Source organism: Sporomusa sp. 246TCP1 (assembly GCF_057319775.1).
Genome location: NZ_CM170492.1, coordinates 115343 through 173013, shown reverse-complemented (window position 1 = coordinate 173013; position 57671 = coordinate 115343). Strand labels below are relative to the sequence as shown.

Here is a 57671-nt window from a genome sequence, read left to right as displayed (position 1 = left end):
ACTACGATTACCTCCAGCTTATCGACAGGATAATCCTGATTGATGCAGCTCACAATCGTTCTTTGTATCCACTCTTCTTCGTTAAAACAAGGGATAACAATACTGACACCTGGTGTGAACTCGTTATCAATGGGAACAGGCCGATAAAAAATAGCGAATAAATAGCGGCTCAGCAAAAAAGTTGCGGCAATAAGACTATACATATACAGAATTTTATTAAATTTAAAATATAATATGCTTTCTGCCCGCATCAACAGGATACAGGCACAAATAATGAATAGGAACAGTGAGGCACATGAAAGCATATACCAATTTTTCTTTCTATTGGCATACTGAGCTAATGATTCTAAAAATAGCACACCACAGCGTGTTTGTCCTGCTGGAGTTTTTTCAAGCCGGACATATCTAGCCTCAATATCAACTTTCATCTCATAACCTTCCGGCATAGTACCGGGCTCGATAGTGAACTTCAAGCGAACATTCCTGGCGTGGCTTAACTCCTCCGCCACTTCAGGGGGAACTTCCAGTAACATCCCGGTTGTCGATATATCCACACATTTTCCGGTATGTTTTACTGTTTTTCCCGCCAAAACGTATGTAACGGCAACAATATACTCAACCAAATAGCGTTTGCCCATATTTTCAGATACTATACGGGTTCCAAGGTCATTTCCAACCACATTATTTCCTAATGCCTGGCGTCTATCCACATTAGTACGCCCGCCCTCTTTATCCGGCACCTTAGAAAGCAGCCTACGGTCAGGTTTAACGGTAAACAAAATATCTTCTTTATCTTCTATATCATCTTTAAATCGTTTATCCATAGCCTACCTCCCTGGCGATACATGTGATTTTGCTTTTTACTTGTGAACGTTACCAGCGCTATGCAATAATCTCAAGGTTTTTTTGGGATTGATTTGCGAATAACCATCAAATAAATAATCTGATAACCTGCCCACTTTAAACTTCGATGGATCAGAATCTGCCTTTGCTTCATTGGCTGTCAGCAAAATATCCAAAGCCGCTGGGGTGTAGATAACACTATCGCCCATGTGCATGACCAGGATAGCGCCTTTTTTGACTTCACCGTATTGGGTATAAACGCCTTCTTTGAACGTGTCTACAAGTTGAGTAATATCTTTGGCCTTGTAGTCATTGGTACTTATCGAACCGGAAATAATATAGTCGTAACCAGCATCAAGCAACGCTTCCATGCCCATTTTACTGATTGCCAGCGTGGGGGCACGAAAATATCTGGTCAAAGCCGGTTTCCCATTAACAGTTACATCGCCTGTAACCTCCCGCAATTTTTGATAAGAGATTGTCAAGTCTTTGAGATACTCTTCTTTTTCTTGCGTTTTGACATACTTATGTGTTTTGGTGTCCATAACTGCCATCGGTTTATGCTTATCTGAGTGACTGCCAATTTCATGGCCTTCCACAGCAATTGCCCGGAGCAGATTGGGGTTATACAAAACATTATTTGTAAGAATAAAGAATGTCCCCGGTACATTATGTTTGCGCAGAACGTATAGCAATTTATTTATTGCGGCATCTGATCCCCAGTCATCAAAGGTTAAAAAGATAACATTATCTTCGGTGTGTACAAAGCCGGTTTGATCAAGGCGCCGTTCATCCATTTTGGAAAACCCTATCATCCGGTCCTCAAGGTTAACGCCGCTTTGCCCAATATAATGCTGAGAAGTTGTTGCTAAGAAGTTGTGACTGTCAATAGCTATTTCCGGTCCATCATGCCTTAGATGAGGCGGAACTTTTTGCAAATCTACTGGGTATTGGTAAATGAACTTCGTATTATTGAGAATTTCACCAACCGGCTTAATCATATACTGCGAATTATTGGCCCGGTTGTTAATGGGATTATCATAAAAGGTTGCATAGGCAATATTGTCTATTTTATTTTGTTTGATTGATTCCAGCAAACCGCCGACGATCTGGTCATCTGTATAAAAATCCATTCTAAAAAACAGAATTTCTCCCCTGGACAATGAAATTATGCTGGTGCGAAATAGTTCTGCCATAATCGCATCTACCGAGGTATAATCTTTATGTTTTAGCTGCACAATATTGATTGATTGACCAATCAACTTATATTCTAGACTGCCAACTGCTTCCCTGGTAGTATCTGATACCGCGCCTGATACCTGTTTTACCAAATTCGTATACACACCAAACTGCTCTTTCAGCAGGCGCGACGAAGACATAATACTTTTGCGGGTTTCCTCTACGCTCTCTCCAGCCTTTGGTCTAAGGGTAATACCGACTTCATGCTTATTGGCAATGATTTTACGTACTATTTGCGGATATTTTTTCATTTCTGCTTCCGACACAAAGAAGGTTGCTTTAATGCCAAGCCTATTCAATCTTTCAAGAACATCATTTACTACCGATTCCTTCGTTAAACCACCAAAGGTGTAAGAAAGAGCCTGCTCTGTAGTATAAATTGTCTTGATCTCAGTTGCCGGCTCCCCACTACCTTCAGCGGCATACGCTATTGGGCAGGTAAATAGAGCCATGATTTGCTCCTGCAGAAAGGAAGCCGCTTTTGTTACCCACGCAAAGTTGTTGCTGTAATCTGGCCCCAAGGCCGTTTTAGTGCTAACTTTGGAATAATCCTCTACATACACGGTGCTATATTGGGCCTTCTGCAGTGCCAGTAACAGTTTTTCCACAATCAAAGCAATCTCTGGTTCTCCCAGACCTTCTGGTGACATTTCTTTTAATCCTGGTTGTTTATCGATAGCTGGCTTCAAATCAGTTTTTCCTGGTTCATATCTAATCAATTCAATATTTGCTAATAATTTAACAGAAACAATACTACCTGGCCGAAGAGCGGCAACAAAAGCATCCGCGTCAATAGCTGCCGCGTTGCTTTGTCTCACGTCTAAAACAACATCACTTTGTACAACATTTTTAAACCCACACGCCTTTGCGACTTGCAGCAATTGATCTGTATATTTTGTGTCATTACATTTTAGCAAATTAGGCTCTTGCGTAGCATTTTCTTTAACAATTTTTTCGGCACGACAAAAATCCTTAGCCAGTCTTTCGATAGGCAGATTTTCCATTTTAGGCATACCCACTAGGGTAAAGTTTTCAATTTTCTGCCCTGCATTTTTAATATCGGCCAAGGTTTGTGGATCCTCAACAGTGTGCAGTCCATCCACAAAAAAGGTTGCCTTACTGTTATATTTTTTCAACAAAACCAATATTTGCTGCATAGTATTGCGATCTGTTAGTCCGTCAAAGGTCAAGGCAATCTGCCGGGAACTGCCTTGAACGCCGGTAACGATTGTTGCCTTCTCCTGACTTTTTTCCAGTTGTGCTAAGGCTTGGGCCACTTCCTCGTCCGCATTATAAAGATCGTCAAGGGTTATATAACTGTGATACTCCCTCACTGGCTGATTTTTTTGATAGTCTTTATAAAAAAATACAGTGGCCAGGGAAACTCCGGTAATAAGAATTAATACTAATACCAGCGTACGCCCTTTCATGGATACCACCTCTCCTGACTAAAGATTCCAGTAAGAATAAACCTCTTCTTCCAGTTCTTTCTGATCAATTATATTCTTGATGTCAATAATCACATGCTTCGACTGGTTATCTTTCTGTCTGAACATTCTTTTGATATCTGCTACCCCTAAATCCTTAAACTGTTGATGCCCTACCAAAAATATCAGACAATCGGCATTGGAAACATCTTTTATTTCCACAAGCTCCTGATGTAATTCTCTTTTGTATTCTGTTTTATCAACAACTGGATCTACTACTTTTACTGTGATTCCATATCCGGTAAGTTGCTTACAAAGCTCTACGGCTTTTGAGTTGCGCATATCAGGACAATCCTCTTTGAAGCTGATTCCCATAACATATATATTGGATTTATTAACATCTTTACCTGCTTGAATCATTTTTTTGATTACATTATGAGCAATAAAAGTTGCCATGCCGTCATTGACTTTTCTCCCAGCGGCAATAATTTCTGAATGATATCCGAGTACTTCAGCTTGATAAATAAAATAATATGGATCAATCCCAATACAATGTCCGCCTACTAAGCCCGGATAAAACCCCAGAGCATTCCATTTGGTATTCATGGCATCAATAACATCTTTGGTGTTAATTCCCATTCGGTCAAAAGCCATTGCCAATTCATTCATAAAGGCAATGTTAATGTCTCTTTGGGCATTTTCCGATAACTTTGCGGCTTCTGCTACTTTAATGCTCGGTGCTTTATATACGCCGGCATGAATAATTAGTTCATACATTGCCGCAATCTCTGCCAGTGTTTCTTCATCTATACCGGAAACAATTTTGGTGATGTTATCCAGTCGATGTACTTTATCTCCGGGATTAATTCGTTCAGGAGAATAACCGACTTTGAAATCCTTGCCACATCGCAAACCAGATTCTGCTTCCAAAATAGGTATACAAATATCTTCCGTTACACCCGGATATACTGTGGATTCAAAAACAACAATACTTCCTTTTGATAAATTTTCCCCTACTATTTGGCTAGCATCAACAACCGGTGACAAATTTGGTGTTTTATCACCATTAATCGGCGTTGGTACGGCAATGATAATCATTTTAGCTTCTTGCAGTCTTGCAGGGTCGGTAGTAAATTCTAATGTCGAGCTTTGGATACTTTCATCACCAATTTCGTGGGTAGGATCAATCCCCTGTTTGTAAGTGTCAATTTTTTCCTGATTAATATCAAATCCCAGTGTTTTGAATTTCTCAGCAAATGCCACTGCTATTGGCAACCCTACATAGCCCAGACCTACAACAGCTACATAATCTTTTTTTGCCTTTATTCCGTTAACTACTTCCAATGACATGCCAATTCACCTACTTATAAAGTTAAAAATAATGCGTCAGTTGAGTCCATATCGTTTTTCCTTTTTCGCCGGAAACTTTGTCAGATAGATCATAGTATTCTACACCCGCAACCAAGTCTTTTGCCAATGCATAACTTACTCCTACACCATAGCCTTTCATGCCTTGCATGGAATTGCCTTTGCCGTTCATTCCATGGTCAATATATGTTCCTTGCGGCTGATTGTAATATTTTGCAAACATACTATAGGTTCCCGGCCTGTATGTACGTAGGTCGCCATAATTAAGACTAAGTACATAGCCATCGCTGTTCCCTTTGCGATCTTTTAGGCTAGAACCCAAGTACATGGCCCCAATGCTGAAATTGCTAAAACTATAGTTACCACCAATATTCCAGATTGTGTTGGTTTTATTAGAACCGTCATCCAGGCGGTAATGATACACACCGGTTTCCAGATTGTAATCGAAATCCTTATACCGTGCCGTTGCTATATATGTTGTTTTTGTATCTTCGGTTTCCCCATAGCTAAGCGAGTATTTTATCGGATCACCAAAATCAATTTTAACACCGGTAAAGCCGCTATCATAAATATTTCCTTCTGCCATCAGGTAGCCGAATTTACCCGCCTTCACCGTAGATGCACCTACTTTTCCTTCCAAATACAGACGGGAAAGTTCGAGCTTATTGTTATAATTTTTTATACTCTTTTGACCTTCCAGCATGCTAAACAACTGCCAATCCTTATTGATTCTTGTATCGGCACCAAGATAAAGCCGGAGTCCTGATGCATCTTTATCCCATTGCGTAGAACCGCTATTTGCTGCGTAATGAAAGCGAATTTCCCCGTCAACATTGATCTTGTTGTTTTTATGCTTGCTGCTATCACCAACCTGCATCAAATCATCCATAAGGCTATTATATGTGGCTGGGTCAACATCGCCTGAAGCACTTGCTTTGGGACTATCGCCGCCGGTTTTGTTCGAACTGGCCAATGTTTGAGACTCAATGGTATCATTTTTCCTTAAAGTTGTTATTTTTTTATCAGCGGTGGTTTTATCGATACGATTTACCACTTTTGTTGTAAGTTGTGCAAATTGCATTTTAGCTTTTTTCACATCTAAGTTTTGATCATTAATTACGTTCGATGTGATCTGTGCCATTTCATAAGTAAAGTCGTTTCTTTGTTCGCTAGGTATAAGCGGCATTGCTTTGGCCGTAATGGTAGAAATGGCAAAAGCAAACTCAATTTTAAAATTTTCAGTACTGGTTACAGGTGCAGCTAAAAAATTGGCGGCAAGTTGCGCCATTTCATAAGCAAACTCATCTTTGGCTATTTCTGTATTGCCTTTTACCGCAGTGGCACCAGAGTTACCCAAACCAGCTGGATTCTTCAATTCAGCTATAGCATATGCCGGACTTGCTTGGGAGGTCGCCGCACCTAATACCCGTGGCTCTGGGCCTTGATAATCCTGGCGTTCAGCAGAGGTTGTTTTGGGCTCAAGAGCTGTAACGGCTTTACTCCGTCCATACTTACTCGTAATTGTATCCAGCGCCTGGCGGGAGTTCGAATAATCACCTAACGCGCTGGCTGTGCGAGCCATACCTGATAATCCATCCAGTTCCCCTTCCGGTTGAGCAGATAACAATTGGTATTGCTTGTAAGCTGCACGGTTGTGATTTTTCTTTACTAAAACTTCGGCATACTGCCGGCGATACGCCGGATTTGGATACTTGCTTAGCACTAATTCAAACAGTGATTTCCCGTCAATATACTTATCTGTATTGATAAGAGTTACAGCATCCGCGATCACTGCATCCGCACTGGCTGGTGCTGTGTCGAGTAGTTGACCGTAATAGCTAAGTCCTTCTGCTGTACGGCCATTCAGCATTAACTGGAAAGCCAACATCCGCCGGCTAGCATTGTCACTCGGCTGCAGCCTGGCAAGATAGCGATATACAGCCAAAGCTTCTCCCTGTTTTCCAAGGCGAAGGTAGCTTTCAGCCAGAGACCTAAGTCCGGAAATTGGTACATCTGTATAAGTAGGCCATAGCCGCTCTCCCTCCCGGACTGCCAGTTCATACTGAGAGCTATTGCCAAGTGCTATTATATAGTCGCTGGCAAGTGAACCTTCGACAGGTAGGGTTTTGGTATAATTAACTAAAATTGAAGCCGCCTTTTGGTCTTGACCGCTATTCATATAGGCAATGGCCAAATTATGTTCCAACTTAGTCAACCGATCAGCCTTGTCCGGGCATTCTGGCAGCAGTCTCCGCGCCCGTTCTAAATCCCGGGCCGCTTGTTTGTAATCTTTTATCTGCAAACTCAACATCCCACGGCTGAAATACACCTCATAATCGTTTGGGTTCAGGGATAATAGCCGCTCATAATAGGCCTGAGCGGCTATAGTATTACCAGAGCGTAAGTTCATTTCCCCAGCCCACAAAAGTGCGTCCCTCTCGCCACGAAAAATTGCCGGTTGCAGCACAGCCAGGGCCTTGTCATACTCTTGCAACTGAAAATATGCGGTACTAACGCTTCGAATCACAGAAAAAGGCATACCTGTACCAGACTGCTGATTATATACATTGATAGCCTGTTCATTCTGACCTGCCTGTTGCAAAATAGTGACATAATCAAAAAGAAGCGATTTATCTTGCGCATCTGCCTTAACAAGACGAGCCATAATATCCAGGGACTGCTGATATTGGCCATTTTGAGCCATTTCCACAGCCTGAGTATGTAACAACTTCCGCTCATTTTCAGCAGAAACAGCCGTCTGTGCAACAGTAGCTGATGGAGCCTGCACTGCAGGGACATCGTCTGCCAGCCTATACATACGCAGGCTATTCTCATACAATTGAGAATAGTGTTGCTTATCAGAACTACTATCTATGACCATTTGAAATAACGCTTTTCCACCGCCTATATTGCCCATTGACAGGAGTGCCGCTGCGTCTTCTGCTGCACCTGCAAGCATTCCCTGATTTTCTAGCAGCACCTGACGATACATAGCTATGCCCCTGTCCAGTTGACCAGCATACAGTAATGTATAAGCCAAACCCGCGCGATACCTATGATTTTGCGGACTGTGAGCGATAAGTAACTCAAAACTGGTTTTAGCTAACCGTACCTGTCCTGTCCGAATATAACATTCAGCCACACAGTATAATACTCTGTCAGGCATAGCTTCTAACCGTGGCCATGCCGCATTAGCTGTTTCTATAACCTCCTCATAACGGTAATCGTCAAACAAAGAGACAACTGCCTCTTCCTCTGCCGCAGAAGTATGTACACGAACAGAATATTCACGACCTGCATCAGGTACTATGGCTGCCGCCGCTTCACCAGTATTAGGCTGTGTGGCCATACATGCCGAAACAACAGCCAGCCAAAACCGTCGATCTTTCAATATGTTACACCTCATCTTTCATGTAAAAGATGTATTAATCACACAGTTCCTTGCTTTCGTCTGGATAATTATACCATACTAGCCAGGAAGCAAAATTAAAGATTACTTAAAGAAAATATCCAGGGGAAGTTAACCTTTCTTCTGGAAAATAAGAATATGCCTGGTAACACTCACAAATAAATACTTGATAAATACTTGTAAGAGCAACCAGGCAGTCATAGGCACCACGGCCGTTAGACCCACGGCTTTGCGTCACCGCTTTTCAACGGGTATGCCAATTTTTAAATTATCTAGTTATATTTTACCGGCAAATCTATATCTTGTCAATTTGTATTTACTTTACAGGAGATCTAGAGCTTGCCTTTTCGAACAAATTCAAAAATTTTGCCACCCAGAGCAACTTTCATAAAAAAGTATAACAGGATCAGCACGCTGATGTTATCAAATAGATCTCTTTGTTTTATCTTATACCAGCCCAATTGAACTGTTCCCAACCAAGCTTCATCTATGGGTTTGGAAAACTGCCAACCTTCAAATGGCCAGTAGAAAATGCCTGGGTGAATCCACATCACATCAAACACATCATGAAACAATGTCCCGATGCAAACCGGAAATAGCCATGTTTCTTTGTTCCAAAGCCATTGCATAGCTGCGAGAATTCCAATAAACCCTAAAAAAACCAAAGAATGACCAAAAGCACGACTCTCATATGTATAACTGCCTTCAAGCAACTTAAACAAGGATTTGTCGATCAGATCCGGCAATAACGAAGAGACAATAACGATTCGATAATCAATCTGCCGAAGCCGCAAACCCGTTTCCAGCACTTTCACTGCGGCAGTCGTAAATCCAACATGGGATAGTGGTAACATTCTTCCTCCCGTCTTCGCCGGTTCAGCTATTTTGATTGTTTTTTCCGAGCACCTTGACACTAAATCCGGCATCTTTCCACTTACTATGATTTAAGCAATTTCTAGTGTCAAATAACTGCTTGTTGCGCATAAGAAACCCCAGTTCATCAGCTGAAAGATATTTAAATTCTTTATGATCTGCTAACAACAAAATCAAATCAGATGCTACGAAAGCTTCTTCCAGATTTGACACTTCAAATTCATAATTTTTTACATATGGATCGTATATACCTACATCAATATTTGCTTGTTTAAGTTCGCGGATGACTTTAGTAGCAGGACTTTCTCTTATGTCGTCCACATTGCCTTTGTAAGTAACTCCCAATACCGTAATCTTAGGTTTTACTACTTGATCCAGCATTTTTTTTACTAATCCGACAACAAAATTCGGCATTGCATCATTTATTTCCCGACTCAACCGTATTAATTCTGCATTGTTGGATTTTTCAACAATAAACCATGGATCCACTGCCAGACAATGTCCTCCGACTCCCGGACCCGGTTGATGTAGATTCACACGCGGATGCATGTTTGCCAATTTAATGATTTCCAGCGCATCCAAATTCAAATCATAGGCTATTCTGCAAACCTCGTTTGCCAGTGCAATATTGACATCGCGATAAGTATTTTCCATCAATTTAGCCATTTCAGCCGATGTGGCATCCGTAATTAATAAGTTCCCTTGCACTACTTTTTCATATATTCCCCTTGCTTTATCGGATGACTTGTCATTTATTCCGCCAATAATACGATCATTGCTAACGAATTCATGCAGGATATTTCCCGGCAGCACCCTTTCCGGGCAATGCACCAGATAAATTTCTTCGCCAATTTTATAGCCGCTTTTTTGCAAAATAGGAACTAGAATGTCTTCCGTGGTACGCGGTGGAACTGTTGATTCCAGAATTACCAAATTTCCTTTTTGCAAGAATGGCAGTATTGACTCCGTAGCCTGTATAACATATGTTAATTCTGCCGAATTATCATCTTTTAGCGGGGTAGGAACAGCGATAATAAAAACATCAGCCTGCTCGGGCACTTGCCTCACGAGCATGTTTCCGGATTGGATCGCCGCACATACAACAGTCTTTAACCCCGGCTCGTTAATATGAATCTGTCCTTTACTCAGTACCTCAACAATTTGGGAATCAACGTCTACACCAACAACGTGAAATCCATTTGCGGCAAAAACGCTTGCGGTCGGAAGTCCGATGTATCCTAAACCCAAAACGCAAATCCTTGTCATAGAAACTCCTCCTTACTATTCGTGTAAAATCCAGACTGCACATCTCGAAAAATTTCTAGCGTATAATTATAATTCTTTCAGTCTTTGTGTCGGTTATCTTTTGATAAGCTTTTATAATGAACGCCTTGCAGCAGTTTAGCCTGTTTTTTTGATACTTTTCCCATTTTATTGCATATTCCAGAAAAATTTCGCAGCCAAATAATTCATACATGACTTTTATTTGAGCTATATGTAGTCGGTGATAAAATGGGCTCGCTATCGTATTTTCCATATCATATTTTGACCAATAATTACAATCAAATGTCTCCATATCTTTTTCAAGAGTTTGAATCGCATTGTCCAGTATCTTCTTATAAGCCTGATCATTACTCGCTTTGTAATAATCGTAAAGTCCCCAGATTGAAAATATTAAACCATTTAGAACAACTGGTTTTTCAATATATTCTTTAAACCATAGTTTATTATCCATATATTGTGTACAGCCTCCATCAGCGATCGGGATACACATAAAATCCACAGCTTGCTTTGCGGCTTTCAAGTATTTATCATCACGGGTTTCTTTATAAGCTCGAACAAGTAAAGAGGCACCCTCTCCCTGAGCCATCGACGAGTAGGGTACTCTGGTTCCTACAATGGAAAAGGTGTCCCACGCACCATTTTCTTCCTGCTTGTTCAATGCCCATTCAACGGTTCTCATAAAGGCTTCTTTGTATTTCGAGCAACCTGTTAGAATAAACAAATCATATGCCCCAAGTCCATAGTGAAATATCGCTATTGAGAAATACACTTTCTTCCCATCGCTTGTAACATTATATACAAGGCCAGTTTCATCTAATAATGCCGCTGGGTTCAATACTTTTTCCGTCAAATTATTATAATAGCCATTCACTTCATTTTTTGAGTATACTTTGCCAACATCTTGATTAACATGTAAAATGCTTTTTCCATTCAACATTCTAATCCATTTATTCATTATGCTGAACGCTCTCATCAATTCCTCCTGTACCAACAGCTCAGCCTGTAACTTCACGATAAATCTTTTCAGCGTCAAGCATGCAAGAATCCCAATCAGCTTTCTGCAAAACCAATTTTCTGTTATGCACTCGTGCTTTTTGCCTATCAATACTGCCGTCTGCAACTCTTAAAATAGCCTTCGCCAGTAAATGAGCCGAACCCTGCGGAACCAGAATTCCATTAAATCCAGATTCTATCCATTCCCTATGCCCCGGAATATCTGTGACAATCGGGAAAGCGCCACAAGCCATTGCTTCAAGTAATGATACGGGTGTCCCTCCGGAACTCGCCATGGAAACATAGACCTGACTTTCCTGTAAAAGAGCTAACAATTCTTGGAGCGGAACCCGTCCAGGGAAATAAATGCAATCATCTAATCCAAGGGAAGCTACCTGAGCTCTCAGTCTCTCCGTTTCTGATCCCTTTCCTACCAAAACAGCCTTAATATCACGCCCCTGAGATTTCACTTCGGCAACAGCTTCAATAACGTCACCGGTGTTATATACAGGTTCATGGGAATTAAGAGAAAGTATTTTCAGCAAATGCCCGTCTCTATTTGTCGCAGGAATAAAAACCTTCGTATCCACCCCAATCGGCAAAACTGCGACTTTATTTGAATCAGCACCGAGATTGACCATTACCTCTTTTAATTGTGGGGATACCGCAATCAGGAACTTTGATTTTTTTAATACAATTTTGACAACTTGCTTTGCAATATAAGATTTTGCGGGAGCTATTAAAACATCTGAACCCCAGGCAGTCCCGATCAACGGTCTTTCCCCAAAAAGCAATGGCAAGGACAACAAGCCGTATCCTGATAGAAAATGAATATGGATTAGGCTCGGCTTTATCTGCCTAACAATTCTTACTACTCTGGGCATGGCCAGTACATAATCCGCCTTGCCCATTCCATACCCTACATAATGCATGGTGGAACCCTCCACGTCCTGACGAGAACAGGTAACGCAATGGGTCTCGTACCCTTGTTTCACAAAATATCTAACCCATTTTCGAAAATGCATATTGGCAGAATCGCCAAAAAAACAAATGACTGTCCTGTATGGAAAAGAACTGTCCATTTTTTACCCTCATTTCGGTTATAAAGCAGCTGACGCCATCATGCGGACGATTCCCTCTTCAACCGTAATACGTGGCTTCCATCCCCCTATGTGCGCAATTTTATCATAACTGCCATATATATTCATAACATCAATCAATTTATATTTTGCGGGGTCAACAACAATTTCAATTTTTATCCCTGTAGCATGAATCATTTGACCTAGCATCCACTGCATAGAAACCGAATGTCCGGCGCAAACGTTATATATTTCACCGCTGATTCCTTTTTCCGCCAGACATACTAGTGCCGAACATACATCCTCAATAAACAAATAATCCCTTTGAGCCGTTAGATTTCCTGTTACTAAAACAGGAGCTGCTGCTCCAGAAACAATTTTATCTATTTGATATAGAAAAGAACCGATTGACAAATGCCTGGAAATCCCGCGTCCAAATACGTTAAACACTCTTGCCGTCACTATGTTTAACCCTTGATTGCTATAATAGCGAGCTACCTCGGTTTGACAGACTTTGGATAATCCGTAAAACGATACCGGCGCTGTCGATTGTTCTTCAGTTAACGGAAGATCCTTCACCATCACATTCCCATACTCTGCTGCTGACCCCAATAAAATAATTCGAGTTTGTAATTTACTATCCTTAACCGCTTCTGCAATATTAATTGTCGTCTTAATGTTATCCTCATAATATTGTTCGAAGTTATTGGCGTACAGTATCCCGGCAAGATGAAACACACAATCCGGCCTTATCCGCTGAATTAATTCGCCAACACTTTCTTTCTCTGTTAAATCAACATCTATTTGTCCTTCCCTTGCGAATTTTTTTCGGCTGGTACCAATAACCAGGGCCTGGGGATACCATTGCTTGATCCACCGAGTGAGATGACTCCCAATAAAGCCTTGACTCCCTGTAATCAAAACACATCTATTATTCATGGATGAATCTGTCCTTATAACGCTCAAACTCCTGCTGCGCTCTTTCATAATCATCTACTCTGCCGATATCCAGCCAGTAATCGTCACTGCGATAACAATAAACCTTCTCACCCGCCGCTTGCATTCGTAAAAATAAATCCGGCATTCCTAGTGATTCGCCGCTATCAATAAAATCAATACAAGCTTTTGATAAAACATAAACCCCCATGCTTACCTCAAAGTGATAGCTTGGTTTTTCGGTATAAGATTCCATAAAACCTGCATCATTAATGCCGAGCACGCCAAAATCGATTTTCGCATCACGCTGCGTTGTTGCAACAGTTGCTTTGGCTCCTTTATCCAAGTGAGTTTGCACCAACTGCCTGTAGTCAATCGTTGTTAATACATCGCCATTCATTACCAGGAAGTTCTCTTCACAGTTAGATAATAATTTTAAGGCACCTGCTGTATTTAATGGAATTACTTCCCGCACATATTCAATATTCACGTTCCATCGCTCACCATTACCAAAATAGGTTTCGATGAGTTCCGCAAGGTGGCCTGTAGAAATAGTAATCCTGTCAAAATTCAAACTGGCCAATTGACGAATAATGATTTCCAAAATCGGATACTCACCAATCGGCATCAGCGGCTTGGGAAAATTCATTGTATAGGGTTTTAACCTTGTACCCTTGCCACCTGCCAGAATAACAGCTTGCATAAACTACACCCCACAAATTATATATTGTACCGGTTGAATTTGTAACTTTGTCTATTATCTGGCTGGCTGAACCATTGTATAGTTTCCTCAAGCCCCCTGCGAAATCCATTCACGCCCGCATACTGAGGTTTCCATCCTAACAGTGTCTGTGCTTTTGAATTATCGGCCCATAATCGTTCCACTTCGCTTTTTTCGGGCCGCTTGCGTATTTCATCCTGTTCTATCACAACTTCAGAACGCAAAATATCGGCAATCATAGTAACTGTGTCCCCAATCGAAACTTCAAAACCGCTACCGATATTAATAACCTCACCAATAGCAGCATCGGAATTCATGACCGAAATAAATCCTGCTACTGTATCTTTAACATAATTAAAATCTCGGGTTGGATGTAACGAACCAAGCTTAATTTTGCCGGCTCCACCTAGAATTTGCGTAATAATCGTTGGTATGACTGCACGGGCAGATTGCCTGGGCCCATAGGTGTTAAACGGGCGAATTACTGCAATGGGCGTGCCAAAAGACCGAAAAAAAGACAAGGCCAGCTGATCAGCGCCAATTTTACTTGCCGAATAAGGTGATTGTCCTTGTAATGGATGTTCCTCAGTAATAGGAACAAACCGTGCCGTTCCATATACCTCACTGGTCGAAGTATGAACGACTTTGGACACAGCTAAATCCTTTGCCGCTTGGATAACGTTGAGCGTTCCTTTTATGTTGGTATCCACATAAGTGTCCGGCGAATGGTAAGAATATGGTATAGCAATCAGCGCCGCCAGATGTAGTACCACGTCGCAGCCTTTCATCGCTTCACGCACGCCGTTTGGATCACGGATGTCACCGGAAAAAACATCCAGATTATTCAACAGTTCCTTTTCGGAATAGTCCAACCACCCCCAGGAATTAAAGGAATTGTACATTACAAAGGCGCGCACATTATACCCTTGTCGAATCAGTTCTTCGGTTAAATGCGAACCAATAAAGCCGTCAGCCCCCGTAACTAATATTTTTCTATTCATGTCTAATCTCCTCGCAAATTTACCCTCCATAATCATCCAATATTAATTTAATAAGCTTGTCCTCAGCAAAATGATCCAGCACATATTGTCTTTCAACGTTTGCATCACTCCCATTTGCTTGCCAATGCTGATAAAATGATAGGATTCCAGCTGCAATATTTTCTGGAAAAATACCGGAAAACAGTCGTTCCCGTTTCCCACTCAACACTTCAGGTAGTGCACAGGCTGGCGTGGCTAGAACAGGAGTTCCGCAGGCCATGGATTCGAGAACAGGCAACCCAAAACCTTCACCGTCAATGGAAGGCATTATAACAACATCTGCGGCTTGATACCTGGGAACGACTTCATCCTCAGGCACATATCCGAGAAATGTGACCGAATCTGAAATATCCAGACATCTCACCAACTCTTCCAACTCGTTACGCAAGGCTCCTTTCCCGCCAATAATGAGTTTCGCGCCAGGAATGCTGTCTTTGATTAACTTAAAGCCCTGGATCAAATTACCTATGCCCATTCGAGCCTGCAAACCACGAAGCGTGTAAATAACAAAATCATTGGACCCGAAACCAAGTTTCAAACGCGCCTGAGTTTTATTGACCGGCAGTACGAATTTGTCCATATCAACCCAATCAGACACTATTTTAAGCTTTGGAGCCAGCACTTCTTTATTAGCAATTCGAATTCGCGTATATTCTGAAATACAATGGATTTTTGAGCTTCGGGCATACACTGTATTTTCAATATGAGTCATCATTCTTTCTTTTAAGCTTGAACCCTGTGGCAACCGGCCTAACATTTTGTGATGGTAAATCATCGGATCATGCACTGTAAATATCTTATTGACTTTCTTGGATAGGTAATTACTTAAAAAATAGTACGTCATATAATCATGCCCATGGAGAATATTTGGTTCCTGTTTGCCAAAATGCCCCTTCCATCCACGCCAGCAATTATCCATCATAGTCACAAAATTTAGTAATGAGCTACTCCGTCTCTGAAAAGCGAAAGTATATACTGGCACACCTTCCAACTCGAATGACTCAAATTTGGTGCTCGGACAAAATAGCACTGTTTCCAATCCATACTTGCGCAGACTCTTGGCGTGTGTAAGCGCAACGACCTGTAATCCACGCTTTTGTCGAGGATCGGCAGAGGAAAGAATAGTTACTCTTTTCATTCATTCGTATCTCCTATGCTACCACGTTATCAGATATATAATGCGCCTAATCATTTATGACATCGAAACCAATATGACGACAACCATCGTACTGGTTTGAAAATATCGACGCTATCGATAAGTCCATCAATTACTTCCCAATGAATATTAGAATTATAGGTGTGCAGCCTTCGGTTGTTTTGATACCACTCCGGTCCAATCTCAAATAATTGTTGTTCTAAATATTCCGTTTCTGTCAGGCGGGTAATTTCATTAACCATAACCGATGCTCCGTATTCTAAAGAACAATTTTGGGACGGTCTGATTATTTTTCCATCGTGAGAAAAAATATTGCCAGCCGGACGAGCAGTTCGGGGATCTTGATTTACTGGATTGCGCCTATGAGGTTGCCACTCACCAAACAACGAATCGGCGTAAAAAACGCAAAGTTCTCCCTTGCCAGCCGGCTCACACGGATTCATAATATTTGTAAACAGCCACAATTTTCCATTGTATGGATATATTGTTGAATCACTTGCCTTAAATCCGCTCATCATCACTCTTTTTAGCACCCATTGACAGGGAAATTTCACTGCCTCATAAAGCTCTATTGTATTATTCGCGCTTGTATCCGGGAGCATAAATATTCCTTGATCTGTTTTTAATAAAAAAGGATATGCAAGGTGGTATTCTTTCTCTAATATAGTCTGGGGCTCTGAACAGTTGCCATGTTTATCAATTTCTATGCAACTAATAACACCCTTTCGAGTTTTTAGGCGGTAGTCTTCAAAAAAAATATAATTTTTCCCTTCGTTTTCAATTACAAAAGGGTCGGCAAAAAATCTGCCTGCCGGTGGACGAATAATTTGAAAACCATTCATCGCCATAGGTACAGAAAATGGCTGTTTCTTTCTGAAAGCAATAAACCATTGTTTGAAAATAAACAATTTTTCTAGTGATATCATCACATTGCACCTTCAACCTTCAAAACTACTGGAATTAATTTAATCACTATTTCCCAGAAGCACTCTCAATTACTGCAATTAATTTTGCAGTCAACGCCTTATAGTCGAAATTCGCAGCACTGGTTTGCGCATTCCTGCCCATCTCTTCATACTGCTCTCGTGGCATATCATGCACCTTCAATATCGTCCTTGCAAGTTCTTCCGGTGTTGATGCTCCTAATGAAAGACCGCATTGGTACTTTTCTAAGATGCAATATCCCATTTTTATCGTCGAAATAATTGGTTTGCCTGATGCCATATACTCAAATAATTTATTGGAGCTATTCCCCCTTGTCCAATTGTACTTCGACTGGGAATAGTTCAAAATGTTTACTGATGATTTGCTCAAGACATAGGGAATAAATCGTCGATCCACATATCCTTTCATCTTTACATTGCTCAGGCCCTCGTCAAGCACACGTTGCTCCAGGGCTTCTTTTTGATTGCCGTCACCGTAGATAAGAAACTGAATATCGCTATGCTCTTTCAGTAAAGCGGCTGCATCCAACAGCATGTTAACATCATTAACCGGTCGAATGGAGCCGATATATACAACATGGAATTTATCATCAAGCAGGTCTGTATCCTTAATGGGGTTATCAGCAATGTTCTTTAAAAAAGCCTCTATGTTTACGCCATTGTTGACGTAGTGACATTTCTTCAAGTCAATGTCCCCACCATTGTCGGTATCCCATTTGTGCGCTTTTATATAGTCTGTATCACCTTCCTTGGTAAAAATTAGCGCGTCGGCATTTCTATAAATCCAATGTTCACCAGCGGTTAACAATTTTCCCAGAAGACTATGCTCCTTCAACTTGCCAAACGCAAAAATAGCTTCAGGCCACAAATCGCGAACTTCGCAAATACAGGGAATCTTAAATTTCCTGGCCACTCGTATGCCGGCAATCATCGTCAGCGGATGTGGACTGGAAGCAATGATAACATCAGGCTTCCCATGCTCTTTTGCAAATTGTCTGGAATTTTTCAACAAGCTCATAAAAAAGATTACCATATTTTTAATCCGGGCAACCACTCCGCTTGCAGAAGATGGAGTGCTCACAAAAACAAACGGGACGCCATATTCATTATTGAGCAAGTACTTGCGACCATCATTTATCAAATTCACATCAGAATGATGGAGATACGAGGCCGCAAAAACTATTGCATCAAAACCTGATTCCTTGAGCAGATTGGCAAAATTAAATGGTCTTATCTGTCCGCTCATGGATGGTAATACAGCGTAATGGTGAAAGAACCAAACATTTTTACTTCTCATATCCCGTTTATCTTCTACCATATTTATCCAAGTACCTCCAGCTTTACAGCCCATAGTTACAATCAGATGCTATTTCATTCACTTTAGCAAATCGTGCTCCTTCGTTAGAATTTCAAGATTTAGATTAGCATTAATAGATGTTTTCCCTGGACCTTCAATTCTGCTATCGTGTTTCGGATTATGTTACCATAATAATAAAAAATCTTTCCAACATCAGCGTCGGTAAATGTACAACCATATCTATTATTAAAAATTCGCTTGACAATGGCTTGGACTACTATTGGTTTGCTCTCAGATGCCAATTCCAGCTGTATACATTCTCCCAGTGATAATCGCGCATTAGTTTCAATTCCGATATTTTCCTCCGATACATCAATTGCTACGGCATGGTAAGATCGCTTCGGATCCTTTTCAGATCGCAGTATCAACGCTTGAGAAACCCTGATTCGTCCCCATTCACGCTTCTCGTGATAATCCACATAGACACCTTCCTCAATTAAGATGACTTTCGCGACAGTGATTTCATGTTATCAAAATCGCAACAAACCAAAACATATTTACATTCTATTACGTTCTATTACGTTCTATTACGTTCTATTACGTTCTATTACATTCTATTTAGCAGATCACTAGTACTTCGTTTGCGGCTCTCAGCACCAACACCCTCGGAGTGTTCTTTGTATACTAAAACCCGAACTGTTTTCAACATAATCATCAAGTCAGTTAGTACGTTGCATTTCTGTATGTAAATTAGATCGTAAATCAACTTATCATGGGGTGAAGTATTGTATTTGCCATAGACCTGAGCCATCCCGGTAATTCCAGGTTTCACGTTACTGCGATGAATATATTCCGGCAGTTCTTTTTTCAGCATCTCGACAAAAAAGGCTCGCTCCGGCCTCGGACCCACAATACTCATATTACCGATGAGTACATTAATCAATTGAGGAAGTTCATCAATACGCGTTGCCCGGATAAAACGCCCTACCCTGGTAATGCGAGGGTCATCGACTGTCGCTAAAACAGGGCCGGTTTGTTTTTCGGCATCAACGCACATCGTACGGAATTTAAAAATGCTAAATTCTTTTTCGTATTGACCGACGCGTCTTTGGGTGAAGAATATCGGACCAGGACTATCCACTCCTATGGCGATGGCTATCAGTACAAAAACCGGAACCAAGGCTACTGTAGCAATTGTAGCAATAAAAATATCCAAAAAGCGCTTCAACATTCGCTGCTCCGCTGTGGGTCCCAGATAACGTGGTCGAAAAACAGGGATATCATCAATTTTATCCAAATCAACTTTGCTGCAATACAATTCGTAGAAGTTTGGAAGGATAAACACTTGTTTATTATTCATTTGGCAATAATGCAACAGTTCCGCTTTCTGGCTAAGTTGCATTTCAGTAGAAAGGATTACCAAGTCAACATCTGTAATGAATGCTCTCCACTGCCCGCCGTCAAAGTCAGGACAAATATATTTCACATGATCTTTAAGATATGTATTAGTACGTAGATGAGCGAGTAGCCGGTGGTTTTCATCGACCGATCCCATAACCAAAACCTCGCGGGGAATCATCTTATGGTGTTCAAACCGCCACCACAAGCTATACCAAAATGCCAGACCAACAAATTGAATAATCGTAGCGAGTAGTAAAATACTGCGAGAATAAGCAAACTCTCTCAGGAAAAAACTAATGGCCATCATGATAACGAACATCTTCACCATTGCGATCACCAAATCAAGCATTACTTCGATTTGTTTTTTGCGCTTCAATGAAAGCAACCCTTCAAAAACCACCAATAATCCGACAATGCTTAGCATGACTGGTAGCATTCTGTGATAAAGCTCCATATCAAGATCAACAGCGCTATAGGCAACAACAATACACATTGCTACATAAGATGAAACTGCAACAATTGCCATATCGCCAACAAATATGATCAATCTACTCAATCCTGGAAACTGTGTACCCAAGCTACACCTTCTTTCCAACCAGTGATTATCCAGTATATCTTTTATACATTTTTAGCATAAAGGAATGGAATATCTTTTTTAGTAACTTTCGCAATCAGTTTTACATACGAGTCCATCATAACATCCAGACTGTTATGGCGTTGCACATATTCGGCACCAATAGCACCTAATTCTCTTAAAAATAATGGCTTGTCTGCAAGCTGCACTAATGTTCTCCAGTATTTTTCGACATCGTTTTTCTCAAAAATAAACGGAGCCAGCTCAACAATATCTCGTTGTAAATCTTTGGCGTAACCCACCCGCGTCGTAAGAATAGGCAGCCCGCAGGCCATCGCTTCCAATAGGGAATAACTGCAGCCTTCGTAGCGAGTCGGAAATACGAGGATATCCGCTGCCGAGTATAATTCGGGGAGCTCCTGGTAGCTTACATTTTTTACAAACAGGACGTTATCAGGCCAACCGTGCGGTATTTCATCTGTTGCAATTAAAAATCTGATCCGAAGTTGCTCTTTCCATGCTAATTTGGCAAGATCATGCAACTCTTCAAATCCTTTTCCCAATACGCCAAATCTAGCCGTGAAGCAAGCAACAAACTCGTCCTTTTCAATTCCGTATTTTTGTCGACAATATACTTGTTCCTGCTTAGCGAAGTGCCTGGTATCAATCCCGTTAGGAATCACTATTGGATTAATGCCTGTATAATATTTTCTTAGTTCCTCGGCAACTGCACGGGAAACTGCTACCGAAGTTGCCCCGCTGGCCGTATACTGCTCTACTCCCCCTTTCAGCCGAATTAAACCGACATATCGATTCAACTTCATTCGCCATGAAATATTGGGCGGCAGATGGATATGATAGAGTCCCCTTACAGTCCCGTGGTGAATCACAATGCGGGGAATATTAGTCTTTCCGCGCAAATTCCAGCCTGCTATACTATTTTGGATGATAACATCTGTCTCAGCATAACTTGAGGCAATTTTTCTCCAAGCGGCATTTCCAATCTGCAAATTTCTGCGTTGGTTAAGAAAATATTTGTCATACCACTTATCTTGCCAGTTGTCGATTGCGCTCCTATCATATACATCAATCTCAATATTTCGTCTTTTTAATTCTTCCGAAATTGAAACGGTAAATCGCTCAACCCCGCCAATATTGCCTGGCGAAATATCCGACACAATCGCAACCCGCAACACTCTCTAGCCCCCCATCAATAAATAAGTTCTATCCGCATTTTCACTTCTCCCCGTGCTCATAAACCGTCAAATACTGTTGCGCCATTTGTATATAGGAAAAATTTTGAACACAATGGATTCTCGCTGCAGTTCCCATTTTTTTCAGCAACTCCGTATTATCAATTAATTCCTTCACGCGGTTAGCTAAATCATTAACATTGCCCGGTTCAACTAAATAGCCATTGACCCCGTCCTGCACCTGATCAGGCAACCCGCCGGTTCTATACGCAACAATCGGTTTCCCGCATGCCATAGCTTCAAGACTCGTATATGGAAAAGGTTCCTCGCCCTTACCTAATACGCCTCGGACTTTTGAAGTGCTAAGAAAAATTTGTCCTTCGCGATAAAAAGCCGGCATTTTTTCTTTACTCAAAGCCCCCAAAAAGGTTACATAATCTTCCAAGTTATTATCTGCAACGTATTTCTTAGCTAATACCTCTTGATTACCTTTTCCTGCGATTTTTAGTGAGATAGATCGCTTATTAAAGTCCTTTACCAGAATTCGAATTGTCTTTAAGGCATCCATGACACCTTTACTTTCCTGCAGCATCCCCGCAAAAACAATATTGAATACTTCATCATTTGAACCTAAACTACTATCTGGACAAAAATAATCTGTATCCAATCCATTACGTATGCGTGTAATTGCTTTATTAGCAAATTGCTTAAGATGAGTTTCCAATGCATTCGCTACGCAAATGAGTGTATCGAATTGACCATAGCCTGACTGCTCGATAGACCAAAGCCATTGATGCGTTTTATCCCCAACATTGCACCACTTTAGGTCTTCTGCTTCATAAGTTAAATATCCATGAACAGTCAGAATTGCTTTGCATCTTGTCAAACGGCGCAAGAGCTTTGCTATTTCCACATGCTGTACATTTTGGATGTTTAGAACGTCCATCCTGCCCTTCGTTTTCCACAAAGCACTTACAACATAATACAAGTCCTCAGCCCATCGCCTATATCTCCTTGCAAAATATAAATTGATTTTCGCTAGAACTAATTCGGGTACTCTGACAAAAGGAACACGAAACCAACATGGTGGATATTCCTTGATTAAATAAACATTATGTCCAAGCTCGCGAAACCCTTTCGCCAACATATATACATGTGTTGATACTCCACCGATTTCTTCAAATGGGGGAGAAGGAAGTAAAACAATATTCATAAACACCCGCCCTCCGTTTACCACATGGCATTTCAGCAATGCCGAATAAAAAAATACATTCGCCAAAAAATCACAAAAACCTGCAAAAACTATTAATTTTTTACAAACTTTACAAACTTTACAAACTTTTAACCTAACGTCAACGTGCACAGGCAACAAATCCTAAAAATCCGAAGAAAATTGCATTAAAAGTATAAAATGAAATAAAATGGTCTGACCATAAAGCGGTTACAAGATATCCGACAAGAAAAACAAAATATGCTTCAAGCATCCAATTATCGGCAACAAGTTTTTTCTGGTCCCACAATAGTTTAATTAAACAAATAACAAAACCTACAAATACAAAAAAACCGACATAACCAGCTAACATAGCGGACTGCAAAAAAGCGTTATGCGCTTGCTGAATCGTATTATTGGATATAAGATACATAGTCTCAAATCCTATGCCCAACGGATGCGTCGAGATAATTTGTAAAGCCGTGAGCCATACCTGCGCCCGGTCACTAAGTGCATATTTTGAATCGCCGGCTGCTACTGCCATCAGCGTTTCAATAATTCTGGGAATATTAATCAGGACCAACGCACTGCCCAATGACAAACCCAGCAAAACAAGAAATGCTTTACCGTATTGCTGGGACCGCAACAGAAAAATAAAAATGCATAGTATTGCAATAAATAAAGTAAATATCGATTCCCGCGATTGAGTAAGTACTAAAATAAGTCCAGTTCCGGCTGTTAATATTGAATAGACCAATTTGGCAGCATAGTGCTGTTCATACAGCACGCCCATAATGCCAATGGTGGAAAAAAATGCGGCAAGTGCGCCCAGTTGGTTCGGGTCACCCACCTGCCCCACCAATCGTATTTGGTCAGATTTGAACGTGTCCGTAATCAGTTTGATGAAATTTTCTATCGATGTATCAAGCAATATATTGCTCAGTACCCCAATAACAAGCGATCCCATCAACAGCCAGGCAATTAGCCGCAACTCTTTAATTTGGAACTGAGAATCTGAACCGTAATAAAATAATACCAGACCAATGCACCATAGCAAGTAATTAAACAGACTGCGCCCGAAATATGGCACCAGTTCATTATGTGTCAAAAAGAACAGGAATGTTGATAGTAAAAAGACCACAGCCAAAAATATATACGCATACAAAAAGCGAATTACCGCCGGTGGTCTTTGACTAATTATTTTGTCGGGTACTTGAGTAAGAGCTTTGAGAAATATACCAATCACAAACAGAATGGTAAACATGTCGCCTGGAGACATGTTTAATGTTCTCCCCAAAATGGGAATTTCTGCGATTGGATTAAATGAGAATGTCGTATATAACACCAGTGTAAATACCACTACTATAGACACCATTACTCTGTAAAAGTCCTCCTAAAATACTTGGCACAAAAAGGCCACGATAGGCCACTATACAGTGCCGCCCCCACAAAGATCAAAAAACCGACATGCACCTGAAACAGCGTTTGTATGGTAAGTATACAGATTCCCATACAAATGCAGCTTCCTGTTAAAATAAAGAGAAGTTTTTTGTCAACCCATTCTTCTTGCTGTAAGGCTTTAACCTTAATCACCAAAAAAGAAAACACCACTACTTCAGCGATGATCATGGACATTGCAGCTCCGGCAGATTTCCAAAGTGGTATCAGCACCAGGTTAGCAGTAACATTCATTATGGCGCCCAATAGCAATGTGTCCATATATTTTTTGTCTTCATTTACTGCCAAAAGCCAATTTGCCAGCGTAATGCTAAGTGCCATGAAAAAAATATAGTAAAGCAATAACATAAATGAAGTTGCGGCTCCCAGGTACATCTCGCCAAAAAAGGTTTCAATGATATTAGTCCCTAATATAGTTCCACCCGTAATAATCGGCAGCATAAAAAACAACATACTGTAAATATTCCGTTTTAGAAAAGCTCCCATAAGTCCGGGGTTATTTTCACGTAAGCGAATCATTACCGGAAAGGTTGATTGACTATATATTCCTATAATCCCTGAAAGCACTGATACGATTTTATAGGCTACACTGTAATATCCAGCTTCCTGATGGTCGACCATGAATCCCAGCATTACTATGTCGAAGTTTTCGTAAACTTGGGATAGTCCACCTGTGATGGCAAAGGGGATTGCTAATTTTAATACTGTGCGATAATTCAACAGAGTAAAGCTCAAATGCAATGAATGAACCTTGTGGAATAAATGGTATAGGAAAATACATGACAGAACGGATCCCGTAAACATAATAACCGGGATATAAAAAATGTCTGCTGCGTTTTTAACTAACAAAATTATAAATATACAGCTACAAAGACTGCCCAACACATTCGCAATAGCCAATGATCGCAAGTCTTCCATCCCAATAAAAGCCCAATCCAGCAACCAAGAAGAACTCAGCATAGTTAGACCGTATAACAAAAGTAAATAAAACAAGTAAGTATCGGAAATAAAAAAACATCCATAAGCAAGTAACAAGAAATAAGATAGTATGGCCAGGCAAATACGCACCGAGAGTATTTGACTTATTGATTTTTCGCAATGGTTTTGCTTACGAGCCGCTTCGCGTATTCCTACCATCGGCAATCCAAAGGTTGCCAACAAATTAAAATAGCTTATAACAGCAAGCACCACACTGATACCGCCATAAGACTCCGGGCCTAATACCCGCGCCAAATAGATAACCATTATAAACGAAATAACTTGGGTCGAAAGCCTTCCCATCAAGCCTGCACTAAAATTTCCCAATACTGTTTTCGGCATCTGTTTCATATCAATAATTTTCCATCCTACCACCCTTATGGCTAATCTTATACCTCACTAAAAGGAATTATTATTCACCAGTCAATGGCGCATTTATCAATAATCAATCGCATCATTTAGTACTGTACCGATAATATTTGCTTTAGCACCAAGTAACAGTTCCAATACTTTTTTTGCATTTTGAGGTTTTACTGCCCGGCTATCGACGACCAGCACAACACCATCTACTTTTGAAGCTAGAACACAGGCATCTGAAATAACAGCATCCATTTTAATTAAAATAGGCGAGCTGGTAAGAAAAATATAATCCGCCTGAGTACGTAAATAATCTAATAAGACACGTATTTTGGGATTAGACAAGATAGTAACGGATTCTAACGGCAGTGGACCACAGGTCACAACTTTCAAATTGGAAATTCTGGAATCTTGCAAAATGTCTTCCTGAGAGACTTCATTCCGAATGAGATTTGTTAATCCAGTATTCTCCAATCCAAAGATATCATACACGATAGGTGCACGAAGATCGCAATCAACTAAAACCACCTTATACCCTGCATACGCCAGCAGCGTGGCCGAGTTAACGGCAACCATTGCCCCTCCCTCACCAGAATTAGCACTGGTAAATAAAACCGTCTGTACTTTCCCTTGGGGTTTGGCATCGCGGATGCTGGCACACAAAACCCGAAATGATTCTGCAAACGGAGATTGTTCCCTGTCTGAAATCACATAGCGAGCCTGCTTACCTTGTGGCCGCCCACCCTTTCGGGACCGCCTATCCTTTCGGGACCGCCCATCCATTCGTGACCGCTTATCCATGATTTTCACCGTCTGCTTTCCTACTGCCAGTCCAGCTTTGGGAGCGAGATCCCACTTTGGGAATAACACCAATCACTGGCACAGATAAGTAATGCTGCAAATCGGCAACTGTATCAATTGTTTTATAAAAATATTCAACAAAAAATGTAGCCATTGTACCAATAAAAAGTCCCATAATAGCCGCTATACATAAGTTAAACATTTTTTTAGGCTTTACCGGGTCTTCCGGCAACGCTGCCATGTCAATAACTTGCAGGTTAGCCGATTCCATAATTTCACTGATCCGGGCCTCCTCATAGCGTTTCGCTAAGGTGGCATATGCACTTTCAGCAACCGAATAATCAAGCATTAAACGCGCCAACTGAGTTTCTGTTGCGGGAAGATTTGCCAATTCTTTTTCTTCCTGGGAGGTAATGCGTTGTAAATTTGTTCTCTGGGTTTCACCTAAAGATACCTCGCCTATTGCGATGCGTATAAGTTCGGTTTGCAGCCTCTTTTGATTCTCAGCGATGGAAGCCTTAAGATTAACTACACGCGGATGCTCGTCGGTCAAGCTTTTCGACAATCCCGCCAATTCGGCTTCTTGTTCAGCCAAACGGTTCCGATACAACTGCACAACAGGTGTATCGACAATGATATCAGGCGTTTTTTGTTTAGCATACGCTGCTCCCAACACCAATTGATTCTCGGTATCCAATTTTTTTAAGATTGATTGACGTTCCACAAACGCCCTGGCCTGTTCGGTAATAGCAACAATCCGATTGTTTTTTTTATAGTCCACTAATGCTTTTCCCGCTTCATCAAGCTCACGTTTTTTTTCAGCCAAACGATCCCCGATAAAAATTCGAGTTTCTTTACCCTCCGCCCGGGCAATATCCAGCGACATTTCATTAACAGCGACCGCTAACGCGTTTGCCAAATTTTGTGCTTCCTGTGGGGAGCCGGCTAAAACGAAAGTATTCAAAATCTCCGTATCTTTTAAAGGCCGCACCGTAATTCGGTCGATAACAGTTTCATAACGAAGGGACGCCTGTTCATCTGCACCGAGTTTACCAATCGCAGCTTCCACGACCGATCGACTCTTTATTAATTCGGCAAAAGTATACATTTTCTGCCGCGCCAGTTCTTCTGACTGCCACGCTGCCCCGCCAGCATCTGTCACACTTCTTGCAGTCGGTTTTACGCGAATTGTAACTTTTGTCTCATAAGTTGGCGGCATCAAGTTTAATATGATAGCAAGTATTATCGCTATACAAAAACTGGTGTATACCCAGTTTCGGTGGCGCCTTACAATCGATAATAAGCCATGTAAATCTAACTGTTTGTCCATTGAGGCCCCCTGGTTAATCGTTACATTTTTGTGACGACTCGTTAGTTGCCATTACTGCCTGAGTTACATATTGTAAAAATCTGTGTTAATAGCAATATATCTTCTGCTTATCTCTATGCATATTTTATTCTTCACCTTGCTCACCGTCAATATTTTTCGTATTATATCTCAATACCTTATAATTCGACATTGTCTTCAGTTATCCTATATATGTTTTTAATTTCGCATCACAGATTGAAGACTGTATTATCTGGAAAATAAAAATGCCTGGTAACACTCACAAATAACTATTTGTAAGAGCAACCAGGCAGTCGTAGGCATTACGCCGGTAGACCCACGGCTTTGCGTCGCCGCCTTTCAGCGGGTATGCCAAATCCTTTAGTTTCCTAATTATATTTTACCGGTGAATCTATATCTTGTCAATTTGTATTATTCAACCAGCCTTACTTGTTCTTTATGGCAATGTCACTCTCATACCTTGCTCAATACTATCAGAGCTACCGGAAATCACTTCGCAGATAGCAACCTTTTCTTTGACAGAGACTACACGAATTCGAGCCACTTCTGTTACCATTTCATCAAGAGTTTCACCTGTAGTAGGATCTCTCAATATTTTAGCAGAACCCACAACAAATTCCCGACCGACCGTAATACCTTCACGTGACCCTCTGTTAATATATATATTACTATTATTATTCATTACCACAGCACCAGTCCACCTGATCTTAGGCAATTGAGTTTTCATCCATTCTACACCCTGTGTAGCCGCATCTTCAACAGCTTTCCCCAGATTGGTAGCACCATAATTACCAAAGACCGCGCCGCGACCGCCAACAACTATTCCACCTTTTACTGCTTTACCAACAACGCTCTTGGAGGCTAACACTTGTCCGGTACCGGCCTCAACAACATACATCGTGATATTGATTTCAGACTTTGAGTTAGCGCCACCTAGATAAATACCATGAATGCCAAAACCACCTGCCTGACCGCCTGTATCTTGCACATGAGTAATAACTCCTTTTACCAACAGCTGCGCCGGAATTACGTGAGGATTGGAGTTACTTTCATTACTTGCCGCCTGCCGCATATCATTTTCAGCAAGAACAATAAAATTTCCAGACTGGTTGAGTATATCGGTCAAAACAGCACCCCATGCATCGCCCAGATTAAATTGTCCTTTCCAGTTAGCACGATTCTCAAAACTTGATACCACAATAGTGTACTTCAAACCATTATCATTTGCCGACACTGACTGAGGCAGACTACAACTTAGCATAAGCGTAAAAACGCTCAGCCAGAGCAGCCTCCTGTAATGCATAAAAAGTTTCACTTGCATTCCTCCTCCATATTTTGATACCAAACAATTCCACGCAAATACGCAACTTCCTTCTCTTGAAATTTTTTTATTTCCACGCAATCAGTAAGGCTAATATTCGACTACCAGGCCTACACCAACTTCCTTAACATCTGCTACCTGAGCTAACTTGATTTTGGAATCTATATCCGTACAATGACATGCGTGAATAGTACCGATTTCCTGCCTCTTTAAGTATTCAACTGTATTGATTAACTGGCGATGGTTTGGGTTCAAAAGATGAAATCCGCCAATAATATCACATATTCTATCTTCATTACTTACTTTTTTTGCATATTCAATAATATTGCAAATCCCCGAATGGGAACAGCCTGTAATTATTACTAACCCACGCTCAGACATATATACTAAGGCAGAATCGTCTAGTACAAAGTCCTCTTGCCATAAACCCTCTTTTAGCGTTTCGCCGATTGAATTTATTGCTTCAAATGAATTACTTCTTTCAATTTCACCTAAGAAAGTGAATTTATCTGACAGCTTAACAGGTTTTCTACTAAGGTTTAATGAAAAAACATTTTGTAACTGGCTAGCAAAAACCATTGATCCTATTGGTAACCCATTTACTCTTTTTTCTAAAAAGGCATCTGGATGGGCAATTATAGTAGGTACTTTCGACTTATGACCTTCAAATGCGGCTTCCGTATACAACCGAAATAATTCACCTAATCCCCATGTATGGTCATTGTGCCCGTGTGAAATAATTATTGCATCTAGCGCTAAAAGGTCAATACCCATTTTATTGGCGTTTTTTAAGAATACATCTGAATATCCAGTATCAAACAGATATTTTTCACCTTCACATTCTATAAAATACGATACTGCGGGCTCTCCCTGAAAATACCTATCGATTATAGTATTATTATCGACTAAAACAGTTAGTTTCATATAACCTCCAGGTTAACTATAAATATATTACAATAGTTATCTTATACTTTATAATTAAAAATCCTGCACATCTTATCATCAGCAGTGCAGGATTTTGTTTAGATGAAGTAAAATTTTCTTAGCATTAGGGAGTAAATATGGAGGATAAATTGATGGCTGAAAAAACTAAGGATAAGATAAAAAAAGTAGCTCTTTCACTATTTGCAAATAATGGATATGATTCTACGAGCATGGAACAAATTGCGGCTGGAGTAGGTATAAAAAAATCATCGTTGTACTCATTTATTCCCAGTAAAGAAAAATTATTTTGGGAGATTTACGAAGATCTTGAAATAAAATACCGAAATCGTATAGATCAGTTTTTGGCAGAATCAGATACCATGCCAGCATCGGAGAGACTTTATCATCTTTTTAAACAGTATATATGTTGTAGCTCAAGCTCTTCTACACAAATCGTTGAAGATAGAGCATTCTGGAATCGTGTCTTGTTTTTTCCTCCTACTGCTCTAAAAGAAAAACTTTTGACGAGAGCATTTAACAACGAAATGATTTACGGAGAAAAATATAAAGAATTAATTAAGGAAGGTATACAGCAAGGACTAATCCGTGAAGCTTCACCAGAAGATATTCTTCTTTCGTATTACAGCTTAAGACAAGGTCTTTATTCATTAATAAGTACATTTATGGTTGACGTGCCGGAAGAACAGAAACTTGACCATATTGATAAGGTTTGGCATGATTACTGGCTAGGTATAAAAAATATTGACTAATTCCATATTATGGAGTACCATTATTTTAGCGACCGGTCGGTCGCCAAATTATCAATTATACTCTCATGTAAAGTTTTAGAATTTTAAGTAGCTGCTAAAATCCGATCATTACGAGGGAGGATGAACATGGAAATATCGGCATATCACCCATTCAAATCTGAGAAAGCCCAAAAGCAATATCTGGAAATGTATGACAAGAGAGCACAGGAGGTATGGCCAGTAGATTCAGAGTCCCGGATGGTAGACACTTCTTACGGCCAAACTTTTGTAAGAATTAGTGGACCAAACGGGGCTTCGCCACTAGTACTACTACCTGGCTCCATGGGTAATTCTCTATGCTGGGTGCAGAATATTAAAGCGTTATCTACGTCTTACAAAACCTACGCAGTCGATAACATTTATGACTTTGGACGTAGTGTATACACGCGATCAATTGCAGGACCCGAGGATTTTGTCAATTGGCTTAATGAATTATTTACTGCGCTTGAACTTGGTAACAACATTAACCTTATGGGCCTGTCTTATGGCGGTTGGCTAACATGCCAATATGCACTCCACTTTCAACACCGTCTCAATAAAATTGTATTATTGGCGCCAGCAGCAACTGTGCTATCTTTGGAATTAAAATTTTTGATGCACTCAATTTTTTTTATGACAATACCGCTTCACTTTATTGCCAAAAATTATTTTAATTGGGTTTTCAAGGATTTTGTACGAAAAGATGAGGCCTCGAGGAAATCATTAGACAGTGCCATTGATGAAATATTATGGGGCATACGCTGCTTTAAGGCAAAACGTATGATCTCTCCCACAGTTTTACTGGATAAAGAATTACAAAGTATCAAAGTACCTTCGCTTTATTTAGTAGGTGAAAATGAAAAAATATATTCTGCTCCAAAAGCCGTTGAACGTCTCAATAAGATAGCTCCTCATATTAAAACAAATGTCATTCCTAATGCAGGCCATGATTTATGGATCGTACAAGCAGATACGGTAAATCGTAAAGTGCTTGAATTTCTAAAATAGCCGGGTAGACATCCTTTTGATTAGCTTTTTCTTGCTCGCAAAAAAATAAACTGAGGTTTTCTGGTTATCTTTTCATATACTTTGGGCTGTAATTGTTTGAATTTCTCTGTCGGCATAGGTTCTATTAGCTTTTCAATAATAAATCCCGCGTCTATTACCGGTGAGATTATTTTACATAAAGGTCTTCGATAAAATTGGACTTTTACTTTCCCTACATTAGTTTCCCACTCATCTTCTACAATCTCCGTTAAAAAATAGTTTTCCCTGTTGAAATATGTAAAGTCCATAAATGGATGATGCACCGAAAAAACTAACGAACCTAATGGCTTTAATATTCTAATAAACTCAGCCATTACAGGTTCCCAGTCTTTAATATAGTGAAGTGTTAAAGATGACACTATAACATCAATCGATTTATCCTCTATGAAATTTAGCGGTTCATTGAGATCAGCCCGTCTAATGTCAGCCTTTTCACCAATTCTTCTCCGTGTCATTTCTATCATACTAGGACTAAAATCTATCGCTATTACCTTTGCACCATTATCCAACAGCCATTTACTATACCAGCCTGCGGCACATCCGGCATCTAGCACCTTTTTTCCTGCAATATCAGGAAGCAATGACAATGTTGCCGGTCTTTCATAGTACGCATTAAATGGTTTTGTATCAACACATTCAAAATAATATTCTGCCATTTTTTCATAAGAATCAAAAGATATCGAGCTCTCATTTATCAATGGTCTACCATTTGATAAATTTATCAACATTCTACCTCCAACATACACTGGACTCTAACCAGCTATACTTTACATACGTTATATATATTATCCTGCTTTCGCCTGGAAGATTCACCTGCTATTGCAACAGGCTTTCATACAATCTAATAAATGAAACCAATGTTATCCAAACGTCGCGCAATTTCAGAAATGATCCCTTCTTCTTCCTTTTCATCCTTCGCCTCAAAGGTAACAGAAAGCCTAATGTATGCCCCGGCGTCATCCCATGGGACAACTGAAATTAGTGCTTCTTTGAGTAAGAACTCGGAAAAATCTTCTGCTGACGTGAAGCATCTTCCGCTTTTGGTACTATGGGGTATACCTGTATATAAGTAAAATGATGCTTTAGGCTTAGTGACTGTGAACCCAATACGTTTTAATGCCTTCACCAACATAGTATGACGGCGCGAATATTTCAAAGCTGTTTTTTTCGTTATTTCAGGATGCTGCAAACAATAAACGCCAGCCTTTTGAATAGCTGCAAACTGACCGGAATCATTGTCATCTTTTACAGTTGCAAATCCTTTCACTACTAATTCATTACCACACACAAATGCCAGTCGCCACCCAGTCATGTTAAATGCTTTGGATAACGAGTGAATCTCTATCCCAACATCTTTAGCGCCCTCAACTGACAAAAAGCTAAGCGGTTGTCCTTCAAAAGTAAGAGCTGCGTAAGCAGCGTCTGATACAACAATGATCTCGTTTTCCTTGGCAAACTGTACAACTTTTTCAAAAAACTCTTCAGTCGCAGTAGCTCCGGTTGGATTGTTCGGATAGTTAATATATAACAATTTAGCTCTACGGCACTGCTTAGAAGTCAAGGAGTCCAATTTAGGTAAATAACTATTTTCAGCTAAGAGTGGCAAATTAACCACTTCTCCTCCTAACGCTTTGGTCATAGTCCCCATAACAGGATAACCGGGTACAGTCATAATAGTAATATCGCCCGGATTAATAAAGGCTAGCGGCAAAAGTGCCAAAATCGACTTCGAACCAATTCCATGATTTACCTCATTAATTGAATTAAGGCCATAAACTTGATAAACTTTCTCCATATAATGAACAGCAGCATCCTTAAATACTTGTATACCATTATCGGCATATCCTCTATTTTCTCTCAGCTTAGCTTGTTCATATAAGACTTCAATAACTTCCTTTTCCGCCATCCAATCTGGTTCACCTACCCCAAGATCAATTAATTCCACATTAGGATTGTTTTTACGCGCCTCCCTTTTAGCTCTTTTAATTTTTTCAAATTTATATAGAACTGCATCATTCCCGAATTTATTTCCCCCAATTCGCTCAGCAAATGATTGCTGAATAAAAGTTTTAGTCATACTAGTCCCCTTCTCTCTTGTATTATTCATTCCAACAGATAGCCTTTTTGAGCTTTTTCTAAAGCATTTACAAGCAATTCTACTGCACTCATAACTTCACGAACATGACCACGCGGCAAGTTTGCTATGACATCCTTATAATAATTGGCAATACTTTCCTGCAATTGTTGAGCAATCTCTTTACCGTTCTCCGTAAGAATAGCTTCTACAACCCTTTTATCATATACAGATCTTCTGCGAAGAATAAGCTTATCCCGAACTAAATTATTCATAATTCTAGTTATAGTGCTAATTTCAAGGCGCATTTTTTCACTAATTTCATTAATAGAAAGCGTTTGATGTTTATATATTTCCAGCAATATATAACATTGAGAACTGGTAAAACCATGCATTCTAATTTGTTTTTTTTCTAAAATTTGGAATGCACGCACTGCTTTTTGTAATAACACACCAATATCGTCTAGACACCTATTATATTTTTCTTCTTCACAAACTATAATTATTCACTCCCATCGCCTTATAATATTTGTATCATACAAATATTATTTTGTCAATTACGTCCAATTAATTTCAAACCGGCACTTTGCATAAAAAAGCGCTAGCACACCCTTGAGGATACGGCTCTAACCGCAGAGTACACAGAGAGCGCAGAGGGGAGATGTATATCGAGAACATTCCCTCTGCGTCTCTGCGGTTCAAAAAACTTATACTTTCTTATAAGAAAAAGACCTCCTATGACAAAGATGCTGCATAGAAAGTCTTTTAATCTTATTGGGCAAGTCCATTCGTAACGCGTGAAAGAAATGCTTTCGTCCGCGCATCTTGGGGATGATTAAAAATGACATCTGGTGTATCATCCTCAACAATGACACCATCTTCGACATAAATGATCCGGGAGGCAACTTCGCGTGCAAAGGCAATTTCGTGGGTAACGATCAGCATGGTTAAGCCTTCCTTAGCCAGTCCACGCATAACGGCTAATACTTCACCAACCATTTGCGTATCCAGTGCCGAAGTCGGTTCGTCCATTAGCAAGACTTGTGGCTGGATAGCAAGCGCGCGGGCAATCGCTACTCTTTGCTTTTGGCCGCCTGACAACTGATGCGGCTTGGCATTGATATATTGCGCCATGCCGACTTTCTCTAAAAAGTGGAGCGCGGTTTGCCTGGCTGTTGCTTTATCCTGCTTTAATACCTTTACTAATCCTACCATGCAGTTCTCAAGCACAGACATATTATTAAACAGATTAAACTGTTGAAACACCATACCGACTTTAGTCCGATATAGCGTTAGTTTATCCTGTTCTTCCACTACGTTTCGTTCATCGTAAATAATTTCGCCTGAGGTTGGTATTTCCAGCAGGTTGATACAGCGAAGCATCGTGGATTTACCAGAGCCTGACGCACCAATAATACAAATAACATCACCCTGGAAAACATCAAAGCTGATACCTTTGAGAATCTCACGCTTACCAAAATATTTAACCAAATTCTTAATTTTCAATATCTGCCGTGGTTCTATTGCGAACACTTTATTATCCATACTTCTAATTCTCGCCTTTCTTTGGAGTAAACGGTCCACATGGATCAGCTAACGGATCATGCGTAACTAATGAATAGTTATCAGGCCCATCCATTCTCTTTTCTATCCATAATAGAAAGCGTGAAACCGCAAAAGTCATAATAAAATAAATTGCACAAGTAATAAAGAAAACCTCAAAATATCGATAATAGGCACCAGCGGCTGACTTAGATAAGAAGTATAGCTCGGTTACGGAAATTACATTGAGTACCGAGGTATCCTTGATATTAATAATCAAATTGTTACCAATCTGTGGCATAATATTACGTAAAGCTTGCGGTAAAATAACACAGGACATAATCTGAAAATGATTCATACCAATCGCTTTTGCAGCCTCTTTTTGACCGACATCAATAGAAATAATGCCGCCGCGAACAGTCTCAGCCATATACGCGCCGGTGTTTACTGATACAACAATAAAGCCTGCTAACAGCGGGGACATATCGATATTATAAACTTGCATCGAGCCATAGTATACAACCATCGCCTGTACAATCATGGGTGTCCCGCGAAACAACTCAACATATGCTGCTAAGATGGCTCTGATACATTGATAAAAGCCTCGTTTAACAAGTCCATCTTTAGGATTAATCGGGATAGTTTGTAAAATACCTACGAATAAACCAATTACACAACCAACTATGGTACCACTGACAGCTAAGAGCAGTGTAACTAAAGCCCCTTTTACAAAAAGTACACCATATTGCTGCAGAAGAAAATAAACCCACCCAAAAAAAGTTACTGGCATATCACTTGTCATATTTCTTTCCACCTTGATTGATAATAAATTTCAGGGATGGCGAATGCCATCCCATTAATACTGCTTATTGTTTTGCTAACGGTTGTTTCTTAATGGCTTCTTCCATCAATTTGTTGCGATCCTCTTCTGTCATTGCAGACAGTGCTTTGTTTATTTTCGTCAACAACTCGTTACTTTTCCCTTTAGCCACCGCAATACCCATTTCAATTTCTTCTCGCTCGACCTTAAAGCCTTGTCCATCCTTGAAATCCAACATTACTAATTCTGGATTCGAAAAGACAGCAGCCATTGCAGTTGGCTTGTCAGTAGCCAGAACTTCTACCTTGCCAGAAGTTAGTGCAACAATCATACCAGGAACATTATCAATAGCAGGTTGAATTTTTGCATCAGGAATTTGTTTTAGCAAATCATACCAGACGGTATTGAGTTGTGATGTAGCAACAGCGCCTTTAAGGCCATCCAGATTCTTAGCGGCAGCAAAAGGACTGTCTTTCTTCGTAAGAGCAACAATATCGGCATTATAATAGACAGAAGAAAAATCGACTGTTTCTTTACGCTTACTGGTAATACTCATGCCGGCAATAGCTGCATCAATCTTACCGGCATTTACAGCAGGAGCTAAACCGTCCCATTCAATCTTATGGATTTCCAGTTCATAGCCCATAGATTCAGCAATCTTTTTAGCTATCATTACATCATAGCCCATAGCATATTCTTGACTGTCTTTAATTTTCACCGCGCCGTTATCAGCTGTAGTCTGGGTCCAGTTAAAAGGAGCATATCCACATTCCATACCAACCCTAAATACCTTTTTCTCTGCCGCTTTTTGGTCGCCGGAGCACCCTGTCAGCATCGCACCAAATGCAAATATTGCTAAGCAGAGTACAATCCTTAGCATCATTTTGTAACTTTTCATCCTCACTCAACCTTCCCTTACCCTATCATTATTTAAGGTAATTGTAGCAATACATAGGAATAAATGTCAAGCTGTATATAGATACTTGCGAAAACGATATTTTCCGACAGTTTATGTTTTAAAATGATGATGCCTGTAAGTCTTTCGAGCCTCTATTCTTACCACGCAAAACTTGTCTCTATACGAAATACTTGTCCTTTTCACCATAGAAATACCCTATAGATTAGATTTATCTGGCATTCTAACCTATAGGGTATATTTTAAGTTACATCATTCAACCAATTACATTGCGGCCTTATAGATAGCAATTATATCATCAAGTTTGGCAGTACGTGGATTAAATAGGCTGCAAATATCTTTTAATGCATTTCCGGCCATAACCTCAAAATCTTTTTCATTAGCGTTTAATTCAGCAAGGCCGGAAGGAATGCCAACATCTGCAGATAATTTCTGAATAGCGGTTATAGCTTTATCAGCAGCATCACGAACAGATAGACCTTGTACATTTTCACCCATTGCTATGGCAACATCAACAAACCGTTCTGGGCAGGCAATGATATTAAATTTTTCAACATGCGGTAGTAAAATAGCATTGCACACGCCGTGCGGCAGATTGTATAAACCGCCTAGTTGATGAGCCATAGCATGGACAAAGCCCAAACCGGCGTTATTAAATGCCATTCCACCTAAATATTCGGCATAAGCCATTTTGTCACGTGCTTCCATATTCTGACCATTGGCGACTGCATTGCGTAAATTAGTGGCAATAAGTTTGATGGCCATTAGAGCTGCTGAATCAGTTACCGGTGTAGCGGCAACTGAAACATATGCTTCCACGGCATGAGTTAATGCATCCATGCCGGTAGCAGCAGTAAGAGCAGGCGGCATACCAACCATCAGTAACGGATCATTAATTGCAACATTGGGAGTAGTGTGCCAGTCAGCAATAGCCATTTTTACATGATTAGAAGTATTGGTAATAACAGCAAACCGGGTCATCTCAGATGCAGTACCGGCTGTAGTGTTTATGGCAATAAACGGTGGCATTGGCTTCTTAGACTTATCAAGACCTTCAAAGTCCCGAATGTTTCCGCCGTTGGTAGCCAATAAGCCAATTCCCTTACCACAGTCATGAGCACTACCGCCGCCCAAGGTTATAATAGCATCAGCGCCGCTTGCCTGATAGCTTTTTAAACCGTCCTCAACGTTTTTGTCAGTCGGATTTGGCTCTGCTCCTGCAAAAATGCTAACCTTGATTCCTTCGGCTTCCAGCATGGCCTTAATATCGTCGGCCATCCCACCGGGGCGGCCTAGAAAAGCATCAGTAACCAGGAAAACATTCGAACCACCAAGAGCTTTCACTTGTGCAGGAGTTTGTTTGTGTGCCCCTACTCCCATTAGGCTCACAGTAGGAATAAAATACCCAAAGACTTGCTCACCAATTGCCATAAATAAAATCCTCCTTAGGGCTTAGCCCATTTCTTATCTTACGCCTTATTCTATTGCATGCATCATGCCAAAATCAGATTTAACGAATCTTACAATATAAATACCAATTTATCAATAAAATTCCGTATTTTAAAAGAGGTTAATTATGATATATGTGGAAAATATGTATCAGTGTAAGAACAATGTCCGTGGACATGTGTTTCTTAAGCGAAACACTATATTGTATAACTGCTGGAGGTGGACTATGGCTAGCCTATTAGCAAGTTTTATTCACGGAAATGATGCCAGGGTAATAAATAAAGTCCCGTCACCCATCTTCCAATCTTGGAAAAGATGCCGGGGACTAAATGTTAATCATGAACAACTCTTTCAAGATGATATTTTGCCATCGAACAGACTTAACGAATTATTAGGCAAATCTGAACAACTAATTCGTACCGCAAAGCCAATCCTGCAACATATATTTAGTCTATTGAGTAGAGGTAAATACCAAATCCTGCTCAGCAACAATGAAGGATATATCCTGGAAACCCTTGGCGATCCCTCATTTGTTAACAAAACCAAAAAAATTTTTTTAACCCCCGGTGTTAACTGGCGGGAAAATTTAAAGGGTACCAATGGGATAGGTACCGTACTTATCGAACAAATGCCGTTAGCTATTCCTGGTTGGACACATTATTCGCAGCCTGTTAGCTTTTTAGATTGTTGGGCTTCTCCGATTAGCGCCAGTGACGGAAACTTAATTGGAGTACTTAATATTTCCGGCGAGGCCGGTGCTACGCATAACCATGTAATGGAGATAACCACCCTTGGAGCAGCTATGATTGAACAAAGCCTCGCAATCGCTGAAATGCAAGCAAGATTTAATCTTTCCAAGAGAGATCTGGATGCTTTAGGTAAAACCTTACTACACAGCAAGGCATCTATTGATAAAGGTGATTCAATAAAGACAGAACACCATAACTTCTTTGTGCCGATTTCGTTTAATCACACAGCAGAATGTGAAAATCAATGGCGTGGGCGCAGTCCAAAAACTCATTCTATCCTTGATATCGCAATGCGCGCAACGCGGACAGATTCAACCGTTCTCATCCAAGGTGAAAGCGGTACCGGCAAGGAAATTATCGCTAGAACTATCCATAACTCCAGTGCACGCAAAGAAAAACCGTTTATAACATTAAATTGTGCTGCAATTCCCCATAACCTTGTAGAAAGTGAACTTTTTGGCTATACTGACGGCGCATTTACAGGGGCTAAGCGGGGTGGACAAGCGGGGAAATTTGAGCTAGCAGGTTCGGGAACAATATTCTTAGATGAAATTGGCGATATGCCTTTTCACGTTCAGGCTTCACTGTTACGGGTCCTGCAACAAAAAGAGTTTTACCGGATTGGTGATAATAAGTGTCACGCAATGAATGCCCGTGTTATTGCTGCAACTAATCAAGACCTGTGCCAGATGATGCAGCAAGGAAAATTCCGTTTAGATTTATATTATCGCTTGAAAGTCATTTCAATAGAAATTCCTCCACTTAGAGAACGAATTGAGGATATTGGGGATCTGGCACCCTATTTTGTTGAAAAACTCTGCAAAAAATTTGGTTTTCCGCGTATGGATATCAGTCCGGAGTTATTTCACCATTTAGCTAACTACCAATGGCCAGGTAATGTACGACAATTAGAAAACTGTATCGAAAATATGATCGCTTTATCGACAGGTACATCCACATTAACCGTAGCAGACCTGCCGATTGAATACACAACTAATTGTCAAAGCTCAAGCACTAGTCTTGAAAATCAAATATCGCAGCAATCTGCCAATCTCGAAAAGAAACTGATTATTCAGGCATTAGAAGATGTTAACGGTAATATCGCTGCTGCAGCTCGAAAGCTTGGTATCGGCCGCACTACACTGTATCGCAAGATGGACAAATTAAATATCGTGATTCCGTAAATCAAGAGCTTGTTCCTCTACCGGAATTCTTACTAATAGCAGCAGGGCAGCATTAGCAGCTGTAGCAACAACAGCAGCAACCACCGCACCAAAGATGAGCGGTACTACTGCCAGCTCAAGCGCGACTGCCAAATAATTGGGATGCTTTAAGAACCGGTAAGGTCCCCGTCGCACTGCCAAGTCGCCAGGAATTACCAAAATGCGTGTATTCCAATAACGTCCCAAGCTGATTATACACCAATATCTTATTACCTGTGCAAATAGGAATAAACTCAGCCATACCGGCCAGAAAAAAGCTAGGCTATTAGTAAAATAACCCTCAATCACCCAACAAACCAGCCAGGCAGTGTGTAACAAAAAAAATAACGGATAATGGCCAGCGCCGTATTCAATGCCTCCTTTCTTTAGTATCCATACCTGATTGCGATTAGCCAGCAGCAGTTCTGTTAGTCGTTGGATAACAATTATACTTGCCAAACCGGCAATCATCCCAGTTACCATCTAAATAACACCTGTTCGGCACTAAAACCTGGTCCTAAAGCTAGCATAAGTCCATATTCTTCTGTCGGCGGAGTGCTTGCCAAAAAGCTATTCAGGACAAACAATACTGTAGCACTCGACATATTGCCATAGGATGCCAGGACGTGGTAGGCGTGATCTAGCTTATCATCAGACAGCCTCAGACTGTCGGCATAAGCTTCAAGTACCTTTGCCCCCCCCGGGTGCACAACATAATGCTGGACAGAATTACTGTCAATGTCCCATTTGTCATAGGCCTTACCTGTAAGTTCAGACAAATTCTTTCTAACAATACTCGGGATATCTCGCGAAAAGCGGACTTTCAGTCCGCTTTCAGCAACATCCCAACCCATTATATCTTCCGTAGCAGGAAATAACGTACTATAGCTGCCACAAACAGTTGGCCCGCCACTATCGACAGCGATGAGAGCTGCGGCTGCACCATCGCCAAACAGACTGGTACCAACAAGATTGGCTTTCGAATAGTCGTTTCGCTGAAACGTGAGACTGCAAAGCTCTACAGCGATAAGCAGAACTGCTTTTCCAGGTAACACTTGCGCTAACTCTGACGCGCGTGCAAGACCAACAACGCCCCCGGCACAGCCCAATCCCCAGATCGGTACCCGGGCAGTATGCGGTGACAAGCCCAAGCGCTCAATGATTTTAGCGTCCACGGTAGGCGTAGCAATGCCGGTAGAGGATATGTAAATGATCATCCCGATCTCGTCTGATCGGATACCAGCCTGCTTGATAGCCTTTGCAGCTGCCTCCTCAGCCAAAGTAAGGGCCGTTTCTTCATAGATTTTGTTAGCTTCGGCAAAAGAATGCATCTCCTGGTACCATGCAAGTGGTCGTGACAAATGCCTTACTTTAATCAGCCCATTTTCAAAGACTGGTAACAGTCTTTCAAGATGGGCCATATTGGTTTGGAATAATGTTGCAACAAATTCCTTTATCTCTTCTTGTTGTAAGGTATAAGGCGGTATCGCTGTCCCGACTGACATAATTTGTGGATTTCCCATTTTGTCCCTCCTTGCTATAATAGCCGTTATTATAAGCTATTTCTGTTATCCACAAAAATGCTTACAATCCAAAAAGAAAATCCCCTCCTGACAGGGACAAACCAGGAGGGAACAAAGAAACTAGCGGCAGGAATTACTTCCTGGGTGGGAACTTAATGTTCAAAATGAAATTGCAAACTGCAATTCTTACCCTTCATACATGATTCTATCTTGTTTGAATACTTACGCATCAGAAATCCCGACAATTTTACAATTGCAGTGTCATCATTAAGCAATTCCTCATCGGTGGGCCGTTTCTCCGGAAATTCCAGCAAAACTCCGTTATAGATAATGTTGACAGTTATATGATATTCGTCAAAACTGACTTTTAGTCTTACCTTGCCTTCCTTAACCAGCTCCAATCCGGAGGCTGTCTCGAAGAACTCGATAATTGCAGACGAAGCCCTGTGGATAACGTCGCTGCGCGCTCCCCAAGCCGCACCATTGGCTTCCATGAAGTCAATCACTTTTGCTGTCGAATTCGGTCCTACCATAAGTGCTATAGTACTTTTCTGTTTTATGCCGATACGAAATAGCAGATTTAAAAGAACAGCCGTAATCGAAACCACTGCCAGGGAAGATTTGAATAAAGCTTGCAGTTGCACCGGGAATTGAGCATATATGCCAGGCAGCAGGTCTACACTCAATCCAAAAACCAGTGATAATCCAATAACAAATATTTTCCTTTGATCAAGCATCCGTGAGGTAATGATTTGAAACCCCTCAATAATAAAATATCCCAGATTTATTAGCAACACCGCTCCCATAACAGGTGCCGGCATGATGGCTAAGAACGCAGCAGCTTTCGGGAAAAAAGCCATCGCAATAAACACACTGCTTACAAGATATGCCAACCGACGGCTGGTAACACCGTTTACAATCGCTAACCCCACACTACCGGAACTACTGTTCAGACCCATACAGCCAATAATTCCGCAGACTGATGTCCCAATTCCTTCAGCAAAGATGCCTTTCCCGACGTTTTTAATATCAACACGTTTCCAATTTGTATCATTTGTCTTTTGGCATATCGCTAAGTTACCTATTGTTTTCAGCGTAGAACAAATAACTGCGACCAAAAATGGCAACAGTAATCTCTCGTCAAAAGACCACTCCATATGAATGGCAGGAATAGCGATATATGGCGTAGCAACTAATTGTTTTATATCATCGACATTTAGAATTCCGCATAAGTATGACAGCACATATCCCACTACAATGCCGATAAATATAGAGTATTGCCGCATAGAAGCCTTGCCCCATATATTTAATGAAACCATGATTGCCAGGATTATAATTCCAACCCACATCGATGTCATATCTATGGTAGTTTTTGTATCGTCAATGCCAAATATCGCCGAAACCCCAGGAGCAATACCGGCAATCCCGGTCATGGCAACCATTAATCCTGCTACCTCTGTAGGAAACAAAAACCGTATGCGCGGGATGATTCTGCTAATCAGCATTTGAAAGAAACCAGCAATAGTTGTCATGCCAAATAGCAATGACAACCCACCTGTTTGCACAGCCAAAGCAGATGCCTGATAATACAAAAATCCAGTTTCCTCTGCACAGAAATATCCGGAGCCTATTGCCCCCTTATGTGAGACTTGCAAAAGTGTCCCCAGTCCAATCCCGATCATCATTACACTTACAAAATTTTGAGCTACTTCCCGCGACCCGCCCATCATACTTATAATCAAAACAGGTAATACCAGATCCATTGACAATACCACAATTTGTTGGATAACAATCGGAATAGCCACTCTATTCGGGATTTTATCATGAAGACCATAACTTATATTTACCGGTTTCTTTTCATTATCATCCATTTTCAAGCCTCACTGGAACGTAACACCATAGTAGTTAAGCGGTTTAGTCGTTCCTTGCTCCTTTAATTATATTGATACCCAACTACGTCAATAAATCAAAGTAAAGACTAAATTACTGCTAACAAATTTTAGCAGTCACTCAAAGCACTAAACCTTTGACTTTATCTAGTAACTATAATATTTTATCACAGATGCTTTCCAAAAGCTGTACCTCTAGATCATTTTATATGCTAGAAATCGCTTCTCATCTTTAATCATTTCCATAAATACAAAACTCCTGCCAAATCATCAAAATTTAGCAGGAGTTCCCCTAATATTTTATGCTTTTTGCAGGGAAAAAACGCAACCATTGAATGGCTGCGTTTTGTAAAACTTTATTCGGATTTATCTGACAGGACTGCTGGAGTAACCTTTTTTTCAGCTTTTTTCTTCTTTTTTTCCTTGTTCTTTGGGCTCTTATCTCCCATGTTGAACATCTCCCTTTTATAACAAATAAATCTACGATAATTATACCATAGTTTTACATTTTACAACGCTGCTTCTACAATCACATTGCAGCATACTGCACTCAGTAGTCAGTTTAAACAGGAAAATAGCATGTTTTTCATAAAATAGCTTACTATTTCACGCTTCTTCTACCCTTCTTACATTGTAAGATATAATGGCAGCTTTCCGCGCATCGCCAAATCTAACCTTGTTTCAACTTCATTCCAATTAATTAGCTCCACTATTCTTCGAACATACGCTTCCCGTTGGTATTGATAATCCAAATAATAAGCATGTTCCCATACGTCGAGAACCAGTATCGGAATAGACCCCCACTGTGTAAGATTTTGGTGTTTCTCCGCAATTAATATTTCCAGGGAATTCCAGGATGGATTCCAGGCGAGAATACCCCAGCCTGATGCTTCAACCTTAGTAGTTGCAGCAATTAGCTGTTCTAAAAAAGCATCAAAACTTACAAAACGTCTGGTAATTTCCTTAACGGTATTCGGCCCTGGTTCACCACCGGTTCCCTTTTGCGTCAGTATTGTCCAATAGATGCTATGAAGGATATGTCCAGAACCATTGAATGCTAATTCATTTTCCCAGTATTTAATGAATATATAGTCTCTTTCCGCCCGGGCTTGCGCTAATGCTACCTCTGCTTTATTAAGGCCATCCACATAAGCTTTATGATGATGGTCGTGATGTATTCTAAGTGTAGCTTCACTAATAATCGGTTCAAGGGCATCATACGCATATGGCAATGGAGGCAAGCGGTGTTTACCAATTGGCACACGTTTGGCTGTTAATTTCGGCAATATTTACATCCCCTTTTTGATATATTCTTTACCGTTAATGTATTCACCCGGGAATAAAATGGCGATGAAACCTACCTAAAAAATAACATTACGTCCCAACTAATAGAGCTGACCTGAGTAATCTCAGATCAGCTCTATTAGTTTTCGCTCATTATTTTTCATCAAGCAGTTGGCTAATTTCCACCATCTTAATAAACTCGGCCCTATACCCTCCATCATCATGTCCTTTTGCGCTTTTCGCTAATTCCAGCACTTGTTGGTAGGTCGCCTGCCCTTTAAACTCACAGTTGCGCAAAAGCATGGCATATTCTGTAACAGCTGCGGCAAATCTAAAGTTCTCTGAAGGTACACTGGTAACATCATCAGGGCCAACACATTTGGTAAATAGAATACTACCATCCTTCTCCAGTTCCTTATAGCGGATTTTCACCTGCAGTAAGTCATCACTTGGCACAATCTCCGGCCGTTGATAAGCCAAAGGATCAATTCTACCGGCTGATTCCTCTGACCCAACAGGAATTATTTCATAAAGTGCGGTAACCGAATGGCCTGCCCCCATATCGCCCGCGTCTTTTTTATCATTAGTAAAGTCGCTATTTTCCATAACCCTGTTCTCATAACCGATTAACCGATAATATTTAACGTTAGCCGGGTTGAATTCCACCTGAAATTTGACGTCTTTGGCGATAGTATACAAAGTGCCAGCCAGCTGGCCAACCATCACCTTCCTGGCCTCCAGAGCGTTGTCAATATAGGCGTAATTGCCATTCCCTTTATCCGCTAAAGCCTCCATTTTATTGTCTTTTATATTACCCATGCCAAATCCAAGTACACTAAGAGAAATCCCGTCATCCCGCCGTTGTTCAATCATTCTCACAAGTTCACCTTCGCTGCTTACGCCAACGTTGAAATCCCCGTCAGTAGCCAAAATAACCCGGTTATTGCCTGATTCGGCGAAGTTATCTTTAGCAATCTTATAGGCCAGTTCGATTCCTTTCCCGCCTGCAGTCGAGCCGCCGGCCTGAAGGTTGTCTATAGCAGCTATGATCTTGTCCCGTTCACTGCCATAAGTCGGTTCGAGCACTACCCCAGCCGCGCCGGCATATACAACGATTGACACCTTATCTTGCGCGCGCAATTGTTTCACAAGCATTTTAAAAGTCGTCTTTAGCAGGGGTAGTTTATTGGGTTCATCCATTGATCCCGAAACATCAATTAGAAACACCAAATTGCTTGGCGGAAGTTCTTGTGTCCTAAGGTTTTGTCCCTGAAGGCCAACCATTACCAATTGATGGCCCTGCTGCCAGGGACAATCACTTACTTCCGTTGTTACTGAAAAAGGATGCTCCCCTATAGGCTGCGGATAATCATAGTTAAAATAATTAATCATTTCTTCTGTCCTGACAGCGTCAGCAGCCGGCAATTTGCCGGAGTTGATAAACCGGCGTACATTGCTGTAAGATGCAGTATCAACATCAATGGAAAAAGTTGATAGCGCTGCTATCAATGTGTCTTGGAAGCTATTATCGTATACTCTCTTATATTCTTCAGTATTAAAGGCAGCAGCCTGATACATGCCTCCTCCCGCCATTGAACTGTCTCCATAATATTCCCTATTTGCTTTAACCAAACCATTGGGCGCGGCAGTCACATATCGTCCCTCATAATATGGGGCTTTAACTACTACTATCGCCGCCTTAGTATCATTGATTTGGAAGGACAGATGGTACCTATTCCTCAGTTCCTCAAATACCTGACCCAAAGTTTTCCCTGCCGTTAACCGCAAATTGATTTTCATATCAGCAATTTCGGGAACCGCTAAAATGCTGATGCCACTCTGCTCACTGATGAAAGCCAGGAAATCTTCGAGTATCATCCCGGTAACGTTGATTTCCACCGGAATTTCAGTGGCCCTAGCCCTTTCCGCAAAATTTCCCGGTGCAGCCACAACCGTAGCAGACAACATAAGTAGTACTAGTATTATCAGTAGTTTTTTCATTGGCAGTTCCCCCCCTTGTAATTATTCAATTTTACTGTTGCCAATTTCAGTGCCACCCCATTCCACTAAGGTAAATCCTTTCCTTACAAAAGTCGGCAAGGTCTGCTCCGGTAACTTTTGGATACTACTTATATCATCAATACCTGAAAACTCCATAAATACCCGTATTGTTGTTTCCGCTGCAGGCTTTGTTTCAAGAACTGAACTGCCGTCAATATTGTCATTAATTCTAAAATAGACAAAACAATTTTTATAATTTTTCATTACTGGTAACCAATAGACTACAAAATCATTGATTTCATTCTCATTCAGACCAATACCCGCCAATTTGTTTTGGAGAAATGAAACATAGTCCTCATTTTTTACATAAAATCCGGATTTAAATTGGTAGTGTTCTTTCGCAAACGAATAAGCGCCATCCCAAAATAAATATTTATAAACTCGATTATCCTTCACATTCAATAAATTTCCGTTTGGTTCTGCAATGACTGTCCAGTTATCGGCATAGGCCGGATAGGTATTGAGTAACGTCCCTTTGAAGTTATGAATAATTGAAATTTGTGATTGTTGTTCAGGATAAAGATAAATCGCCGGTTTTTTAAGAATAACCTCCGCTTGTAAAATAATTTCGAGCGGTTCCTCTTTTATTTCAGTTAGCTCACTTGTTTTATTACTATAAGCAGAAACAAATTCTATGTAGGAATATTCTTTTAGCTGTTCTTCAGAAAGAGTAATATCAAAACTCGATTTTTTCGAATCAAGAAGCAACTCCCCTTTAGCGCCTGGTTTTAAATCCTTCAGTAGATAAATCTGATAATTTTCACACTCTTCCAGCTCTTGTGAAAGACCAATGAACTTAGGCATGAATACTTCGCCCCTAATTCTTTTGCCTTGCACGGGCTGTTGAGTGCTCTCCTTGCTGCGGCTAGCGGCATTGGCTAGACTGGCGTCTGCCTCGCCCATTTGGGCAATGTAAACATATGAACTATCCATACCCCAGTAACTGCGCGGATAAACCGAATAGAAGGTCATATGATATTTGGTATTGGGCTGTAAAAGGGCATACTCCCCACCCGCAATTCCGGCCAAATGATACCATGGTCCATTTTTAGCCATACCCTCAACATACAATATCGAATCTTTTCCTGGTTTATCGCCAGTCCAGGCAAGTAACTCATTTTTTTCCGGTAATACATATTCCCTGGCATCCATGCTACTGTACTTCTCCAGATCCGCCTTGAGCGCAGCTAAAGCCGCCTGTAATTCAGCTAAATTTTTTGGCTCCCCTTGTTGCTTCCGAAACTCTATCCACCGCTGATGCCGATCAATTTCCACATTGATTGCTGCTATCGTGGCCGACAGACACTGTTGTTTCAAATCGCTCTGTTGCAATATGTCGTCATTGCCAGCCTTCCTGCTATCGTCTGCATAGCCAGCAGACCCGAAAGACAAAACAAGCACAACAAGCACAAGCATACCTGACCAAACAATTGATTTTCTCATACACGTTTCCTCCCCTTACTATTTCTCAGTTGAAATCCTAAAAGAAAACCACTTTACCAGGAATTCCTCACAGGCTTGCTTAATATACGTCGCTGGCCAACTAGTTTCTTGCGGCGCCCATGCCGGTCTGCCGCCAATAATCTGGTTTGATTCATCCAGCCATATCTGCTCTGCAACAATATACTTACTGTTAACTCCATCAAGCTGCACCCGGCACAAAACACTGCTCAGTTTTCCCAGACTATCCTGCTGACGATTAAGTTCCTCCTGTTCAGCAGCGTCAAGCTCAATTCTCAGCCACAATTGCCTGCTGGTATCAGAATATACGTTCTTTAGTACGCTGAAGGCTAGTCCGTTATTATTTCCAAGATAGTCCACGACATCTGCGCACTTGGAATATTTCGCCAAGTGTTCCTGTGCCGCCGGTATATAGCTTTGATAAGATTGCGTGCCAGTAAGAAGCTCTTGATAGGTGGAAGATGTTTCCAGTATCCGGTTTTGCCGTTCATACTCACTGGCCTCCTTGTCTTTAGCCAGCCCAGCTTTTACCGCAACATTCGATGACCTGGTCACACTTGTTCCATATGTAAGACTAGGTACCAACAACACCAGTGCTAAAAATACCACAGCAACGATTTGTCTTCGCCGAAAACTGTATCGACTCATATACTTCACCCTTCCTCTGCCTTAATTTGCAAATAGATTTTACAAAATATTTACCAACATTTGTTTCTCATTATTATAAACGCTGATATAAAGCAAAAGTAACGCCTTAATTCATTTTCCTTAACAACATTTTCAAGTTTCCCGGCAGGTATGGTTCTTGACTCGTGTACTAGTGCCAAGTCCTTTAGGACGCCAGCAGAAGCTTTAGCCGTTCAATCCAGGGAAAGCTATACTTTCATCTGGAAACTAAAAAACACTATTTGCCTGTTATCATGAACAGGACAAATAGTGTTTTTTCAATACATATTTATCTTGGATACGAGTCAAGACTCCCGCCTATGTTTCAGCTATGCTGAAACAAGTTCACTACCGATCAAAGAATGGGCTTTTGCCGGTTATACTAAGCGGGATTCCATACACTATTTTAACTTCCTCACCCAAAAGGCCAATGTTGATGGCCGCTTTACCTACGCTGAACATTACTCTATTGTCGGCATGATATAAAGAAGCGGTGTTAACTGCCGATCCCACAGCTATCCCAAGATCACCAGTGCTGATCGCACATATCCCTGTACCTTGTGCACACTCAGCACAATCAGCATACCCACAATAACCACAGGGCTGCACTCCCAGGGGTTTCACTTTCTGACCTAACAATACAACCAACGCGGCCTGATCGAGGCAATTGGCATCACGCTCGAAAAATTGCATACCTGATTCTTGAGCAATGCGCCGCATCTCTGTTGATAGTTGTTCTTTTTCTTGACCATTAACAATCAAGGTTACCAAATTGTCCACGCCTCTACCTTTGGGAGCTGTTCTCGCCGCTACACACATCATATCGGCAATCTGCGCTACTGCACGTTCCTCAACTTCCTGGCTACTAATAATCATTTCAATTCCTCCATTTTCCTTTATACTTAAATCTATTTTGGCCATTATTGCCAATCCATAACAATTGAATCACTAAAATTAAGATATTTCTAAAGAATGTCTTCTCTGATATAATAGTAACTGATAGGATATATTTGGGCAAGTACGCACTTAATTGTGGTATAGTATCTATCTGTATACCACATCATTAAGCATAATTCTTAATAAACATTGGAGTGACCGCAAATGATTACATTCAAAAATATTGAATATCAGTGTGCTATGGAATTAACGTTAGACCTTATTGGTGGCAAATGGAAAGCATTAATTCTCTGGCATCTAGGGGTAAGTACCCTCCGATTTAGTGAGTTAAAGAAAACATTACCAAAAATAACGCAAAAAATGTTAACCCAACAACTACGGGAACTGGAAGCGAGCGGACTAGTGAACCGATATATATATACACAAATTCCCCCTAAAGTAGAATATTCTCTTACACCAGACGGCAAGAGTCTCTTACCTATATTAGACACTTTGTGTCAATGGGGTTCGAACTATGCTAATGCCGCAGAACCAATTGCTGAAAAAAACACCTGCCAACCATGTTCGGAAAATGTGTAGCACCCTCTGTTTAAATTTATATGTGCTTACTGTAAAATATCCCACAATTGTTTGCCGATTAGCAGTGTTGTTATCGAGATAAACAACGGTTTGACATAAGCCGCGCCTTTGGCAATAGCAAATTTTGAACCGGCAATAGCACCCAAAATCATTGCCATACCCATGGTAAAACCATAAACATAATTGACTGAGCCAGCCAGCAGAAAAGTCACGAGTGCACCAAGGTTGCTCGCCATGTTGAGTGCCTTGGCATTCCCGGCAGCTACCACAAAATCAAAACCCAGCATCAAAAATACGAAGATTAAAAAAGATCCTGCCCCCGGTCCGAAAAAGCCGTCATAAAAACCCAGCGCAAAAGTAGCGCAGCCGCCTAAAATACCGGCTCTTTTATTAATACCTGTATAAGTAGACTTATCACCCCAGTCTTTTTTAGACATTGTATAAATGGCTACTAAAACCAACATAACAATAACTAATGGCTTTAAAAATTCAGGAGGAATCAGCCTTACCGTATACGCTCCCAATATTGAACCAAATAAGGCCAAAGGAAAAAGATATTTAACTAAACTAAGATCCATCTTTCCTGAGCGCAAAAATGATATACTACTCGTACTAGAACAGCATATTGAGGCCAGTTTGTTGGTTCCCAATACAACACTGGGAGGTAATCCTGTCATAAGTAGTGCCGGCATTGAGATTAAACCGCCGCCACCAACGACAGAATCGACAAAAGCTGCAATAAAACCTGCTCCCAATAAAAAACTAAGCATTTCTATACTAATATTATCCATAGTAATTGACCTCCTGCTTTTCCATAAGTGTTTTCTGCTATTTTTCAATTAACGTTGTTAGCTGTCAGCCCATAAGTTCATTATATACAATACTTATACTTAAAGTAAAATAATAGTGCCCATCATTGCCGATCCAGGTTTGGTATAAGCAAAATCATAAGCCTTGCTGTCGCCGTGCCTGTTCTAAATGTTAAAGGGTCTACAATTCTTTGAAAGAATTGTAGACCCTTTTCAGTGCTGCTAGGACCAATTTTATCTTAGTACGCGTGTCAAGACTCCCACCTCTATAGGTAGCGTCGATTCAGGTGGAGTAGCCTCTCCACCTGAATCCCCAATGTTTCAACCTTGCTGAAACGAGTTCACTCACTCATCAGGCCGGGTTCGCTCCCCGCTAGATTTTCCGAGTACCTACCACTTCTATTACACTTTGGGTTTAAAAATATCTAGCTTAGGTTTTGGTTTTGATTTAGTTCTTGGTTTAGGTGGCTTTGGTTTAGGTGCTTTGGGTTTAGGCGTTGGTCTAATACCTACCGGGTTTGTTATAGGCGGTATCGTAACCTTTATTGGCTTATTTTCTAATTCACTATTTTGGGGCATAACCTTTGCTGCTGGTTTACTATTTGGTAGTATAGTATTACGTGGTTCAACATCTGGTTTACTATTTGATGACATACTCGTAGCTGGTCTACTATCAATTTTAAGAACCGGTGGTTTCATCTGGGCTACGTTTGCTAAAAGTGCCTTTGACTGTAACGTTGGATTATCTGCTATAAGAACTACTTGTGTATGCGGATTTGCCCTTACAAATTCATAATATGATGCAATTACCTGATCATAATCGTTATTCATATCTAGCCCTGCAAGTGGATCTTCTGTTGTTGGCAAATTACCGGCATATTTAATTATATTTTTTTCATTAATTTTTACTCCCTCAAAAATATTACCAAGTTTCGCATATTCTAAGATTTGGCTTTTAATCTTGTTTTGTATTTGCTCATTATGTGTAGTGACTTTATCGAATTCATTTACTACTATTGGCAATAATACAATTTTAAATCTGTCTATCTCCTCGAAATTCCACTTTTCGATCTCCGGGTTAGCAACCAAAGCACTACTATCGGGAATTAGTAAGCAATATTCATCTGTTACTTCATAGGATGCAGCTATCAAACGTAATTGTAGATCAATAGCCTTCATCGCACTATTAAATTCCTCTTCTTTGTTCATCTTAAAAAGAAAGCCATTCTGTTCAATGATGATAAATACTTTTTGAACAGCTGCGTCCAAAACATTTTGTTGCCTGTCCGGCAAACCTGTTGACAAAAACCGAAACAAATTTATAAAACGTTTATAATCATTGAGTAACTGTTCTTGTATCTTTCGTCCATTATCATTCAATTCGGCCCATTCGTAGTCACCGGCCCCCGACATTATAATCTTGGAGTAGTTCCAGCGAACAATATCCGAGTACTCCATGAGATTGTTCAATAGCTTCTTTAAATGTAACACTTCTGTACTAATATATTGAATTACAGATTGCACAAATTTTACTCTCCCCCAACAACTGTTTAAACTCCTTCAAACGCGACAATTGAATAGTATAATTATATACATATAATATTTACTAATTGTTTAGAATATAAGAATCTATAAACTTCCTGTAAAATTACAAAAATCCTACCAAATTCATGCAATTCGGTAGGATTTTGTATCATTATATGATTGTTAATTGATTGATCGTTACTACGTCATTCTTTGTTACAACAATATATTTTCTGACTTATTTAACTGCTATACATACCGTTGCTGCTCATATAATTGTAAATTCCCTCGCCGTGCTTTTGCTCTTCCTTTTGAATATGGTTTAAAGCTTGCCGTACGCTGGAATCCGAGGATTCAAAAATGGCCGAGTCATAAGCTCCTGAAACAAACTTTTCCGTCATTAACATGTCGCTACAGAGCATTGCGTCAGCTTGACTGGCTGATGATGAAGATGCTGCCGACGTTGTCTGAGTGCTACTTTGCTGAGTTAGTTGGGATTGCTGTGCCTGCTGGCTCTGTTGTCCCTGACTCATACTTGGCACCTGACCGTTTAAAATTGATGTTAGAGTATTCAAATGTTGCTGTTCCTGCTGGGCGTAGGATTGAAATAATTGCTTTAACTGGGGATCGCTGGCCTGCTGCGCATTACTTTGATATTTTTGAATACAAACTTTCTCATGGGCCTGTTGATCTTGTAATAACTGTTTTTCTTTTGGACTCAGTTGTAATGTCATATATCTGCCTCCTCTAGTTTCCCATAGCATTCCCGGCAGTTCATAATAACATTCAACTAAAATAAAAAATTTGAACTAATTGGCTATAAGTTCATCTGTTATCCTCTTACTTTAAGAACTGTAGTTCAGAATTTGCGACTATTTGAGAAATTCTACCTCACCCGAAGCAAGCTTATATTTAGCACCTATGATTTCTACTCCGCGAATGTGAGTAAGAATGGTATCGGCTTTTAAAGCGGCTACCATATTGATAATATTTGCTTGGGAAGCAGCTTCATAAATATTTTCAGCATGTGAATCCCTGGCCGTAGTCACGGCAGGTTGAATCTTTGCCGCAATTGCCTGGATGTTAGGTGGTACATCGCCGCCATCAATAGTAGCTTTTACAGCACCACACTGCTCATGACCAAGGACAACTACGAGTTTAGTACCCAGATGCTCTACCGCGTATTCTACACTGCCTAGTTCAATAGGCCCCAGAACATTGCCAGCTACACGAATGACAAATATATCACCAAGACCTTGATCAAAAATAAGTTCTGGCGGTACACGTGAATCAGAACAGCTAACAATTACAGCAAAGGGTACCTGACCTTTTGTTAACTCAGCCCGCCTTTCTTTGCCAATTGGTTGTTTAGAGTATTTTTCCATTACGAAACGGTTATTACCGTCTATGAGCATTTTCTGGGCTGTATCGGCAGTAACTAAATTTACTGCTGGCGATGCTAGGACTGGAACAGCCAGAGTCAGAAGCAAAAACATAATCAACAAGGGGAAACAGGTAATTTTTTTCATTCGAATGTGTCATCTCCTTTTTATACCCGCCAATTCTCTTCCATGAATTGGCAACCAAAGTCACCCTATGAACACTAGCCAATTACAATTAATATTCCCATAAAAATACAAAAATCCTGCCTGTTTCATGAAGAAAATGCCAGTTTTGTTTACCATTCTCAAAAAGCTGCACTCTGTCCGGCAACAAATCCTGAGGACCATGCCCATTGAAGATTGAATCCCCCGCACTGTCCATCGATATCAATCATTTCACCTGCAAAAAATAGACCGCTTACCAGGTTTGATTCCATGGTAGACGGGTTGATTTCGTTGGTAGCAACACCGCCTGCTGTTACTTGTGCACTAGGCCAGCTTTTTGTTCCGGTCACCTTGAATCTCCAATCTGTCAAGATCGCCATGATTTTTTCATGCTCTTGGGTAGACAGATTAGTAACCGGCTGCTTTATATCCTTAATGCCTGCTTCTTTCAGTAAAACGGGGATGAGTCTTTTATTTATCAGACCGACCAAACTAAACTCAACCGTTTTACCGGACCTCTTGGCAAAACGTTTTGCGACAAGTGTCCGAAGGTTTTCTTTAGACATCATGTCCATAATAGTAAGCTTTAATTGAACCTCTTTTTTCTCTTGTAGCAGTTGTGCGGCGCATCGACTAATTTGTAAAATAGGCGGACCCGAAACCCCATAATTGCCAAATAAAATATCTCCTTGATCTTTGGCTACTGACTTGCCCTTATGTAAAATTTCAGCAGTCCCTACAAATTTAACCCCATCTATTTGTTTGAAAAAAGGTCCTTCGAGTTTTAGTTGAACAAGACCGGGAAAGATATCCATGATCGTGTGCCCTAGTTTCTGTGCTAATACAAAGCCATTACCATCTGAACCGGTAGCAGGCATAGCCTTTCCCCCTGCAGCGAGAACAACTCTGTCTGTTTGAAAGGTTAAGCCATTTTCCAACTTAATTGTAAATGTATCCTTTGACTGCCTTATTTCTTTCACATAAGCGTCACAGATAACGGTAACACCTATTTCATTGAGTTCATACCGCAATACATCTAAGACGCTTGAAGCCTGATCCGACATCGGGAACACCTTGCCGGCATCCTCAACTTTGTGGGCAATCCCTAATTCTTCAAAAAAAGAAATTGTCTCGGGAATGCTGAATTTAGCTAAAGCGGTGTTTGCGAAGTTGGGGTTGTTCCCTTGATAATATGTACTATCGGCATAGATGTTAGTATAATTACACCGGCCATTTCCAGTAGTCAATAGTTTCTTGCCGATGCGGGAATTTCGCTCCAGAATTGTCACAGCAGCACCCTGCCTGCTTGCTGAAATGGCCGCCAGCATCCCGGCGGCACCGCCGCCCACAACAATTACATGTTTTTTATCTTTAACCATATTACTACCTCAATATTCTAAGTAATTCTAGTTTACAAGTCATCTGACCCTATTTTCTCCTTTATACTATTTCCCATATACCACACAAAACTCCTGCCAAATCCTATATCGTTTGTTTCCAGGGAAAGTTATACGCTCCATCTGGATTAAAAAAGCGCTATCGCGCCCTTGAGAATACGGCTCTAACCACAGAGTACACAGAGAGCGCAGAGGGGATGATATGTATATCGAGAACATTCCCTCTGCGTACTCTGCGTCTCTGCGGTTCAAAAAACATATACTTATCTTATGAGTTCTTTTTCTCAAAAAAATGTAAAAAAACATAGCCTGCAATTACACACCCCGTCAATAATCCTAACAAAATCCCCGTTGCGAAAGAATGCTCTGACATTCTCTTCACCCCTTATGTTTTCGTCATTGATTATTTTAGGTTTCTTATAATATTTATTTAAAATTCAGAAATATAGTACAAAAAAAATAAATGCATTAGCAATCTCACTTCAACACAATACTAAACTAGGAGGTGTGATTAATGCGTGGAAAAAAGCTGAATAAAAGACACACCAACCCGATTATCCCCAGGACTACTCCCCAGGATGGCGCCTATTTAAAAACCTTGAAGAAATTGCAGGAAGAAAGGGCAGACTAGCTGCCCTTTCTTCCTGCAATTTCGCTTAGTCGAGTGTGACTAAAGACACTCAATAAAAAAAGAGCCTTAATTCGCCAACCAACGAATTAGAGCTCTCTTTTTGTTAGTTTGATTATCCACTTAGAATTTGGTTTAGGCTGTTTGCTCTGATTGCTTTGCTTCGGCAGCCCAGTCGTCAAGGCCTTTCAGGGTTGCTGCTTGCGTTTGCCAGCAAATTTCCGGCAATTCACCGCCCCAGGCTTTTTCGGCCGCTTTATAGCCTTCTTCAATGGCGCCCTTAAGTAATTCAATCTTGGAAGGGTCGCCACCTGAAAGGGCTTTTGCAAATTCTATGGCCCGTTCTGAAGTCTTCTTAACGCCCCAAAAACCATCTTCGGAAACCTCTTGCTGCGCAGTTAGGCGAGTATCCTCATCAACTTCCAGGTTTTGATAAAACTCTTTCAGTTTTCCATCATACTTTTCCATAATTTGATCATAAGTTAGCCCCTGTGCTTCACCTTTTTTCACACTCTGCGTAGAAAAAAGGTTTTCTACTGTTGCACGCAGAGTTGCTAATTTTGCATCCACTTGCCTGGTAATCTCACTCAGTGTAGCCGTATCCCTAGTATAGGTAGCTTTAGTATTATTGGCAGCTGTTTGGTC

49 protein-coding genes and 2 riboswitches (2 of these 51 running past the window's edge) are annotated in these 57671 nt (G+C 40.6%); of the genes, 4 read left to right on the top strand and 45 right to left on the bottom strand.

Going from position 1 to position 57671, the window contains the following annotated elements; translation table 11 throughout:
- The 24 genes from AC1ECB_RS00815 to AC1ECB_RS00700 all read right to left on the bottom strand — a co-directional run.
- Positions 1-824: the 5' end (the start) of a glycosyltransferase family 2 protein gene (locus tag AC1ECB_RS00815; RefSeq protein WP_485667038.1), read on the bottom strand. 1021 nt of this gene lie to the left of the window's left edge; the window shows 824 of its 1845 coding nt (coding positions 1-824); its start codon is at positions 822-824; its stop codon lies off the left edge, out of view.
- Between the two features lie 36 nt (positions 825-860).
- Complete coding sequence (locus AC1ECB_RS00810; RefSeq protein ID WP_485667037.1) at positions 861-3512, bottom strand: polysaccharide deacetylase family protein; 2652 nt, start codon at positions 3510-3512, stop codon at positions 861-863.
- 18 nt (positions 3513-3530) lie between these two features.
- On the bottom strand, positions 3531-4859 hold the full coding sequence (locus AC1ECB_RS00805; protein ID WP_485667036.1) for a nucleotide sugar dehydrogenase: 1329 nt from the start codon (positions 4857-4859) through the stop codon (positions 3531-3533).
- A gap of 22 nt (positions 4860-4881) precedes the next feature.
- Positions 4882-8268 carry a tetratricopeptide repeat protein gene (locus AC1ECB_RS00800; RefSeq protein ID WP_485667035.1) on the bottom strand — a complete coding sequence of 1129 codons (3387 nt, stop codon included), beginning with the start codon at positions 8266-8268 and terminating at the stop codon, positions 4882-4884.
- 199 nt (positions 8269-8467) lie between these two features.
- Positions 8468-8554, bottom strand: a riboswitch (cyclic di-GMP riboswitch).
- Positions 8555-8618: 64 nt separating this feature from the next.
- A complete protein-coding gene (locus AC1ECB_RS00795) occupies positions 8619-9140 on the bottom strand; it encodes a metal-dependent hydrolase (protein WP_485667034.1) in 522 nt (173 codons plus the stop codon).
- A gap of 22 nt (positions 9141-9162) precedes the next feature.
- Positions 9163-10425, bottom strand: a complete 1263-nt coding sequence (locus tag AC1ECB_RS00790) for a nucleotide sugar dehydrogenase (RefSeq protein ID WP_485667033.1) — start codon at positions 10423-10425, stop codon at positions 9163-9165.
- 55 nt (positions 10426-10480) lie between these two features.
- Positions 10481-11416, bottom strand: a complete 936-nt coding sequence (locus AC1ECB_RS00785) for a D-glucuronyl C5-epimerase family protein (RefSeq protein ID WP_485667032.1) — start codon at positions 11414-11416, stop codon at positions 10481-10483.
- Between the two features lie 22 nt (positions 11417-11438).
- Entirely contained in the window at positions 11439-12518 is a 1080-nt protein-coding gene (locus AC1ECB_RS00780) for a glycosyltransferase (RefSeq protein ID WP_485667031.1), read from the bottom strand.
- 18 nt (positions 12519-12536) lie between these two features.
- Positions 12537-13454, bottom strand: coding sequence for an NAD-dependent epimerase/dehydratase family protein (locus AC1ECB_RS00775; RefSeq protein ID WP_485667030.1), 918 nt, complete (start codon positions 13452-13454; stop codon positions 12537-12539).
- Entirely contained in the window at positions 13447-14154 is a 708-nt protein-coding gene (locus AC1ECB_RS00770) for a sugar phosphate nucleotidyltransferase (protein ID WP_485667029.1), read from the bottom strand. The genes AC1ECB_RS00775 and AC1ECB_RS00770 overlap by 8 nt, the downstream gene beginning before the upstream one ends.
- Positions 14155-14171: 17 nt before the next feature.
- A complete protein-coding gene (locus AC1ECB_RS00765) occupies positions 14172-15173 on the bottom strand; it encodes an NAD-dependent 4,6-dehydratase LegB (RefSeq protein WP_485667028.1) in 1002 nt (333 codons plus the stop codon).
- 19 nt (positions 15174-15192) lie between these two features.
- Positions 15193-16350, bottom strand: coding sequence for a glycosyltransferase family 4 protein (locus AC1ECB_RS00760; protein WP_485667027.1), 1158 nt, complete (start codon positions 16348-16350; stop codon positions 15193-15195).
- Between the two features lie 50 nt (positions 16351-16400).
- Positions 16401-17276: a glucosamine inositolphosphorylceramide transferase family protein gene (locus AC1ECB_RS00755; protein ID WP_485667026.1), complete on the bottom strand. Its 876-nt coding sequence runs from the start codon at positions 17274-17276 to the stop codon at positions 16401-16403.
- Positions 17277-17340: 64 nt separating this feature from the next.
- Positions 17341-18630 (bottom strand): glycosyltransferase family 4 protein, encoded by a 1290-nt coding sequence (locus tag AC1ECB_RS00750; protein WP_485667025.1) that lies wholly within the window; start codon positions 18628-18630, stop codon positions 17341-17343.
- Positions 18631-18728: 98 nt separating this feature from the next.
- Positions 18729-19088, bottom strand: coding sequence for a PilZ domain-containing protein (locus AC1ECB_RS00745; protein ID WP_485667024.1), 360 nt, complete (start codon positions 19086-19088; stop codon positions 18729-18731).
- A 128-nt stretch (positions 19089-19216) separates the two neighbouring features.
- Positions 19217-20587 (bottom strand): sugar transferase, encoded by a 1371-nt coding sequence (locus AC1ECB_RS00740; RefSeq protein WP_485667023.1) that lies wholly within the window; start codon positions 20585-20587, stop codon positions 19217-19219.
- Between the two features lie 41 nt (positions 20588-20628).
- Complete coding sequence (locus tag AC1ECB_RS00735) at positions 20629-21780, bottom strand: glycosyltransferase family 4 protein (RefSeq protein WP_485667022.1); 1152 nt, start codon at positions 21778-21780, stop codon at positions 20629-20631.
- Between the two features lie 40 nt (positions 21781-21820).
- On the bottom strand, positions 21821-22990 hold the full coding sequence (locus tag AC1ECB_RS00730) for a glycosyltransferase family 4 protein (protein WP_485667021.1): 1170 nt from the start codon (positions 22988-22990) through the stop codon (positions 21821-21823).
- 139 nt (positions 22991-23129) lie between these two features.
- On the bottom strand, positions 23130-24362 hold the full coding sequence (locus AC1ECB_RS00725; protein WP_485667020.1) for an O-antigen ligase family protein: 1233 nt from the start codon (positions 24360-24362) through the stop codon (positions 23130-23132).
- On the bottom strand, positions 24362-25774 hold the full coding sequence (locus AC1ECB_RS00720) for a flippase (RefSeq protein WP_485667019.1): 1413 nt from the start codon (positions 25772-25774) through the stop codon (positions 24362-24364). Before AC1ECB_RS00720 ends, AC1ECB_RS00725 begins: the two co-directional genes overlap by 1 nt.
- A gap of 87 nt (positions 25775-25861) precedes the next feature.
- On the bottom strand, positions 25862-26491 hold the full coding sequence (locus tag AC1ECB_RS00715) for a CpsD/CapB family tyrosine-protein kinase (protein WP_485667018.1): 630 nt from the start codon (positions 26489-26491) through the stop codon (positions 25862-25864).
- Between the two features lie 82 nt (positions 26492-26573).
- Complete coding sequence (locus tag AC1ECB_RS00710; RefSeq protein ID WP_485667017.1) at positions 26574-27911, bottom strand: GumC family protein; 1338 nt, start codon at positions 27909-27911, stop codon at positions 26574-26576.
- 295 nt (positions 27912-28206) lie between these two features.
- A riboswitch (cyclic di-GMP riboswitch) is annotated at positions 28207-28292 on the bottom strand.
- Between the two features lie 73 nt (positions 28293-28365).
- Positions 28366-29244: a CsgG/HfaB family protein gene (locus AC1ECB_RS00705; protein WP_485667016.1), complete on the bottom strand. Its 879-nt coding sequence runs from the start codon at positions 29242-29244 to the stop codon at positions 28366-28368.
- A 96-nt stretch (positions 29245-29340) separates the two neighbouring features.
- The gene (locus AC1ECB_RS00700) at positions 29341-30174 is read right to left on the bottom strand and encodes an MBL fold metallo-hydrolase (protein ID WP_485667015.1); all 834 of its coding nucleotides are present in this window, start codon (positions 30172-30174) and stop codon (positions 29341-29343) included.
- Positions 30175-30326: 152 nt separating this feature from the next.
- Between AC1ECB_RS00700 and AC1ECB_RS00695 the strand changes: the two genes are divergently transcribed.
- Positions 30327-30944, top strand: a complete 618-nt coding sequence (locus tag AC1ECB_RS00695) for a TetR/AcrR family transcriptional regulator (RefSeq protein ID WP_485667014.1) — start codon at positions 30327-30329, stop codon at positions 30942-30944.
- A gap of 126 nt (positions 30945-31070) precedes the next feature.
- The gene (locus AC1ECB_RS00690; RefSeq protein ID WP_485667013.1) at positions 31071-31970 is read left to right on the top strand and encodes an alpha/beta fold hydrolase; all 900 of its coding nucleotides are present in this window, start codon (positions 31071-31073) and stop codon (positions 31968-31970) included.
- Between the two features lie 20 nt (positions 31971-31990).
- On the opposite strand, the gene AC1ECB_RS00685 is transcribed toward AC1ECB_RS00690, so the two are convergent.
- From AC1ECB_RS00685 to AC1ECB_RS00655, 7 genes are all read right to left on the bottom strand, one after another.
- Positions 31991-32737: a class I SAM-dependent methyltransferase gene (locus tag AC1ECB_RS00685; RefSeq protein WP_485667012.1), complete on the bottom strand. Its 747-nt coding sequence runs from the start codon at positions 32735-32737 to the stop codon at positions 31991-31993.
- Between the two features lie 113 nt (positions 32738-32850).
- Positions 32851-34086 carry an LL-diaminopimelate aminotransferase gene (locus AC1ECB_RS00680; RefSeq protein WP_485667011.1) on the bottom strand — a complete coding sequence of 412 codons (1236 nt, stop codon included), beginning with the start codon at positions 34084-34086 and terminating at the stop codon, positions 32851-32853.
- Positions 34087-34112: 26 nt separating this feature from the next.
- Positions 34113-34535: a MarR family winged helix-turn-helix transcriptional regulator gene (locus AC1ECB_RS00675; protein ID WP_485667010.1), complete on the bottom strand. Its 423-nt coding sequence runs from the start codon at positions 34533-34535 to the stop codon at positions 34113-34115.
- Between the two features lie 319 nt (positions 34536-34854).
- Positions 34855-35592, bottom strand: a complete 738-nt coding sequence (locus AC1ECB_RS00670) for an amino acid ABC transporter ATP-binding protein (protein ID WP_485669249.1) — start codon at positions 35590-35592, stop codon at positions 34855-34857.
- Positions 35593-35632: 40 nt separating this feature from the next.
- Complete coding sequence (locus tag AC1ECB_RS00665) at positions 35633-36427, bottom strand: amino acid ABC transporter permease (protein ID WP_021166682.1); 795 nt, start codon at positions 36425-36427, stop codon at positions 35633-35635.
- 64 nt (positions 36428-36491) lie between these two features.
- Complete coding sequence (locus AC1ECB_RS00660; protein WP_485667009.1) at positions 36492-37343, bottom strand: transporter substrate-binding domain-containing protein; 852 nt, start codon at positions 37341-37343, stop codon at positions 36492-36494.
- 282 nt (positions 37344-37625) lie between these two features.
- The gene (locus AC1ECB_RS00655) at positions 37626-38792 is read right to left on the bottom strand and encodes an iron-containing alcohol dehydrogenase (RefSeq protein ID WP_485667008.1); all 1167 of its coding nucleotides are present in this window, start codon (positions 38790-38792) and stop codon (positions 37626-37628) included.
- Between the two features lie 244 nt (positions 38793-39036).
- On the opposite strand from AC1ECB_RS00655, the gene AC1ECB_RS00650 reads away from it, so the two are divergent.
- Positions 39037-40743, top strand: a complete 1707-nt coding sequence (locus tag AC1ECB_RS00650) for a sigma-54-dependent Fis family transcriptional regulator (protein ID WP_485667007.1) — start codon at positions 39037-39039, stop codon at positions 40741-40743.
- On the opposite strand, the gene AC1ECB_RS00645 is transcribed toward AC1ECB_RS00650, so the two are convergent.
- From AC1ECB_RS00645 to AC1ECB_RS00610, 8 genes are all read right to left on the bottom strand, one after another.
- The gene (locus AC1ECB_RS00645) at positions 40723-41244 is read right to left on the bottom strand and encodes an isoprenylcysteine carboxyl methyltransferase family protein (RefSeq protein WP_485667006.1); all 522 of its coding nucleotides are present in this window, start codon (positions 41242-41244) and stop codon (positions 40723-40725) included. The two genes, AC1ECB_RS00650 and AC1ECB_RS00645, sit on opposite strands and share 21 nt — an antisense overlap.
- Complete coding sequence (locus AC1ECB_RS00640) at positions 41238-42284, bottom strand: type III polyketide synthase (RefSeq protein WP_485667005.1); 1047 nt, start codon at positions 42282-42284, stop codon at positions 41238-41240. The genes AC1ECB_RS00645 and AC1ECB_RS00640 overlap by 7 nt, the downstream gene beginning before the upstream one ends.
- A 152-nt stretch (positions 42285-42436) precedes the next feature.
- Positions 42437-44155 (bottom strand): uracil-xanthine permease family protein, encoded by a 1719-nt coding sequence (locus AC1ECB_RS00635; protein ID WP_485667004.1) that lies wholly within the window; start codon positions 44153-44155, stop codon positions 42437-42439.
- A gap of 644 nt (positions 44156-44799) precedes the next feature.
- Positions 44800-45459 (bottom strand): superoxide dismutase, encoded by a 660-nt coding sequence (locus AC1ECB_RS00630; protein ID WP_485667003.1) that lies wholly within the window; start codon positions 45457-45459, stop codon positions 44800-44802.
- 151 nt (positions 45460-45610) lie between these two features.
- Positions 45611-47458 carry a vWA domain-containing protein gene (locus AC1ECB_RS00625; RefSeq protein ID WP_485667002.1) on the bottom strand — a complete coding sequence of 616 codons (1848 nt, stop codon included), beginning with the start codon at positions 47456-47458 and terminating at the stop codon, positions 45611-45613.
- A 21-nt stretch (positions 47459-47479) separates the two neighbouring features.
- Positions 47480-48961 (bottom strand): hypothetical protein, encoded by a 1482-nt coding sequence (locus AC1ECB_RS00620; protein WP_485667001.1) that lies wholly within the window; start codon positions 48959-48961, stop codon positions 47480-47482.
- Positions 48962-48979: 18 nt separating this feature from the next.
- On the bottom strand, positions 48980-49627 hold the full coding sequence (locus AC1ECB_RS00615; RefSeq protein ID WP_485667000.1) for a hypothetical protein: 648 nt from the start codon (positions 49625-49627) through the stop codon (positions 48980-48982).
- Positions 49628-49993: 366 nt separating this feature from the next.
- Positions 49994-50521 (bottom strand): ferredoxin domain-containing protein, encoded by a 528-nt coding sequence (locus AC1ECB_RS00610; protein ID WP_485666999.1) that lies wholly within the window; start codon positions 50519-50521, stop codon positions 49994-49996.
- 225 nt (positions 50522-50746) lie between these two features.
- On the opposite strand from AC1ECB_RS00610, the gene AC1ECB_RS00605 reads away from it, so the two are divergent.
- Entirely contained in the window at positions 50747-51121 is a 375-nt protein-coding gene (locus AC1ECB_RS00605; RefSeq protein ID WP_485666998.1) for a winged helix-turn-helix transcriptional regulator, read from the top strand.
- 26 nt (positions 51122-51147) lie between these two features.
- Here AC1ECB_RS00605 and AC1ECB_RS00600 read toward each other — a convergent pair whose 3' ends face one another.
- The 6 genes from AC1ECB_RS00600 to AC1ECB_RS00575 all read right to left on the bottom strand — a co-directional run.
- The gene (locus tag AC1ECB_RS00600) at positions 51148-51912 is read right to left on the bottom strand and encodes a TSUP family transporter (protein ID WP_485666997.1); all 765 of its coding nucleotides are present in this window, start codon (positions 51910-51912) and stop codon (positions 51148-51150) included.
- Positions 51913-52332: 420 nt separating this feature from the next.
- Positions 52333-53454 carry a hypothetical protein gene (locus AC1ECB_RS00595; protein WP_485666996.1) on the bottom strand — a complete coding sequence of 374 codons (1122 nt, stop codon included), beginning with the start codon at positions 53452-53454 and terminating at the stop codon, positions 52333-52335.
- Positions 53455-53696: 242 nt separating this feature from the next.
- A complete protein-coding gene (locus AC1ECB_RS00590) occupies positions 53697-54188 on the bottom strand; it encodes a spore coat protein (protein WP_485666995.1) in 492 nt (163 codons plus the stop codon).
- A 138-nt stretch (positions 54189-54326) separates the two neighbouring features.
- A complete protein-coding gene (locus AC1ECB_RS00585; RefSeq protein WP_485666994.1) occupies positions 54327-54983 on the bottom strand; it encodes a carbonic anhydrase in 657 nt (218 codons plus the stop codon).
- Between the two features lie 158 nt (positions 54984-55141).
- Positions 55142-56380, bottom strand: a complete 1239-nt coding sequence (locus tag AC1ECB_RS00580) for a BaiN/RdsA family NAD(P)/FAD-dependent oxidoreductase (RefSeq protein WP_485666993.1) — start codon at positions 56378-56380, stop codon at positions 55142-55144.
- A 781-nt stretch (positions 56381-57161) separates the two neighbouring features.
- Positions 57162-57671, bottom strand: the 3' portion of a protein-coding gene (locus AC1ECB_RS00575) for a hypothetical protein (protein WP_485666992.1). It continues 147 nt past the right edge of the window; only the last 510 of its 657 coding nucleotides appear in the window; the start codon falls outside the window, past its right edge — the gene reads right to left on this strand; the stop codon is at positions 57162-57164.

Bases quoted from the DNA above. Each gene is read 5' to 3' on its own strand.
- AC1ECB_RS00810 (WP_485667037.1), bottom strand. From the start codon at position 3,512: ATGAAAGGGCGTACGCTGGTATTAGTATTAATTCTTATTACCGGAGTT.
- AC1ECB_RS00805 (WP_485667036.1), bottom strand. From the start codon at position 4,859: ATGTCATTGGAAGTAGTTAACGGAATAAAGGCAAAAAAAGATTATGTA.
- AC1ECB_RS00795 (WP_485667034.1), bottom strand. From the start codon at position 9,140: ATGTTACCACTATCCCATGTTGGATTTACGACTGCCGCAGTGAAAGTG.
- AC1ECB_RS00790 (WP_485667033.1), bottom strand. From the start codon at position 10,425: ATGACAAGGATTTGCGTTTTGGGTTTAGGATACATCGGACTTCCGACC.
- AC1ECB_RS00785 (WP_485667032.1), bottom strand. From the start codon at position 11,416: ATGAGAGCGTTCAGCATAATGAATAAATGGATTAGAATGTTGAATGGA.
- AC1ECB_RS00780 (WP_485667031.1), bottom strand. From the start codon at position 12,518: ATGGACAGTTCTTTTCCATACAGGACAGTCATTTGTTTTTTTGGCGAT.
- AC1ECB_RS00775 (WP_485667030.1), bottom strand. From the start codon at position 13,454: ATGAATAATAGATGTGTTTTGATTACAGGGAGTCAAGGCTTTATTGGG.
- AC1ECB_RS00770 (WP_485667029.1), bottom strand. From the start codon at position 14,154: ATGCAAGCTGTTATTCTGGCAGGTGGCAAGGGTACAAGGTTAAAACCC.
- AC1ECB_RS00765 (WP_485667028.1), bottom strand. From the start codon at position 15,173: ATGAATAGAAAAATATTAGTTACGGGGGCTGACGGCTTTATTGGTTCG.
- AC1ECB_RS00760 (WP_485667027.1), bottom strand. From the start codon at position 16,350: ATGAAAAGAGTAACTATTCTTTCCTCTGCCGATCCTCGACAAAAGCGT.
- AC1ECB_RS00750 (WP_485667025.1), bottom strand. From the start codon at position 18,630: ATGGTAGAAGATAAACGGGATATGAGAAGTAAAAATGTTTGGTTCTTT.
- AC1ECB_RS00730 (WP_485667021.1), bottom strand. From the start codon at position 22,990: ATGAATATTGTTTTACTTCCTTCTCCCCCATTTGAAGAAATCGGTGGA.
- AC1ECB_RS00725 (WP_485667020.1), bottom strand. From the start codon at position 24,362: ATGGTGTCTATAGTAGTGGTATTTACACTGGTGTTATATACGACATTC.
- AC1ECB_RS00720 (WP_485667019.1), bottom strand. From the start codon at position 25,774: ATGAAACAGATGCCGAAAACAGTATTGGGAAATTTTAGTGCAGGCTTG.
- AC1ECB_RS00710 (WP_485667017.1), bottom strand. From the start codon at position 27,911: ATGGACAAACAGTTAGATTTACATGGCTTATTATCGATTGTAAGGCGC.
- AC1ECB_RS00700 (WP_485667015.1), bottom strand. From the start codon at position 30,174: ATGAAACTAACTGTTTTAGTCGATAATAATACTATAATCGATAGGTAT.
- AC1ECB_RS00695 (WP_485667014.1), top strand. From the start codon at position 30,327: ATGGCTGAAAAAACTAAGGATAAGATAAAAAAAGTAGCTCTTTCACTA.
- AC1ECB_RS00690 (WP_485667013.1), top strand. From the start codon at position 31,071: ATGGAAATATCGGCATATCACCCATTCAAATCTGAGAAAGCCCAAAAG.
- AC1ECB_RS00685 (WP_485667012.1), bottom strand. From the start codon at position 32,737: ATGTTGATAAATTTATCAAATGGTAGACCATTGATAAATGAGAGCTCG.
- AC1ECB_RS00680 (WP_485667011.1), bottom strand. From the start codon at position 34,086: ATGACTAAAACTTTTATTCAGCAATCATTTGCTGAGCGAATTGGGGGA.
- AC1ECB_RS00665 (WP_021166682.1), bottom strand. From the start codon at position 36,427: ATGACAAGTGATATGCCAGTAACTTTTTTTGGGTGGGTTTATTTTCTT.
- AC1ECB_RS00660 (WP_485667009.1), bottom strand. From the start codon at position 37,343: ATGAAAAGTTACAAAATGATGCTAAGGATTGTACTCTGCTTAGCAATA.
- AC1ECB_RS00655 (WP_485667008.1), bottom strand. From the start codon at position 38,792: ATGGCAATTGGTGAGCAAGTCTTTGGGTATTTTATTCCTACTGTGAGC.
- AC1ECB_RS00650 (WP_485667007.1), top strand. From the start codon at position 39,037: ATGGCTAGCCTATTAGCAAGTTTTATTCACGGAAATGATGCCAGGGTA.
- AC1ECB_RS00645 (WP_485667006.1), bottom strand. From the start codon at position 41,244: ATGGTAACTGGGATGATTGCCGGTTTGGCAAGTATAATTGTTATCCAA.
- AC1ECB_RS00640 (WP_485667005.1), bottom strand. From the start codon at position 42,284: ATGGGAAATCCACAAATTATGTCAGTCGGGACAGCGATACCGCCTTAT.
- AC1ECB_RS00635 (WP_485667004.1), bottom strand. From the start codon at position 44,155: ATGGATGATAATGAAAAGAAACCGGTAAATATAAGTTATGGTCTTCAT.
- AC1ECB_RS00625 (WP_485667002.1), bottom strand. From the start codon at position 47,458: ATGAAAAAACTACTGATAATACTAGTACTACTTATGTTGTCTGCTACG.
- AC1ECB_RS00620 (WP_485667001.1), bottom strand. From the start codon at position 48,961: ATGAGAAAATCAATTGTTTGGTCAGGTATGCTTGTGCTTGTTGTGCTT.
- AC1ECB_RS00615 (WP_485667000.1), bottom strand. From the start codon at position 49,627: ATGAGTCGATACAGTTTTCGGCGAAGACAAATCGTTGCTGTGGTATTT.
- AC1ECB_RS00610 (WP_485666999.1), bottom strand. From the start codon at position 50,521: ATGATTATTAGTAGCCAGGAAGTTGAGGAACGTGCAGTAGCGCAGATT.
- AC1ECB_RS00605 (WP_485666998.1), top strand. From the start codon at position 50,747: ATGATTACATTCAAAAATATTGAATATCAGTGTGCTATGGAATTAACG.
- AC1ECB_RS00600 (WP_485666997.1), bottom strand. From the start codon at position 51,912: ATGGATAATATTAGTATAGAAATGCTTAGTTTTTTATTGGGAGCAGGT.
- AC1ECB_RS00590 (WP_485666995.1), bottom strand. From the start codon at position 54,188: ATGACATTACAACTGAGTCCAAAAGAAAAACAGTTATTACAAGATCAA.
- AC1ECB_RS00585 (WP_485666994.1), bottom strand. From the start codon at position 54,983: ATGAAAAAAATTACCTGTTTCCCCTTGTTGATTATGTTTTTGCTTCTG.
- AC1ECB_RS00580 (WP_485666993.1), bottom strand. From the start codon at position 56,380: ATGGTTAAAGATAAAAAACATGTAATTGTTGTGGGCGGCGGTGCCGCC.